Below are 56004 nucleotides of genomic sequence, written 5' to 3'. Positions count from 1 at the left end.
GGACCCCGGCCGCACCGGGCACACTGGTCCCATGACGACACCCGTGACCCCCCTGCGTATCGGCCTGGCCGGTACCGGCCCCTGGGCCCGCATCACCCAGGCCCCCGCCCTCGCCGAGCACCCCGGCGCCGTGCTGAGCGGGGTGTGGGGCCGCCGGGCCGAGGCCGCGCAGGAGCTGGCCGCCGCCCACGGGGCCACCGCGTACACCGGTGACGCGGGGCTCGACGAGCTCTTCGCCGCGAGCGACGCCGTCGCGTTCGCCCTGCCGCCGGACGTCCAGGCCCCGCTCGCCGCCCGCGCCGCGGCGGCCGGCTGCCATCTGCTGATGGACAAGCCGGTGGCCACGAGCGTCGCGGCCGCCCGCGAGGTGGCCGAGGCCGCGGAGGCGGCGCGGGTCGCCTCCATCGTTTTCTGCACGCTGCGGTTCGCGCCGGAGACCTCCGCGTGGATCGCCGAACAGGAGGCGTTGGGCGGCTGGTTCACCGCGCACGCCCACTGGATCGGCGCCCTGTGGGCACCCGGGGTGGACAGCGAGTTCGCCGCGTCCCCCTGGCGCCACGAGAAGGGCGGCCTCTGGGACGTCGGCCCGCACGCGCTCTCCGTCCTCATCCCGGTGCTCGGCGACGTGACCCGGCTGACCGCGGCCCGCGGCCCCGCCGACACCCACCACCTCATCCTCCGCCACGCCTCCGGAGCCTCCAGCACGGTGACGCTCACGCTGGCCGCCCCGGTGGCGGCGGCCGGGGTGGAGGTCGAGCTCAGGGGCGAGCACGGCACCGTGGGGCTGCCCCGGTGGGACGGCGCCGTCGGTGCCTTCCGGGCGGCGGTGGACGCGCTGATCGAGTCGGTGCGCACGGGGGTGGCGCACCCCTGCGACGTACGGTTCGGGCTCCGGCTGACGGAACTGCTCGCGGAGGCCGAGGCGCAGGCGGGGGAGTAACGGAGGGGAAGCAACGGAGGGGGAGCAGCGGCGCGGGGGCCCGGCCGGCCGCTGAGCCCGAGCAGCGGCGCGGGGGGCCGGCCGGTCGCTGAGCCCCCGGACCCCGGCCCCCTCCCGACCCCGGACGCCGGGGCTCAGCGCCCCATGGCGTCCCGTACCGCCTCGTCCGTGCGCGCGACCACGGCCGTGCCGTCCTCGGCCGTGATGATCGGCCGCTGGATCAGCTTCGGGTGCGCGGCGAGCGCGGTGATCCACCGCTCCCGCGCACCCGCCTCGCGCGGCCACTCCTTGATCCCCAGCTCCTTCGCGTCCGCCTCCTGCGTCCGTGTGATGTCCCACGGCTCCAGCCCGAGCCGGTCGAGCACGGCCCGGATCTCGTCCGGTGACGGCACGTCCTCCAAGTAGCGGCGGACCGTGTAATCGGCGCCCTCCGCGTCGAGCAGCCGCACCGCGCTGCGGCACTTGGAACAGGCGGGATTGATCCAGATCTCCATGGGGCCAACGGTACGGGATGGACCCGCGAAAACCCCTCTGGCCAGGGGCGATTGTCAGTGCGGGGCAGTAAAATGGGGGTAGTTCGTGAGCGTTCCACAGCGTTCCGCCACCGTGCGCCAGGAGGTTGCCCATGGCCGTTGCCGCAGTCACGACCAAGCCGCTCCACAAGCCTCTGAGGAAGAAGCCGCTCCCCGCCGGCCGCCCCCGTGAGTGGTACGTCACCCACAACCGCCGGCTGAAGGCGATGCGCCTGGCGATCGCCCTGCTCGACACGGGAGTTCACCACCCGTCGAGCGCGAGCAACGCCCGGATACGCACGACCGCCGAGCTGCTCGGCATCCACCCGCCGTCCGACACCACCTGCCGCATGGTCCGCGCCCTCATCCGCTACGGCCGCTGACCGCCGGCCACCGGTCCGACCGCCGCGCCCCCGGGAGATCCGGGGGCGCGGCCGCGTCTCAGTACCCGTCGCACGTGGCGGTGGCGAAGGCGCCGGAGGCCCGGTCGGTCCGCCGGGTGATGTCGTCCACCGTCACGGAACAGGCGACATCACCGCCGGACCTGCCGAGGCTGACGACGAACGAGCCGCCGTTCATGAACCCCCTGGTCTCCAGCTCCCCGGCCCACGGCAGGCTCCGCAGGGTCAGCCGTCCGGTCGACAGGGCCTCGCCCTGCCAGGTGCTGTAGGTGAGTGTCACGTCCTTGGCGGTGCCGGTGACCTCGTACCTGACGCGCAGCCTCTGCGAGCCCTGCTCGGAGAGCCCGTGGGCCAGGACCGCGGAGACCGCGCCCGCGGCCAGGGCCAGGATCACGACGACCATCAGCAGCACCCACGGCCAGATCCGCCGCCGAGGGGGCTGCGGCCCGTCCGGTCCGTCGTCGGTCGGCTGCTCGCTCATGCCACCACCCTCCACGGTCCGGCCCCGCCCCGCGACCCCGCCGCCTCCCTCACCCGTACGGCCCGCACCACATGCGCCCCCACCGGTCGCCGCCTTGACTTGGGACGATGGATGAGTGCTGGGAGGCGCGATGACGAGGCGATGCGTACGGGGCGCGGGCGCCGTGCTGGTGGCGGTCGTCGTGGCGGCGACGGCGACGGCGTGCTCGGACGACGGGGGCAGCGCGTCCGCCCACCGTGTCCAAGGCCGCGTCGGCGGCCTCATCGGTGGCGTCCAGGGGCGCCGACGCGGTCGCCTCCGCGACGGCCGCCGCCCGGGACAAGCTCAAAGGGCACCAAGGACGCCGCCGCCCGCAGCAACCGCAAGCTCGACGGCGAGGTCAAGGCCGGGGTGGGCAGGGCGCTGCGGCACTGAGCCGCCGAGACGTCGCGCACGAGCATCTCGCCCTCGGCCGCTCGCGGAGGTGGCCGTGCGGCGCATCGGAGCGCGCTCCTGCCCCCGGCGGTCCCTGACCGTACGGCTGAAGCAAGTGAAGGTTGTGGCGCACGAAACCCCGCATTTTTCGCGAGGAACAGCGGCGGACCAGCACGTAGATGTTCGCCGCGAACAGCGTCTCATCAGGTGTGTTCTGCGTGCCGCCGCCCTGTGGCCGTACTCGGGTGTGCACTGTGCATCGTCGGGGGCGAACCGGAGGGGCACCATCCGAGCAGCAGCAGCAGCAGCCCGCCTGCCGGGAGACCTCTGAGCGCCCAGGTGCAGCACAGCAATTGCCCGCAAACGTGCACGCGGTCGAGGCGAGGAGGAACGAGTTCCTCGCAAGTCCGGGCTGGAACCGCTATAGGCGGCCAAACTCAAAGGCCCTGTCAGAGGTCGCTCGTAAGCTCTGGAGCATGGGGAGCACCGGAATCACTGAAGCCGATGTCGACAAGGCGATGTCCGTCGTCGAGAGCGGCAGACAGTCACTTCGGCGGGATGATCCCGCCGTCCAGGCACTCGCCACAGCGGTATCCGTGCGGCGCCGCTTGCAGGGAGTAGAGGCGGTCACGGACGACGAACTGCTTTCGGCGCATGACCAGCTGCACGCAAAGATGCCTCACAGGAACGACGGCGGTCTGGAGGCACTTGCCGACGAGCTGCTGGGCCGCGGGATCGTGCCCTCGCCCGGCGACTACGACGGCGACTGGTGGTTGTGGTGGCCCAAGAAGGGCTATGGGCCGTGTCGTGACTGCCGACAGCGTCGCTCGCTGACGCGCTACTCCGCCAAGTGGGGCAAGCCGTACAGGTACTTGTGCACACGCTGCCGTAAGCAGGAACTGGCAGACGGTACGGCGTATCTCAACAGCGTCACCGGTGTCGTCCCGGAGGAAGGCGAGTCGGCCGAATCGCTCTTCAGTAGACGTACGACAGCTCTCATCGGCCAACTGGGCAGCCAACTGGGCAGCCAGCTGGCAGAACCCGAGAGGCAAGCGGGTCGCCCGGACACCGGACAGTGGGGCGAGTATGTAGACCGGCTCATGGAAGTACTCGGCCCGCTCGACTGGGCCGGCTGGCAGGTCCCGGACGCATATGATTCGGACTTTGATGCCGAAACCGGCCCGCTGCTCTTCGCCACGCTGTGGCGTACCAGCGCCGCGCTGGACGTCGAGTACTACCCGCGTGGAAGCCGGCTCCGTTTCCTTCCCTACGAAGATGTATGCGGTGACGTCCCGGAGTCGTTTTCCGCACTCGATGAAGAGGTCGAACTCACGGTAACCCTCCAGGGTGACGAGGCCGTGAAGGTGGTCCAACATCGAGCCGGCGCGCTGGGATTGCTCGATGCGACTCGCGTCCGCGTGGTGGAGGGGGCTGATCCAGAAGCCGCGGAGGCGTTCGAAGCGGAATCGCTACTATCCCTCTTCAGCCCGGCAGCCTCGTACCGAAAGCTCCCGGTTGCGGACATCGTCAAGGAAGCCGTACAGCACCCCGATCTCAGCACCTATCTGCGCTGGGTTGTCGGTATGGCAGGCCGCGACGTGCACCCGGACCCGGTGCCCGATGCGGCGGCTCTGGGTATCGCGGCCTGGTGCTGGCGCAACGAAACGGCTGTGGAGGCTCACCATCTTCCCTCGGACGTGCTGATGGCTCGAGTGAACATCGCGGTGACTCGCGCGGTGCTGCCTCATGTCTGCCCGTACGAAGGTATCGACTGGGACGGGATCGAGCAGTCACTGACTGATACGGACTGGCAACTCCCCAACGGCCGGACTGTCTCCTCTCTGTTCGGCGACGGATGGCAGGAGGTGCAGTCGACGGTGCGTGAGCAGATCCGGAAATGGCAACGCCTCGACGGCGAACTTCTCGGCCCGGATACCACTTTGAGGCTGATGACGATCGGGGGCTCGACAAGCTACACGCGTCATTGGTGGGGCCAAGGCCGGTGGCGCGCGATCTGTGAAGGGATTGTCCGCGATGCTGTCGAAGCTGAATTCACGCTGCCACAGCCGTACGACTGCCGTGGTTCTGATGCCCTGATCGACGATTTGGAAGACCCGGACATGCAGTCCGACGCAGTACTGGCCTGGCTTATCGACATGCCCGAAGCCCCCGTTTCGGGGCCTTACGGATTGCGCCACCATCCAGTTACCCAGCCGCTCGTGCGCGAATACGATCCGTGGTGGGCAACGCCGGAGGGAGACTGATTCCGCAGCCGCCGGCAGCCCGGGGCCCCTACGAGCAGATCGAGCGTCTGCCTCCAGCAGGCCCCTGCTGGAGGCAGACGCTCGGGGAGCACTTCGGCCAACTACCCGCCGAGTTCGAGCGTCGGAGCGCCTGCGGATCGGTGTTTCGACCGCACCTCGGCAGCGCGCTTCGCTGCCGGGCCATAGGGAGCGCCGCGAGGCCGTGAGGTAGACGTTCGGAGAAAGGAATGGCCATGGGGGACGTGCAGTTGGCGTGGCAGCGATTGGTGGACTGGCTGGAGACGAATGCACCGACGACTGCGTCGTCGATCCTTGCTCCCGCTACGCCGGCAGCGATCACTGCGGCTGAGGAGCGCATGTGCGTCGTCTTCCCGGTCGAGCTTCGGACGTGGCTCCAGGCATCCGGGGCCGACAATGACTCTGAGGGGGCCACGGAGGGGATCGTGCCCGGCAACCGCGATCTGCTGGGACTCGCGGCCATGGAGCGGACGTACCACTTCAAGATGGAGATCGAGCGCGACGACCCGTCCGACGATCCGGAGTTCCCTTCTGGCATGAGCAGTGGATTCCGATCATCTCGGACGACGATGCTTGTTACGGCAAGTTCCTGGATGTGCGCAGCGGTCAGATCGGTTCATTCGGCGATGGGGATGCGCCATCCTTTGGAGTTCACGCATCACTACTGATCACGAGTCTCAAGAACCAGACGCGCGGCCCGCTCCTTGAGCTCCTTCGGGTGTTGCTTCGCCATAACGAACTCGATCCTTCCAAAAGATCGAGCCTCGATCAAACCCGGAACGGTTCACCGCCAGGTCGCAAGGTTTCCACGGGTGATCAAGGTGTCGGGGTGCTCGGGGCCCATGACCCGTATCTGATCGAGGGGCGGTGCGAACACGCGCCGCGACGCGTCCGGTGCCCGAGCGCCGCTTATAACTCCTGGCCACTCGCTTCCGACGTCAAATCGTTACTCCCGAAATGATCATCTTTCGCTAGGATATATTTCATCCTTATTTGCAATTTGACAGACCCTCGGGAGGCATTAGTGATCATGGGAAGAATTCTTCCGGCCGCACTCGTTCTACCCACCCTTTTGCTGGCTTCGGCCTGCAGTTCTGGCACGGACGACAAGACCGCAGAGAAGAAACCCTCGGCCGCCGGAAAAGAGTCCCCGAAAAGCGCCGACAAGGCCGCCGAGAACGCGAAGAAGATCGGCGCTATCCCGCCCGCCGAACTGGAAGAGGCCACCCTTTCCGGAAAGAGCTCCGGATATGAGTTGAAAAAGGTCTCCGAGGCCGAGACCGCCGCCGGCCTGGACATGAAGGCCGACAAGAAGGAGTGCCAACCCCTGGCCAGCCTGGCGGGCGGCACCACCAGCATCAAGCCAGTGAGCCTGGTACGCCGCTCGCTGGAGCCCTCCGACGCCAAGAACGCGACCGTCGGCTCCATGTGGCTGGCCTCGCATTCCGAGAAGAATGCCAAGCAGGTCATGAACGACCTGCGCATTGCACTGAAGGAATGCCCGAAAGGCTTTAAGACGCTCGGCCTGACCTACAAGTCCGTCAAGCGGCTCGACGATCCGGACCTCGGAGACGAGGCGGTCGGCTACGACATCACCACAGCCGTCTCCAAGCAGTCGGTTCCCATGACCTACACGGTGGTGCGCCACGGTGGCGTGATCGCCGCCTTCTACGGCGTCAACATGCTGGACACAAAGAAGGCCGTCGTCCCGGCGAAGCTGGTCAAGGAGCAATTGAAAATGCTCGACTGAGAAACGTCCGAACAAGGGGAAATGGAAGAACAGAAACTGCGGAATGCCTGGGCCGAGAATCGGGCCCAGGCATTCCGTGTTCACACTGGGCGAGGTTGCCGATGGTACTGTTATCGCTTTCTGCGGTGTGAATATTAATCGATGCGAAGAAGGCTTCGATTCCGATGGGCTTTATTCAGGAGTAGCTCGACCGGATCGTGGGATCGACAGGCTGACGTGGCCGGCCCATGCGTACGGGCGCCTCGTCCCTGTCCACGCGGGCCGCGGTCCCGATCCGCTGATGAAGTGGTATGCCCGACTCCGACCGCCGCGGCGACCGGTGCGAGACCAACCGGCCCTTGCTTGGACGTCAGCCTGCAATACGGATCAGGTAGGGACTCATGTCGTCATCGGCATCGCTTGCCTGGAAGCCCGCAGATCCGAGGATTGCTATCAACGTCGCGTACATGTGCTCTGTCACGAAGCTGAAATGCCGGAATGCCGGCGCCTGGATCTCACCCTTCAGAGCACTCTCCACCGCAGTGTCATTGAGGGATGAACTGACTGACCACTGAACGAAGACCCCTCCCCTCGAGTCGTCTGCCGGGTCCACCCAGACCAGCGCGCCCAGCGCGTCAGACAGCTGGTTGACATCTCGATGCACGGTGAACCCGGCCATCGTCAACGCCTCGGCTGCCTTCTCGGCCAGATCGTTCCGTTCGGCGATTTCTGTCGCGCTCGCCTTTTTGAACTCGAACATCACTACCTGCTGTCATTTTTCCATGAGGTTAGGATATGGGGTGGGTGCCCCGTCTGGTCACCCACCCCATTGCATCCTACGGAGCTTGACGGCCGGACTCGGGAGCTAGCCCTGGGCCTGGATCATCTTCGCTAGAATCGCCTCGAACGCACTGTTCATCGTTCCGTTCGATCCCCACTGCACAGACCACGTGATCTCTGCGCCCTCATCGAGAAGGTTCTCCAGATTTGGTCCGCACACAGGGCAAGGCTGCCGTTCAGTGTAGAGCTCGGCAATCTCCTTCGGTGAGACTTCCTTTTTGGCAAGCTGCTCCAGGATGTCGTCCTCCGCGTGGAAACCGCCCCCCTTGCTGAAACCGACGACGAGATCACCGAACTTCGGGTCGTTCCAGCCCGGAACTCGCGCGACGGCGACATTTCTTTTACCGAGGACACCGAAACCCGCCTCGATTCTTGCCTTGTAGGCCATGCGGGAGAGGTCAGTGCTATTGTACGCGATCAGCCCGATGCAGGAATACTCGGGAACCGGGCTGCCGATAATACCCATCGGAACGACAGTTGCGACCCGCGATACCTTCCGGCAAGAGGCGTAGAACTTCTCCGCCATCTTCCCTGCGATTCCGCTGATGGCTGCTTCGGAAAGACTGAGGGCTCTCAGCGCCGTCCAGGCATCGGCGAAACCGATCCCGGTCCTGGCGGCGGCATCCATCGCCGTCACCGCGGCTTTGCCCGCCTTGAAGAGCGCGCCAACCGCGAACATGCCCACGACCCAGGCGCAGTCGCCCCAGTTGCCTCCCGCCATGAACGGATTGATCAGCTTGGCGCACCCGATGAAGTCGCCGAGCAGGATATCGATGGGGTCGATGCCCGAGTTGAACTCGACCATCGTCAGCGTCTGCGACATCCGCTCGGTCTGGGCGTCCGAGACCTCAGGACCGAGGTAGATCGTGTCGGCGTCCGGGCAGCTGCCCGAGTAGGAGTCCGACGAGGCCAGACACATGAATACGTCGGAGTGCGACTTGTAGGTGATGTCGGCCGTGATCGTGCAGTTGCCGATGTGGATGATCGGGTTGCAGTTGTCCTTGACGACGTTCTTGGGTTCGCCGATGTACTCGATGTGGTCGAGGACCTCCCACACCCCACCGATCCCGGTAGTGGCGCCCTGCGTGATCTGCTCGGTGTTGTCGGCCTTCTCCGTGCGGTCCGCGGCCTCCTGGGCCTCGTTCGCCGCGTCCCACGCGCCTTCGGCGGCCTTCTCCGCCGCCGTCGCGTCGGTCTCCGCCCGGGTGGCGGTGTCGCGGGCACTGGCCGCGTCGTCCTCGGCCTTGGTGGCCGCGGTACGGGCCGAAGCGGCGTCATGCTCCGCCTCGGTAGCCGCGTTGTCCGCCGCGGCCGCGTCCGTGGCGGCGTCGTTCGAGGCCGTCCAGGCCCTTGCCACTTCCGCGGCCGCCGATTGGGCGTAGCCGTCGGCGCGGTTCGCCGATGCCTGGGCGAGCTTCGTGTCCTTCGCGGCTTGGGTGGCCGAGGCCTGGGCCCGTTGGTACGCCTTGGCGGCGCGGGCGGCGTCGCCGGCGGCCACTGCCGACGCTTCAGCCGCGAGCTTCATGTCGGCCGCGGCCTGGGCGGCGAGGGCCTTCGCCTCCGCGGAGAACCCCTCGGCCAGGTCGGCCGTGGCGGTGGCCGCGGCCGCCTGTTGTTGCGCGACCGTCAGGGACTGCTGGCCGGTGAGCGTCGCGAACGCGGCCGAGCTGTCGGTCTCCTGGTACGGACCGCCGAGCCTGATCGCTTCGTTCGCCGGCTTGATCACCGCTGCCGCGGAGTCCCGCGCCGCGAGTGACGACTGCACGGCCGCGAACGCCTTGCCGGCGGTGACCGCCGCCCATGATGCCGTCTGCAATGCCTCACTGCGCGCCGCGGCCGCTTCCTCCTTGGCTGTCTTGGCCGCGGCGGAGGCCTTCTCCGACTGTTCCTTTGCTCCCTTGGCATCGAGCGCCGCCGCCTCGGAGGCGTCTATGGCCTCGGCCGCGGCGGCGTGGGCCGCCGCGGCGGCACCGGCCGCCTTCAGGTAGGAGGCCCAGGTGGCGTCGGACGCCGCCTTGGCGCGCGATGCCGCGCCCTGTGCCTTGGTGGCGGCCTCGCGGGCGCTGGTGGCAGCGGCCGTGGCCGCGTTCGCCGACGTGCGTGCGTTGGTGGCCGCCGTCGTCGCGGTGTTGGCGGCGCTACGTGCGTCGGTCGCGGCGGCACGGGCCGCCTCCGCGGCGTCCGTACCGTCCACAGCGGCGGCGTGGGCCTCCAGTGCCGCCGCCTTCGCCTTCAGCGAGTCCCGCCGCTGCTCGGCCTCAAGGGCCCTGCCACGGGCGGCGACCGCATCGCGTTCCGCCTGCTCGGCGTCGCCCCTGCGGTCCGAAGCCGTGGCTCCGGATGCCTCCGCCGACGCACGGGCGTCGGCGGCGATCCGGCCCTGCGCGACCGCGTCCGCCTCATGACCGGCGGCCTTGTCCCGCTCGCTCTCCGCGGTGGCCCGGTAGGCCGCCGCGTTGGCGCGCTCCAGCTCGGCCACAGCACGCGTCCGCTGGGCTTCGGCCGCGGCCTTGCGGGCGTCCTCCTCCTCCGCCAGAGCGGTTTCCTTGGCCTTCTTGGCAGTGGCCGCGTTCGCCGCGGCCGAGGCCGCGTAGGCATCGGCGCTGTCCGCCGCCGCCTTCGCCTGTGCGGCGGCTTCCTGGGCGGCGACGCGCCGGAACTCGGTGTTCAGGGCGTGTGCCTCTGTCTGCGCCAGCGCGAGCAGTGCGGACGAGGTTTGAGCGGTCGCATTCACGGCCTGAAGGGTGGTCTCCGTGGCCTTCGCGGCGGCCGTGGCGGCCGCGCCGGAGGCGCGGGCGACCTGGACCGACTGCTGGGCATACATCAGACCCCGGCCGCGCGGGAATTCGGCCGCGTCGGCGATCGCCCAGGCGTCCTTCTGTGCGTCGACGGCCTTCTGCGCGGCCGTGTTCGCGGCCGCAGCGTTCGTCTTGGCGGAGATGACGAGGGCGGCGACCTTGCCCCGGGCCGTGGCGAGATCGACCTTGGCCTGGTCGAACAAGGCCTGCTTGGGCTTGAACAGGTGGTCGGGGTCGCTCTCCAGTTCGTCGTGCCAGACGCGCTGCCAGGTGAGGATCTGCTCGGCGCGCCAGGCCTGGCCGATGGCTGCGATCATGTCGTCGGTGGCCTCGCGGGTGGCGGCCGACGCATCGGCCTCTGCCTGCGTGATCAGGGTGCGGGGCGCGGTCTGGGCGGCGTACTCCGCCTCCCACTCGGTGTGCGCCTGGGCGGCCACCGCGGAGAGCTTGTTCCGCGGGTCCGTGGGCTCCGCGCTGTCACAGGCAGCCCAGGACTGCTTGAGACTCTCCACCTCGACGCGGAATTCCGGGCTGTCCTTCTGCGGGGCCTCGGTCAGGAAACCGCCGTGCCTGAGGTAGGAAGCGATGTCACTGGCGGTCGTTCCGCCTGAGAAGCGAGTGTTGGTCACCGCGCTGCCGAGCAGCATGACAGCGGCGCCCCAGTCGTTCCAGGAGTCCTTGCCGAGGTTCTCGTCGGTGATCTCCCTGGCCCGCGCGACGGACTCGGCGCTGGGATTGCTGTGCCCGTCCCAGCCGAGTTTGTAGGAGATCCCCACTTGGGTGGAAGTGAACTGCAGGACCTCCTTGTCGAACGCCGGAACGTTCAGTTCCATGTCGTCGCTGAAGAACGCGGACAGCGCGTACGGCCTATTGGCTTGCTCCAGCGTGTCTGACCGGGCCGCGACGGCATCCGCGTAGTCGTTCGAAGCCTGGATGTCACGTTCGCGAGCCTGGCCCAGCGGTCCGAGGTAGATCCAGTCGATGTCACCGACGGCCTCTCGCAGTTCGGCATTGGTGCCGGATAGCGACGTGATGGCCTCGGATTTCATCTCGGGTCCGCCCGCGTGCAGTGCCACGCCGGCGATGCACCGGTCAAGGCGCGGGGTGCTGCGGGTCATGCCGATCAGTCCGGTGAGTTCGCTCAGCTTGCGGAGGGCGTCGTCGGCGTCGGTGAAGACCTGTTGGATGCCGGTGCTCACCTGGTCGATCGCCGCCGCGAGCGCGGGGATCCGGCCGACGATGCCGGAGGACGAGGCGATGTCCACCAGGTCCCACAGGCAGCTCTCGACGCCGCTGTAGCCCAGACACTTCTTGACCTCGGCCACACCGAGCTCATCAAGGAGTATCTGCCCGCCGTGCGTGGCGACCCAGTCGAGGACATGGACGGAGACGGCGGCATACGCGTCCCGGTAGTCGTCGACGCAGCTCTGGCCGCACTTCGCCAGCAGGATGGCCTCCTGCTGCTCACCCAGCTGGGCCCACGAGGACGGACCACCCGGAATCGGGTAGTCGCCTTCCTCCATGGCCTCCTGGTGCTCCTGCTCGTTCTTCTCCCGCTGCTCCTGCTCAGTTTTGTCGGCGGCTTCCTCGGCGGCAGTGCTGTCGCTGTCGGCGTCGGAGGCGCGCTTCTCGGCCTCCTTCGCCTCCTGGTCGGCTTGCTCAGCCTGCCCCTTGGCCTCCTGCGCGTCCTTGGCTGCCCGGCCCTCAGCTTCCTTAGCCTTCAGCGCGTCGCGTTCGGCGTCGGTGGCTTCTCGGTCGGCCTCGCCGGCGACGGTGTCGGTGTTGTTGGCCGTCGCCTGGGCGCTGAGCGCGTCGACACCCGCCTGCTGGGCGTAGTCGGAGGCCGTGTCGGCGGCCCTTTTGGCACCTTCCCGGGAGGTGGTCGCCGCCTGGGCGGAGGCTTGGGCGGAGGCCGCGGCGGTGATAGCGCGTGCCGAGTCGGTGGCGGCCTGCGCCGCGGCCTCGGCTGCGGCCTTGACATCGCCCTTGGCCTGCTCGGCGAGCTGCTGCGCATCTAGGGCGGCCTCTTCGGCCTCGGCGGCCTTGGCCTCCGCGGCGGCCGCCTGTTGCTCGGCCACCGTCTTGGACTTCTGTCCGGTCAGTACGGCGAACGCAGCGGCGCTGTCGCTCTCCTGGTACGGCGAGCCGAGCGCGACGGCGTCGGCCGAGGCGGCTACCGCCTTCGTCGCACTGTCTCGCGCGGCCAGAGCCGCCTGCCCGGCCGCGTAGGCCCTGCCCGCGGTGACCGCCGCAGAGTCGACGGCCTGCGCGGCCTCAACTCCTGCCGAGGCCGCCTCGTCGCCGGCTCGCTTCGCCAGGACGGATGCCTGGTTCGACGCGGTGGCTGCGTTCTGGGCACGGAGGGCCGCGTCGCTGGCTGCGTCGAGTGCCTTGGCAGCCTTGGTCTGCGCGGTCGCTGCGGCACCGGTCGACGCGAGGTACGCCGACCATGCGGCGTCCGCGTCCGCCTGGGCGCGTCCGGCAGCTCCTTCGGCCTTCGTCGCGGCGGAACGCGCGGAGACCGCCGCGGCCGTCGCGTCATTCACCGCGTCGTGGGCGGTGGCCGCAGCGGTGGCCGCTGCTGCGGCAGCCTCCCGCGCCTGGTCGGCGGCCGTACGAGTCTCACCGGCCGCTGCCGTGCCGGCGGCAGCCGCGGCGGCGGCCTCTAGAGCGGCGGCGCGGGCTGCGGTGGCCTGCTGCCTCTGCTGTGCCGCGGCCGCCTTCTCGCGAGCGGCCTGGGCCGCATTCGCCTTCGCGTCGGCACTCTTGCGCTTGGTGGCGGCGTCGTCGGCGGCCTCTTTGGCGCTCGCCTTCGCCGTACCAGCCGAGGTCTGCTGTGCTGCGGCCCGGGATTCCGCCTCGGCGGCGGTGGTCCGCTCCTGGGCAGCCTCGGCGCGGGACGCGACGGCAGTGGCGTACTCCAGTTCGGCGGAGGCTCGCTGGGTCTGCGCGACGGCGGCCTTCTGACGGGCCGTCTCCTGCTTGCCCTTCGCGGAGGCCTCGGCCGTCTTGGCATCCGCCGCGCTGTCGGCCGCGGCCTCAGCGTTGGACTCGGCGCCGTCGGCTGCGGCCTTGGCCTGAGCGGCCGCTTCCTGCGCGGCGATACGACGGAACTCGGTGTTGAGCGCGTGCGTCTCGGTTTCTGCCTTCGCCGTCAGCGTGCGGCTGGTGCCGACGGTGGCGTCGGTGGCGTCGCGGGCCGTCTCAGTGGCCTTGGCAGCCGCCTCGGCCGCCGCCGCCGAAGCACGGGTAACCTGCACGGGCTGCTGGGCATACATCAGACCCCGGCCGCGCGGCACGTTTGTGGTGTCGGCGATGGCCCACGCCTCTTGCTGCGCGGCCGTCGCCTTCGCCGCCGCCGTCTTCGCGGCTGCGGCGTGGCCATTGGCCGATGTAGCCAGCGCGTCAGCCTTGGCCCGGGCGTCGGCGAGGTCGGCCTCGGCCTGCGCGTACAGCTCGGGCTCGGGCTTGAAGAGGAATTCGGGGTCGTTGGCGAGCTCCTGGGCCACGACCTTTTTCCAGGTCAGGATCTGGTCGGCACGCCAGGCCTGCTGGATGGCTTGGACCATGTCGTCCGCTGCCGCGCGCGTCTCGTTCGCTGCGACCGACTCCGCCTGGACGATCGTGTCGCGCTGGGCCGCCTGCCCGGCGTACTCCAGCTCCCACTCCGTCATGGCGGTCATGATCGGGCCGCTCAATACTTCTTGCGAGGCCATCGGGTTCTGCCAGTTGCAGCCGGCCCATGCCTGCTTCAGGTCCTCGACCACGACCCGGTATTCGGCCGAGCCCTCAGTCGGAGCCTCAGTGGGGAAACCCCCGTACTGAAGGTAGAACGCGATATCAGTGGCCGTCGTGCCCCCCGAGTAACGCGTCCGGTACACCTCCTCATCACGGAAGGACCAGTTGGCTTCGAACCAGCTGTTGTAGCCGTCCGCTCCCTCCCGGTCATAGTTCTCCTGTGCAATCTCACGTGCGCGGGCGACCGCCTCGGGGCTGGCGTTGGTGTGACCGTCCCAGCCCAGCCGATCGGCCAGGTTGTCCTGAATGCCGAAGTACTGCCAAATCTCGGAGTCGAACTCCGGGATATCCCAGTCCATCTCGTCACTGTAGAAAGCATCGGAGGCGTACGGTTTGTTTCCGTCCTCCAACGCCTTTTCTCGGTTGCCGAGTTCCTTGCCGTAGGCGAGGTTGTATTCATCGTCTTCCGTATCGGCCCAACCGATCGGCCCGTAGCCGATCCAGTCACCGATGGCGGTCCGCAGTTCGTCAGCACTTCCTGCGAGTCCTTCGGCGGCCTTGACCTTCATCTTCGGACCGCCAAAGTGCAGCGCCACGCCGGCTAGGCAACGATCCTCCCGGACGGCCTCCCCGGTGATGTTCTGGAGAGTGCTGGGGCCCTCCTTGGGAACATCAGCCGCAGAGGCCGGTGCCGCGCCGATCAGTCCCGCGAGTACGGCCACAGCGGAGACAAAAGCCGTCCCGGCCGTGGCCCTGTTCAAAGCCTGTCTTCTACGACGACGGCGCCTGCCGACATCCCGAGCCCATGACATGAGATCTGCCCAACTTCCTGAGGGAGGCAGAGCCCGCCCGTGGGCACGACAAGGTCACCCCGGGCGTGTGCCGCCCCTCAGGGTGACGTCACTCCGGCGCACTCTTCCCCCAAGAGCAGGCGACCACCGTTCTGTAAGGGACGCATGACTGCCAGTCGGGTACGCCCGGTCCCGCAGGACACGCCCGAAGGATCATCCCACGCACATGCCGATCATGGAAAGGTCAAAGGATCTTCACCAATGCCCCACCATCCACACAGTGGCAGACAAAATGATCTAAGCCGTTTCGCAATCGTTGTATTAGCCTCGATCGTTCGTACGCCCAGCAGAACTTGGAGGTTGGCCATGTAGGTGGTTGATCGTGGTCCGTAAGCTCGTCGTCGCCTGCCGGTGTGAGTCCGGTCCGGGTAGCTGCCAGGAGCCCGGTAGCAGGCTGGCGGCGTCGGGGGGAAACGCCCGGCATCGAAGTCCAGCGTCGAAAGCCCTGTGAAGGGGGAGCAAAGAAGCGGTCCGTTGCATCACGCGAAGTCTGCGGCGTCGTTAGAGGCCTGCTCGTGAGGGTGGGGACAGAGAGAGCCGAGCCCCCGAAATCAGGGCGAAGGCCATGGAAGCGGTGAAGATCCTGGATGGGCAGCCGCTAGGGACTCCCCGGCGTATGGGGCATGGAACGTTTCGAAGGTGACGGCGGGAACTGGGAAGGCCCTCCCCGGCCCGGCAGCCTGCGGCAAGAGCGCTGTCGGAAGCATCGCGACCTATAACCGGGGGTACCCCGGGAAGGGGAAGCGGGCCGGGTGGGCGTCGGAGGCGGCCGTAGTACTGCTTGAGCCGAGCGGACAACATAACCGCCGGTGAGGGAAGGGCCGCTGCTTCGTCGATGTGTACCGCTGAAGTGGAGGGGCCCGGTGAGTGCCCGCGTGGCTAGTCCCGCCGTCGGGGGACGTTCTCCCTCGGATCCGGTCCGTGCCCTCCAGCATGCGCTCTACCGGGCGGCCAAGGCCGATCCCGGACGGCGGTTCCACGCGCTGGGGGACAAGGTCCACCGCAGGGATGTCCTGGCGCGTGCATGGTTGACGGTGCGTCGTAACAATGGCGCCCCGGGCATCGACTTGGTTGATCTCGTGCAGATCGAGGAGTACGGGGTCACTCGGCTTCTCGGCGAGCTGGCCCCGGAGTTGAAGGATGGTAGGTGGCAGCCGCTTCCGGCTCGCCGGGTGTTCATCCCCAAACCCGGTACGTCGGAGCAAAGGCCCTTGTCGATTCCGGCGGTCCGCGACCACATCGTGCAGGCGGGTGCTCGAACCGGTCTTCGAAGCGGACATGCTGCCGTGCTCTTTCGGGTTCCGGCCCAGAAGGGGCGCACATGATGCCCTCCAGGTCTTGATCGATGAGTCCTGGCGGGGACGGCGATGGGCCGTCGAGACGGACATCGCCAACTGCTTTGAGGCGATTGACCATGAGAAGTTGATGCACGCGGTCGAGGAACGTGTCTGTGATCAGTCCGCTTTGAAGCTTCTGCGCCCAATGCTGCGGGCCGGAGTGATGGAAGACGGGCAGGTCCGCCGGCCGGTCACCGGTACTCCTCAGGGCGGGGTTGTCTCCCCGCTCCTGGCCAATGTCTTCTTTCTGCACCGGATCGATCGGGCGTGGGAGACACGGCAGCACGGGGTGCTGGTCCGCTATGCCGATTATGCGGTGGTGATGTGCGCGACCCGCGCGCAGGCCGAAGCTGCTTTGGAGCGGCTGACATGTCTGCTGGCTGATCTCGGTCTGGAACCGAAGGCAGCCAAGGCCCGGATCGTCCACCTGGAGGTGGCGGGCGAGGGGTTCGATTTCCTCGGCTTCCATCACCGTCTGGTGGCGTCCCGGTCCAGCGACGGGAAGCGCCCTGTGACCTTCCTCGCCCGCTGGCCTGCGAGCAAGGCCATGCAGCATGCCCGCGACCGGGTCCGTGAACTTACGGAACGGCGTCGACTGCTGCTGCCTGTCGAAGTGATCGTGCAGGGACGTCAATGCGTTCCTGCGGGGGTGGGCCGCCTACTTCCGGTTCGGGAACTCGGCCCGGCACTTCGACAAGATCGGGTCCTACGCGCGGATGCGGATGGCGGGATTTCTCGCCAAACGGCATCGCCGCAGCCGGGGCTTCGGATGGTCCGTGGTGGCGTTCGCCTCACGAGGCCAACTGAGTCCGATCGCCTTACACGGCAACGTAGTTGCACCCAGACCTTTCCGGGACTGGCGGGACAGGCCGAATGCCGGTGGTGAACGGCGTCGGTGAGCCGTGTGCGGGAGAACCGCATGCACGGTTCGATGTGGCGGGGGTTGGAAACGGGGCGTACGTACTACGCCACCGCGCCAGCCCCTGACCCTACATGAGTCCCCGTTGGTTCGCTGACGGGGACTCATGAACGATCAAGGCTGGACATGTTGATGCCGGAGGGACAGACACGCACATGATGCCTCTGGTGGAGAAGGTTCTCTTGGTCGAAAACCCGAATACCAGAGACTCCACCATGTTGCCACCCCAACGGCAGATCCATAAGCGCAGGTTGGAAAGGGCTCACTGACCCGTCTGTTCATCGAGACGGTCGTCCTCATGGAGCAGATTTCTGCGGGGGCGCAGGGCGCAACTGGGCGTGTTCAGGGCGGCAGGCTGATCTGGGACTGATGATCTGCGTACGCACGTAGGCCCATGATGCCGACCGACACCACGGGCCCAGGCTGTTTCTGCTGAGCTACTGCGGCTTGGCTGCGTCGATCCGGTCCTGGCAGACCTCTCCCACCGAGCCCCCCTCGCCCGCACCGAGCCCGCCGGCCACAATGCCCGTCAACTCCTGAGCGAGGCTGCCGCCGGGCGTGAACTCGGCACCGTGGTCTCACCGGCACAGGTCCCGGTGTGGCGTGTGGCGCATCACCGCCCAGCCGAACAAGCGCGTGCAAGCAGCGCGCAGGCGAAGCACCGTGAGCGCCATGTCCTTCGTGTCCGCACCTCAGCCCGCGCCCACGGCAGTGCGCGAGCAGAGCGCTGAGCGCAGCCAACGCCAAGCGCGTGGCAGACACGCCAGGGTCGGTGATATCGAGCAGTCAGCGGGTCTGCTTCAGTCCTGCCTGTGCCTGGCCGCAGACAGCGCCGCCACAAGCGCGTCCAGGTTTCCGGTGTAGGCGGTGACTTCTTCATCGTCGGCCGGGGGATCGAATCGGGCGAAGAAGTCGTCGAGAGCTTCGGGTGTGACGGCGAGGGCGTTGGCGTCCTCACGCTGGTTGCGCTTGGCGAGGCGTCGCAGCAGCTCTTCCCGGTCGGCAGGGAGGTAGACCACGACCGGGTGGCCGCCCGCTTCGCGGGCGGCCTGCTGCCAGGCGTCGCGCTCGGCGCGCCGCCATAGTCCATGGTCCAGGACGACGTCGTTTCCGGCCTCCAGCTCCTTGACGAGCCGTGCCCGGATCGCCGTGACCACGGGCCGTTCGCGCTCGAAGTAGGTGTGCTCGGGGTAGTCCACGCCGTATCGGCCGTGGAGGCGGTGCACCTCCTCGTCCACGGACAGCCGCGTGTAGCCGTGGCCGACGAGGGCTCGGGCGACGGTGGTCTTCCCGGAGCCGGTGATGCCGGCCAGGAGAACGGCGAGGGGCACGCGGTCATTCCTTCCGCGGAGAGCTGTCCGAGGGCGCGCTCATTGTCTCCGATCCTGGCCGATGCGCGACGTGCGGTCGCCAGGCCGTGACGATCCCGCAAGCCTCGCTGGGCCAGGTGAACGGCATGCGGTCCAGGCTCACGCCACGGAAGGCGAACCGCGGATCGCTGGTGTTGATCACGCCGCCGTGCCGGTCGACGTGCGACAGGAGGCGGCTGGCTTCGTTGCGCACGGCCGGGGTCTGTTCCTGCCATGCGCCGGTCGAGAAGTGCTGGACCCGGCGTCGGAGGTCGTCCAGGACGCCCGAGCGCCACTTGAAGTGGTGAACCGCGCAGATACGGTCGGCATCCGGATGCTGCCCAGGGGCCCTGTGGTTGCCGCTCGCAACGGTGACGTCATGGCGGGCGAGCACGATCTTGCGCGGGTCTCCGCGCAGGAGCCGGTGGGTGAGGTGCCCACCGAGGGGATAGGCGAGATCCAGTCCGCCTTCGGGCCTCCAGCCGGTCAGATGTCCACTCGCGGCGATCCGGTCGAGCATCAGGCCGCCCACCACTCGGTGCCCGGACTTCTCAGCCTGGGCGATCACCTCACTCAGCGGGGCGGGGTACTGCTGGAACTCGTCGGCGTCGGCGAGCAGGTGCCAGCCGGGGCCGGCTCGGTGCCGCAGTGCGTCTCTGAGCTGAGTGTTGGTGTGTTCGTGCCACGGACCGGTGCTGGTGCCGGTCGGGATGATGCCCAGCTCGCGGCTGGCGGCCTGGAGTTCGTGCCGCAGTTGGTCGGTCACGTGCTCGGGGAAGTGGAAGGCGATCAGGAACCGCTCGACGCCCAGCCTCCGGTAGTGGCGGACCCAGGCGGCCAGCAGCGGAGGTTCGATCGGGCCGACGACGGCGATCAGCGCGGGAGGAGTGCTCAGCATCGGGACTCCTTCGTACGCAGTGTGGCGAAGGTGCGGGTGAGGAAGTCGGCCTGCCCGGCCGCCGACCACATCCCCAACAGGTGGGGTGCCTCGGGGCCGGGCTGCTCGGGCGGCTGACGGATGACGCAGTGCAGGGCCTCGGCGAGGGCGTCCGGGGTGCCGGCGGTGAAGGTCAGGGCCCAGGGTTGGTCGCTCAATCGGGCAGTGAGACCGGGGTCGTGCTCGGAGACGACCAGGGGGACCCCGAGGCGGGCGGCGTCCATCACGAGCCCGGACTCCTTGCCGACGCCGGGGCGGCGGGTGACCAGGGCGGCGTCGGCGGCGGCGTAGACCAGCCGCAGCACGGGTTCGCCGACCGGTCCGGGCACCGTGTGGAGGCGGACGTTCCTCAGGTCGTGCCACCGGGCGAGAACGGCTTCGTCGAGTGGGATGCCGGTGACCACCAGGTGCAGTGGCTCCTTCAACAGAGCCAGGGCGGCATCGACGACGCCGATGTCCTTGTAGGGCCACCAGCCGCCGACCAGGCACACAGCGGCTTCCCCGGTGGGGATGCCGAAGGCAGCACGGCCGCCGTCGCGTTCGGCGTCTGTGAGACGGCGGCCGTCGTCGACTGCGAAGGCTCGCGTCACTATGGGCAGGTCCGGGAAGGCTGCCGTGAACTGATCGCCCACGGCCTGGGTCGGGCACACCGTCAGAACCTGCCCCTCGCCCCGACAGGCCAGTCGGCCGAGGAACCGCACGACGGTGTCCTCGGTCGTGACTTGTTCGTGGACGAACCGCAGGTGCGGCAGCCCGCCGAGGAGCGCGGTGGCACCGTGCAGGGCCTCGCTCGCGCTCAGGATCACTACCGCCCCGGCGCCGGGCTCCAGTCGGAGGGCGGTCCGTAGGGCCGACGCCTCCGCAAGGCACCGGGCGATGAGGGTGATCTGGTGCGGAAGCCGCCGCAGGAGGCGGGGCCAGCGGCGTGAGCGGAAGACCCGCAGCCCAGCCTTGGAAAGCCCGGCCGCAATACGGGAGGCGGCCAGCAGCGTGGCCGCCGGGCACCCAGCGGGTGCGGTGAGCAGCAGGGCCCCAGCCTCGCGCAGGGCCGTCGCGGCCTCGCGGGCGATCCCACGCGGGGCGATGACAAGGCTCCCGGGCCGCGCCTGAGCGAGGGCTACCAGCGTGCGCTGGTGGTGCCCGCCGAGGCGGTCGGCGTACGGCTCGATCAGCACCAAGGGGCCGGTCATCCGCCTACCGCCTGGTCCCCATGGGCGGCGGTGAACCGGGATCGCAGCCACGCAGGGTCGTTGAGGTGGTCGAACTGTCCGGAGGCGCGGGCGAATTCCATGGCGAAGGCGATCCCTTCGCGGGCCCCGGCGGCGGCGTACGGAGCGAATTCGCCGTTGCGGCTGTTGGCCCACGCTGCCACCCGCTGGCGGGAGCCATCGTCGGCCATGTCGTACTCGCTGCCGCGAGCGAGCATCGCGCACTCCCGGAAACCGGCCTTCCACGCGTGGAAAGGGCTCTGGTTGAACCTCGTGATTCCCGCTGTCTGCTGAGCGAACTCGATCCGGCCCGGCAGGGCAGCGAGCACGTCCACGGCCTCGCCCATCTCACGCAGGGCACTGCGGCGGATGAGCTTGAGCCCGCCGTATCCATAAGCCAGGCCGTTGACCGGGTTGATCGCCCGCCACACCCGCATGGAAACCCCTTCGTGCAGCGGTTCGACCGCAGTCACATCGAAGTCGGCAGCAATGGCAAAATCCCCGTCGGCGAGGAGGAACTGCTCGCGGTCCACGACCTCGGCGCACAGCCGGTAGGCCCTGCGCATTCCGTGCACCCCGTGCAGGCGCTTGACCGAACCCCCGAGGGTCCGTTGCAGCCGCGAGTGCAGGGCGTCTGCCATCGGCTCGTCATACGACAGGAGAACGGCGTCGAAGAGCGTCATGACAGGGCCTCCAAGTAGCGTGCGGCGACCCGTGCGGGCGTGAAGTCGGCGGTGGAGGCGTACGCACGCTTGGCATGCACGGCGTGGAACTCGTCGTCGGTGGTCAGTCGTTCGGCCAGTTCGGCGGCTTCCGCCGGTGTGGTGAAGCGCAGCTCGGGGTCGATGTGTTCGGCGAGCCAGCCCAACCGGGGCGCGATGACTGGCAGGCCCATGCCCTGGCAGTCGATCACGCTCATGGACCAGGGGCAGCCGGGGCGGAACGGAGCGATGCCGAAGCGGGCGCCGGCCAGCAGGTTCTTGTAGCGAACGCGGTCACCCCGGTCGGAGACGATCTGCACGTGCGGCAGGGCGGCGAGTTGCTCGAGCATGCGCTCTGGGCTGTCGTCCAGGCTCTTCCGTTCCGCGCGGCGCGGTCCAAAGAGATCCATGACCCGCAACCGGACTGTGCCGGACACGGCGAGGTGCCGGGCGAGATCCACGAACTGCTCGGTGCCGTAGTGCGCGTACAGCCGGTGGTTGTAGACGCCGATCGCACCAGCGCTGCACTCGGGCTTGGCATGGGCAGGGTCCCGCACGAGGCGTTCGTCGCGGGGAGCGGGCACGATCCGCAGCTTGTCGTCGAGATCCACCGTCATCCGAGCAGCAGCGGCAGACACCCAGGACGCGGCCGTACCCGAGTGGACCATCACCCGGTCGCACGCGGCCAACCCGGCGGCGAATGCCAGTAGCACGGACCTGCCCAGCCCGGCGTCGTTCAGGGAGGGGTCCATCAGGAGTTGGCCACCAGCACTGAACGAGAAGGGAAGGTAGTGGCAGTAGCCGGCCAGCAGCGCGTCCGATCCGGCCTCCAGCAACGCGACACGGAGGGCGGGAGCCTCCTCGATCTGGTTGGCCACCACCACGTCCGGCTGCTCTTCCCGGATCAGTTCCACCAGCTCGTCGAGGTCGAACGAGAACCGTGCCCGGTACTTCGTCTCCGGCACGCCGGTCAGGTAGAAGCCGCAACGTTCGTCTCCGACTGCGGCCGGGGCGGCAACGGTCACGCTCGCGCTGGCATCCACCAGGGCCGGAGCGAGCAGGTCCGCGAAGATCCATCCCGAATCAGCGGACAGACGGTCGGGGTTGGAGATATTGAGCAGGTACAACACGTGCATCGAACGTCGCCTCCTTCATTTTCCCGGATAGGTCGATCCGGGGTGATGAGGGAAGGAAACCTGTGACGCAGGCCGTGACGGGATGGTGAACTGGGATCACTCACGGTTCATTCATGCTCACTGACCATTACGCGGGGGCGGGGTCTTTCGATGGACGCGCAAGGCGAAGAGATCACCGTCGACCAGGCGGCCGAGGACTTCGCGGCGGAAGTGGCACGCTGGCGCGAGGTGCGCGGCATGTCCAAACGGGCTTTGGCCAGAGCGATGGGGTTCGACCCGTCCTACGTCAGCCACGTGGAGTCTGGCCGCCACAAGCCCAGCGAGGACTTCGCCCGGCTCGCCGACGAGGCGCTGAACGCGGGGAAGGCCATCTGGCGGCGATGGCGTGAGTACGAGAAGGCGCGGGCGCGCACCAGCCTCACGTCTTCGGTCCCGTCGGCTCCCCGCCGCCCCGAGCAGCCGTACGCAACCGATTCCGCCCTCGTCGTCGAACACGATGCCGCCTTCCTCCGGTACGACGGCCGCTCCTACCGGCTCACCATGCGTCGGCTGCTGCGCAACACGGGCGCCGAGCCGGTAACCCGTTACCTGATCCGCGTCTCCGTTGACCGCTACCCCGGTGATCCCGAGCGATCCAACGCTCATTACCGGGCGCACCCTTTGACCTGGGACGAACTCGATCTCACCGCCACCTGCCGCGGTGAGGCGATGCGCTGGCAGGCGAAGCACGACCGCGACGCGTTCAAGGAAGTCTGGCTGCTCTTCGACAACGAGCACGGCCGTTTCCCTCTCTACCCGGGCGAGTCCGTCTGGATCGAGTACGCGTATACCGTCGGCGACGAGAAGTGGGGCAACTGGTTCCAGCGAGCCGTACGTCTGCCTACCGAGCAACTCGAAGTCCAGCTAGTCTTCCCGGCTGCTCTCGACCCCGTCGTCTGGGGCACCGAGACTTCTATGACCGCCGAAGCCTCTCCGCTTCGAACCCCACCGATCCGCAGTGACGACGGTGAACAGCGGACTTCACATGGATCACGACCACGCCCGCGCTGCATGCTCGGTACCGTCTGGAATGGCGGTTCCGGGCACAGCCCGAACCCGAGACGAAACAAGGGGAGTTCAGGTGATGGACATGCGGCCCAGCCAGCGGATGCGAGACCTTGGAGTCGTCCAACAGGGCGCCGCCATTCTCACCGAAGCGGCCCGCGTCTTCGATCTGCCTGCCGAGCGGGACGAAGCAGAGCGCGTCGTAGACGAGTTGTTCGCCGCCATGGACCGCATCGGCCAGGCCCACCCCTTTGCCAAGGGCATGGGCCTCGCGGCCCCACAGATCGGTGTCAGCCGCGCCGCCGCTGTCGTCGAGCCGCCCGGCGACGCGCCCGCCATTATTCTGCTCAACCCACGAATCGCCGACTGCTGCGACGAGACGGACGAACAGTACGAGGGCTGCTTGAGCTTCTTCGATGTTCGAGGCATAGTCCCACGGCCCCTGAAGATCACTGTCGAGACCACTGCGCTGGCCGGTGAGACGGTGACCACCGCGTATGAGCGGGGCCTCGCCCGCCTTGTCCACCACGAGATCGACCACCTCGCCGGCCTGTTGTACACCGCGCGTATGAGCGCTGGAGTCGCCCCCATTCCCGTCGAGCAGTACCGGCACACCGGGCAGACGTGGGCCTACGACCGATCGTGACCCTCGGCGCTGCTCTGAGGAGAGGCCGATCCGCCTCGTGCGCTCTCCGGAAACGCACAGGCGGGACCGGCTCAGGATGAGGAGAAGCAGTGACCCATTCTGTTCCATGGCAGGAGAGCCTGTCCGAAGGCACCGAGGAGGGTTCAGGAAGTAGTGATCCGCCGGTACCAGGAGACGCCCCACGGGCAGGCCTACGTGCCGAACCTGATCTGTTCTACCGGGAGGCGTTTCGTCGACTGGGCGACGCGGCTCTCTATGGAGACGACGCCAAGGAGCTCCTGCGCAAGGCACGGCTTTTCTGGAGCGAGGGCCGCCACCCCGACTACGGGGTAGCGGCCCTCGCTTAACTTGACACCAAGCCAGAAGGTTGATCGGGCGGTGGACAAGCAGGCGGAGAACAAGCGGTGGCAGTGAGAGCTACTGTGAAGAGTTTTCGCAGGTCACAGCCTGTTCCCAGGGCTTGAGCCCAGGTCGCCCGACCCTGCGGCTTAAAGGTCGAAGTACAGCTCGAACTCGTGCGGCCCCTCCGTCACCTGCGATGGAGGGGCCGTAGTGCTCTGACCTGCTGTTTTCCACGTTGGGTAGCGATGGTAGGCGCTAGCTGTTTACGAGTCTTCTGCGGACTCGTTGCGGACCGACGGCAAGTCACTCTCTGCGTTGGCCTTCACGATCCGCCGAACCTGCTGGCGCGTGTACCCCGTCGCCTCGCAGATGTCCTTTTGCGGCACGTCGTCGGCCGCAGCCTGCCGGATCGCCTCGGCCAGCTCGATGCGCAGGATCTCCGTGCGGGTCTCTGCTTCCCGGAAGCGGCCTGCCATGTGCTCCAGCGATCTCTTGTCCATGCGGCACAGTGTCCCATTCATGCTCATGGGACATGAGGTTACGCGGTAGCGGGCGATATTCCTAGGTCAGTAGCCGTTGACAAGGGAACATCGTGTTCCCTACTGTGAGGCCACGACCTTCCGCAGAACGCGGAACGGCCCAACCCGGCGTTGCGAGCGCCAGGAAGGGCCTAGGTCCCACTCCTGCAACGAGGAGAAGACCATGCAGCACACCGTACCTGCCACGTTCAAGACGTCTGGCGCCCCCGTCACCCCGCCGGCCTGTGGCGCTCGCCGTCCCGGCTGGGACCAGGGCCCGGCCATCGGCGCCCACCGCATCCCGTGCACCCTGCCCGCCGCCCACGACGGTGCGCACCGGGACGGCCTCGGGAACGAGTGGACGCCGGCCGAGGCGTGGAAGGCCCTGACCCTCGGCGACATCGCCACCACCCCGATCAGTGAGCTCCTGCAGACCCTCGGCGTGACCGTCGTCGAAGTCGAGGCGGGCGAGCTCGCTGCGGACGGCATCGTCGGGTACTTCTCCGGCCGTGTCGGCGACGGGGAGATTCAGATCGAGCGGACCCTGCCCCAGGCGGACCGTGAGTCCGTGGTCCGGGAACTGCTCGCCCGGATCTCCCCGGTCGAGCAGTCCTACTCCAAGCGCATCGCCGCAGGTCGTTCAACAAGTGCCCTGCGGCTGCGCCCGGCAGAGGTCGACGGGAAGCTCATCCACATCGAGTGCCCGGCCTGGTGCGAGTTCGACCACGTCGACGAGAGCATGAAGTACCTGGCCGACGTCTACCACTCCAGCGCCTCCATCGAGTTGATGGGCCCGCGCATGGGAGAGCAGCCTCAGCCGGTCCTGCACGCCCGTCTGAATGCGGACACGTTCGGTACGGACGTCGCCCACCAGGCGCCGCACATCGTCGTCGACGACGAGTCGGATGGCTTCTACATGACGCCCACGCAGGCCCTGGAGTTCGCTGACAACTTGGTCGCGTTCGCCGAGGAGATCCGCGCCATGGCCAACCGGCTCGAAGCGTTCCGGGCGGGTGAGGACCAGTGAGTCTCGCCATGGTGAACCGGCCGACGGAGAACATCGCGTTGCGCACGATGAAGCCCCGCCCGCGGCCGACTGTCGGGAGGGTCGCGGACCTTCTGATCGTGGCCCGTGCGGCGGACGACCGGCACGGTGCGCAGCTGTTCAGCAACGTCCTCGACAGGCTCCTCGGGAACGGCCCGCAGGACTCGTAACGCTGCAGCGTGCGATCCAAATACAGGCCCGCATCACCGCAGGTCGCGACCCAAGTGTTCCCCCTGGTTTCGGGATCCCGAAACCGCAGGTGAAATCCCAAAAGGGTGGGGCTCGATCGCAGGTCGCATCGCAAGTCCCCCCACCCGTCGGAACCCTTTACGCCCAAGGGTTCCCCACCCGTACAACGGGCCCCGGGATCGCACCCCGGGGCCCGCCACTGGTCCACTCCCTGGAGAGGTTGAACCATGACCATTCTGACGCACGCCCCGGCGGTTCCGCAGGACCGCTACGGGCCCGACTCCCCGTGGTCCACGCACCTCTGGTTGATGGACCCCTACTGGGGTGACTCCTGCTCGTTCTGCGCCCGGTGCGACATCCCGTCCTACCGGGACGCGGCGCACGAGAAGTGCAGCGGCCGGCCCATCCCGGTTGCCGACCGGCTGCCCACCGCCCACCTGATCAAGTCGAAGGAGAACGTCTGATGCGTACCTACACCGGGCCGACCGTGGCCGGCGGAGTCTCGACGATCCAGTGCCCGCCGTGGTGCGTTACTGATCACGCCTACTGGGACGACCGGGCTGACGACTGCTTCCACCTCAGCGCCCCGCTCGAAGTGGCCGTGCCCCGCGACCGGGCCCGTACCGGAGCCGTCCTGCCGGGCGTCCTGGAGACGACGCTGCGCCTCCACTCGACGGACCCGGCACCGTCCGCGGTCGTGGTCTGGCTGGAGCTGAACGGGCGCACCGACGACAGTGTCGAACTCGACCTGCCGGGCGTCGACAGCCTGCTCGCCGCGGTCGACTCGTACCGGGCAGGGCTGCTGAACCTGCGGACGCTGCTCGCCGGCGTCGACGCTGAGCGCCGGTCCCGCTGAACTTGAGCGCCCTGTCGCCTGTGCCCGCCTCCTACCGGGCACAGTAGGCAGGGCGCCCATCTGGGCGCTCACCGTGAGCACGTTGGGCGCCCGTCTATGCCCCGTCTAGCGCCCGTCTTAAGCGCGTCTATGACCCGTCTTCGGGCCGTCTATCGTTCCGGCTCGGCCGTGACCTAGACGGGCCTTAGACGGGTCAAAGACGGGTGATAGACGGGGCGGTAGACGCCCGGCGAACTTCACGAGCGTTCTGCGCCCGTCTTGACCCCACCTAAGTCAGGTGTCACGGCCGTGACACGGGCGGGTCCCGGGTGTGACCCCGCAGGTCAGACCCGTGACCCGCCGTGACCCGGCGAAGACCGGGCAGGTACCCGGCGGAAGCCCGGCGCGGACCCGGCGGAAACCTTTGATGTCATACAAGGTTGCCGCCCTCCTGCCGGGTCTCCGCCGGGTGCAAACCGGGCACTTGCCGGGACTGGGCGATGACTCAACGGCTCGGCTCAAGCCATTTCGGGTGAGCCCTTGACTTCTACGCTCCTCCTCGCGCACGCGCGCACGTGTGCGCGTAGAGCCGTCGTTCGTTCACCTGCCGTCGCGAGTGAACGAGTGAATGAACGCCCCGAACGCCCCGGTATCACCTACTGCTCGCGGGGTGCTCGGGACTGCTCGACCGCAGGTCACAGCTGCTCGGCCAGGTGCTCGTGCCACTGCTCGCGAAAAGCCGAGCACCTGGCCGAGCAGTACATCGAGCACTTCCGACCTGCGGTCGAGCACCTGCCGAGCAGTTCGGCGAGCAGTAGGTGTCAGCCCACTGTCACCCCCTCTGACCTGCGGTGACACCTGTTCTGACACCCGGCTGACAGTTGATCGCTGTCAGCCGGGTGTCAGAAGGGGTGTCAGAGCCCCGATTCGGGGTCGTTTTCTTAGGTCAATGCGTGTGCGCGCGCGAGGTGACACCCCGGGGTGACACCGGCCCTGTCAGTCCATCGAATTCGGATCTTGCGGTGTGACTCACTGCACACGAGGAGTAGCTTTGCCTGACCATGAAGGCACGACCGGAGGAGAACCGGTGAAGCCCAACCGCAAGGAAGCCGCGGACCTTGTACGCGGTACCCGCGACCCATCCAAGGCCGGCTTATGGCGGGCAGGCTGCGAGGCCTCGCAAGCCGACCACATCGAACGCCTGGTTCGGCTTGAGACTGCGGCCGACCAGATTCAGGCCTGGCATCCCACGCTCATGCCGGGGATGCTGCAGAGCTACCAGTACGCAGCCAGCGCCATCACAGCCGCCGCACCCGCCCTCCCGATAGAGGACGTTGCCGACCGGGCGGAGCGTCGCAGCACCCGCATCGACGCGCTCGGCTACGCCCCGGACCGGCGGGCCTGGTTCATCATCGACGAGCAGGTGCTGCGGCGCCCGGTCGGCGGGCTGGCCGTCCTCCTGGAGCAGTTGGAACACCTGCTGACCCTCGTGTCATTGCGGCCGTCCGTGACCTTGCAGGTGCTGCCCATCGATTGCCAGGGACACCCCGGACTGTCGGGGGCGTTCACCGCGTACCGGGTGGGCCCGCAGCGGGTGGTGTTCACCGAGCAGTTGACCGGCTCGATGATCACCACACGGCCGGAGGACATCGCCGCGTACTCGGCCGCATACGATCATCTGCAAGCAAGTGCACTGCCCCCGGCAGCGTCACTTGAGTTGATCGACACGGCGAGGAGAACGCTGTGCACGGAAGTTCAGAAGATGCTCTGGTCTGGGTGAAGAGTTCGTTCACGGACTCTGGTTCGTGTGTCGAGTGGGCGCGGCCACAGGATGGCGTGCTGGTCCGGGATTCGAAGCGCCCCCAGGGTGCCCGGATACCGCTTCGGCCGGCGGCCTGGTCGTCGCTCGTCGACTGGGCCAAGACCCACCAGGTGTGACCAGGTGCCTTGGATATTATCCAAGGCAGCAGGAAGCCCCCGCCGCAGGAGAATTGCGGCGGGGGCTTCTGCATGTCCGGACCCCTGCATCATGCCCGAGGGCGGGGCCTACAGACCACCTCCCGCGTTCAGCACCTGCACGAGCTCGCCGTTTGAGCGGCGAACCTCTGCCCGTGCGATGTCGGTGATCTGCTCGCTACCCACCCACACCTGAACGGAGAGATCTCCAATCCCCCCTTGGGTTCCGCCGCCCATCAGAGCGTTGGCCTGCCCCGTGGTGAACACCGGCTCCGGCTTCCCGGTCCCGTTGTAGGCGAGGTTGAGGCCGGGCTGCAGGTAGCCGCCCGAGTCGTACTTGCCCTTGTAGGCGTAGTGCGACGTGAACAGGTTGTTGTTCCAAGCACGGGCGCTCTTCCCGACGACCACGCCGTCGCCGCCGCGGCTCTCCACGTTGACGCCGTTGAGCGTGCCTGCGGTGTGGCCGACACCGGCGTTGGTGATGCCGATCATGTACGGCGACTTGCCGTTCAGCTCCCACCCCGATGGGGCCTGCTTCCCGGAGAATGCCCCGGTCGCCCACCTGCGGTGCGGGCGCTCGCCCCGGATGACGGACTCGATCGCGGACACGAACCCGGAGCAGTCCCACGAGGGGTTGCCGTTGCCCGCCCACTGGTAGGCCTTGCCCGCCTGTGTCCGGGCCCACTTCAGACCGGACTTGAACCCGCCGCCGCCGATGCCGGCGGCGTCAAGCTTGGTGTCCGCCTGACCGGAGTACCCGACGATGTCTTTGATCATCTTCTTCGGAACGCCAGAGATCATGTCGCGGTACACCGACGCCGACCCAGAGATCTTTCCGATCAGCGGCTTCACCACAGCGTTCAGGCCAGCCGTCGCGGATGCCTTTATGCCGTCCTTCAGCCACGACACCCCGGTCTTCGCGAGGTCGACACCCTTCGACGCCTTCGACTTGACCCAGTCGAAGATGCCGCCCTTGGAAAACCCCTGACCCTGGAACTGGCCGAGCGGCTTGCCCTTCATCGCGGCCGAGTTCACGGCATGGAGACGGGCCCGCTCAAAGGGATCGCGCATCGCCTCGGAAACGTACACGCCCTCGCCGCGGCGCATCGGCACCAACTGGTCGTCGCCCTGCCGGTACGACGACGCCCCCGGCAGAACACCACCCCGGGCCCAGCCCTTCGTTTGGAACTTATCGAGCTTCGGCGCACCGAAAGCCCCCGCGATCGTGTTCCACGTCGGGACGATGCCCGCGTTGTAGATCTTGTCGATCACGAACTTGACCGGGACTTTCGCGATGTTCTTGACCTGGTCCCAGGCCTTCTTGATGAAGTTCTTCGCAACGCCGAAGCTGTCACCGACAGCCTTGATGCCCTTCTTCATCAGGTCGAACTGGGGCTTGAGTCCCTTGTCCCACAGCCACTTGCTCTTGTCTGCGATCCACCCGAAGACCGGTTTCGCGTACTTATCCCACAGCTCTTTGATCTTGGCGCCGAGGAGCCCCATGCCGAGCTTCATCAGCGTCCAGGTGGGCTTGAGCCGCTTCTCCCACAGCCAGGAAGCCCGGTCACCGATCCACCCGAATACGGGCTTCGCGTAGGTGTTCCAGAGTTCCTTGATCTTTGCGCCGAGGAGGCCCATCGCCGCCCTGATGAGATCCCAGGCAGGCTTGATCTTCTTGGCCCACAGCCAGGACGCCCGGTCACCGATCCAGCCGAAGATCGGGCCGATCGCCACCCTCCACAGCCACTTCGCAGCCGCTGCCAGCACCTTGAACGCGATGACCAGCGGGGCGATGAGGATCGTCAGGACGATCGTGGCGAGAATGCGCGCCGCCGCCCCGATCCACCCGAAGACGGGCCCGAGGATCGTGGTCCACAACCACGACGCCGCCGTGCCGACCGCCCGGAAAGCGACCACCAGGGCGGCGAACGTGGGCTTCAGAATGGTGTTCCAGACGAAACTGACCGCGGTCTTGATGCCCTCCCAGGCACCCTGAACGATGTTCCGGAACGTCTCGCAGTTCTGGTACGCGTAGACCAACGCGACGACCAGGGCCAGGACCGCCGTCACGATGAGCCCGATGAGGTTCGCGCGCATCGCCGCGTTCAGGGCGAGCGTCTCCCCAGTCATCAGGGCCGTGACGAGACCCGCGACCATGACGGCGCCCCGCCAGATCCCCATCGCCAGAGCGGCCAGCTTCGCCCCGATCGCGATGGACGCGAACGCCACACCGATCACCGTCAGGACGTTCGTCGGGATGGCGCTGATGCCGGTCGCGAGTGCGTTGACGAACGACTGGGCGGTGCCCGCCATCGGGCCCAGTGCGACACCGAGGTGCACGAACGCGGCAAGCAGGTTGCCCAGCGTCTCAGCGAGGAACGGGGCCTGCTCCGAGCTGTACGACAGGAACCGCTCGAACGCCGGCGACCCCTTCAAGTTGCTGCCCCATTTCGCGAACCGGCCCGTGATCCGCTGCATCGACCCGCTGATGGAATCCATGTGGGGCAGGAAGGCCTGGATGACGCCGGCCATGCCCTTGAAGATGCGGCCGAAGGAAGCGCCCAGCCCGACGACCGCGGGCTCGACCGAGCCCGCCAGATCCTTCTTGAAGCCCTTCCACCACGGCGACTTGAAGCCGGCCGACACCCGGTCCTGCAACGTCTTGATCCCACGAGCCGCGGCCAGCACGAACGGGGTGAGGCTCGGCAGCGCGTTCCGCAACCCGACCAGCGCCCGCGTGAACAGCGGCATCACTGCGGGCTGCAGACTGCGGGACCAGGCCGTGAACGCCGACCGCAGCGACACGAACTCATTGAACGTGCCCCGCGCTGCCGGCGTCATCGCAGCCAACGCCGCCTGATACTTCGCCTGCGCGGCCGCCGCCGCATCCACCCCGCCCGCCGCCTGCCGTGACGCAGACGCGATCTGACGCTGAGCCGAGGCGATCGAATCCGCCGCAGACTGCTGGGCCACCCCCACGTTCTCCACCGCGTCCGCGATGCGCTCCTGCGCGGCCGCCACGTCCTGCGCGTTCTGCACCTGAGTACGGGCCGCGTCCGCCTGGGCGTCCTTCACCGCCCGAGCCCGGTCTACGACCTGCTGCTGAGCGCCAGCGATCCGCTCCTGCGCGGCCTTCACCTGGTCGGAGCCGTCGACGCCGGCCTTGTTCGCCGCCTTCGCCTCGGCCGCCAGCCGGGTGTTTTCCTTCCGCTGATCCGCGAGACCCTGCACCGCCTGGTCGTAGGACAGTTGCGCCTGGTCCCGCTCAAGCTGGGTGGCCTTCGAGCCGGCCGCCGTCGTCTTGGCCAGCTGCTCTTGCGCCTCCTGCACGCGAAGGATCGCGGCCCGCTCGTCGAGGGCGGACCCCGCAAGCCGGTCGTTCAGGTCCCGCAGCTGGTCGGCCGCAGACTTACGGGCGGCCGTCAGATCCTCCTGCGCCCGCCGGGACGCCTTCTGTGCGTCCACGAGAGCCCGCTCGGCGTCCTCGACCTGCCGGGCCGCCTGCTGGGTCCGCAGCGCGGCCTGAGCGGCCACCTGAGCGGCTGCCTGCCGGGCCTTCGTCACCTGCTCCTGCGCCTGCGCGACCTGCCGGGCCCCGTTCCGCTCCGCCGTAGCCAGTGCCTGGGTCGCCCCAGCCATCTGAATGGCGCGCTGCTGGGCCGCAACAGCGGCACCGGCACCCGAGTTCGTCGACGACGTCGCCGCGTCCTGGGCCGCCTTCTGCGCCTGCAACGCACCGGCAATGTCCTTCAACGCTGGCACCGCGACGACACCGAGCGACCCGATGCCCACACCCGCAGCCACACCCGCCGCAGCCACCGCACCGAGGCCGGCCGCCACAATCGGCAGAGCGGGCAAGATCGCCGGACCGAACGCCGCCGCCGACGTCACCAGCAGGCCGAAGCTACGGATTGTGGGATCAACCCTCACGTCGACGTCCCGGCCGTCGAGCGCATCGATCTCCGCACGCAGCGCAGCTAGCTGGGCTGTAGCCGCCGCCGTGTTCATCCGTACCGCGACGTCCGGGTGCTGCGCACCGAGGCGGGTCAGCTCCCGCTCAAGCTCGTCGATCTGGCGGCGGGCCGTCACCGCATCCACATCGATCCCGATGCGCTGAGACGTCAGCGTCTCCAGCTGGACACGCAGCGCCCTGATGTCGGCGTCCGCCTCGGTCGTGTCCGCCCCGATGTCGATGTCCGGGAGCGCGGCCAGAGCAGCCTGCACCCGGCGGCGGAACATCGTCCCGAACGCCCCGCCCGCTTCATTGCCCTGCTGCGTCGCCGAGCCGCGCGCAGCCGCACCGCCCTGCCGGATGCCCTGGGTCAGCGACCCCCGGATCTGGGCCGCGATACGGGCAGCGATCTGCTGCCCGAGCTGCTGACCGATGCGCGCAGCCACCGTGTTGTCGACGGCACCCGACATAGCCGGGCCGAACGCACGCCCGGCGGCACGGCCGGCATCGTCACCGGCCCGCGTAGCCGCAGGCACCAACGCACCGCGCAGGTGGTTGTAGATACCTCGTGCGTTCGGGACGACGTCGACTTCGACGGACCCCACAGAAATCGCCATGAGCTGCCCCCTTCGAGCAGTCCTGGCGCGGGCCCTTGAAGGTCAGATCTGGTACTTCACTTGTTGCGCAGTTCCCACCACACGGGTGGCTCCAGATGGCTCTGCCAGTCCCCTCCCGAGGCATACGCGCGGCGAGCCGCACCCCACGTGATCCGGGCGTACTCCATTTGCAGCGGGTCCTCCGGGTCAGTCACCCACCAGTCGGCCACGTTGAACTCGGCCAGTTGCGGCGGGTAGCCGGTGGAGACATCCGGCTTGCGGCGCCTCATACCGCCCGACGGACGCCGTAGCTGCCGCGGGCCGCCCCACGACGCTGCGGGCGCTCGTCCGCCTCGCCCGACGGCACCCGCAGCGACGCCAGCAGGCGAGCCAACGCCAGGGACTGGTGACGGGACTCCGTCACCACTGGGTTCGTCACCCGGTCCCCCTTCGAGTTCACCACCGTCAGCGGGCCGGCCGCGGCCTCAATCGACAGCCGGTCGAGGAGATCGGCCGTGCGGCACGCCTGCAGCAGCAGCGCTTGCTCATGCACGTCGAGGTCGAACGGCTCGGCCACCGACTCCCACAACCGGGAGCCGCTCTCGCCGAGCCCCTCCGGCGGGGGTGTCACGGCTATATCGCTCTGACCTGCAACGATGTCGAGACGGGGCACGAGGTACCTCCAAGGCTACTGAACGGACGGTCAGCCGCTACGGACAAACCCGCAGGTCAGCGGGCTGCATAGGATCGTTTCAGGGGTCACACGGGGTCAGGTGCTATACGGCCCCGATCCCTGAAGATCGCCGGGAGGGGGTATCCCCCCAGGGTGATCGGTTGCGGTCCGGCCGCCCTGGAGCCGGCCGGACCGCGGGTCGACGCTGGTGGACTGGCGGTGACCCACCATCGTTCCGAAGCGCGATTCGTCGTGTTCGCTTCGGTGACGTTGACGTCGACGTTGTGGTGACTGTCAGGCTGCGTCGTTGCCGTGGACAGTCAGGTCGGTGTCGGCGAGCTGGGTGACCTGGGCTGCGGTGAGCCTGCCGAGCTCGCGGGGCGTGTCGATGGCGTAGCTCCAGTCGCCTCCGGTGTTGGGCTGTCGCAGCTCGGTCAGCGTCTTGTAGGTGTCGGCCTTGCCGGGGGTGGACTCGGCGTAGGCGGAGACGACGGGCTGCCAGGCTTCGCCGACCAGGTTGGAGCTGGCGTTGTCCGCTGCGTGTGCGGCGATGGCCTTGACCATGTCGGTGTCGCCGGCGCGCTGTGCCCGCTCGAACGCGGCCTTCGCTTCGCGGGGGTCGGTGAGCTTGGCGGCCTTCTCGCGGGCGTCGCGGGAGGAGAGGGCGTTGTATCCGGTTGAGTCGTCGCCGCCGAACAGCTTGCGTTCGAGGCTGCTGCGCTGCCGGTGGTAGCGCTCGGTCTCCTGCTGCAGGAGGCTGCTCAGCTGGTCCTCGGCGGTCTTCTGTGCGCGGGCGATGGCGACTTGCTGGGCGCGGGTGTTGAGGTCGCGGCGGGCCCGGATGGTGTTGAGCTGGCGGTCTCGTTCGGCGCGGATCTGCTCGGTGTTCATGACGGGTCTCCTTCGAGGCTGGTGATGATGTGGTTGAAGTCGCGGCGTTCTTGGGCGAAGCCGCGGATCTGGTTGAGGACGTCGGCTTTCTGGGCGTCGTCGAGGAGGTTGTCGACGACGGACGCGAGGGTCATGACGGCGAGTTCGGCGGTTGCCGCGGTCGTGATGACGGGGGTGCTGGCGAGGAGGCTGGCCAGGGCGTCCCGGTCGCCGGACAGCGCGGCGGCGGCCACCTCGTAGCCGAGGAGAGCAATGTCGGTCACGGGGTTCTCCTTGTCGCTGGTTGCTGCTACCGATGGCTGGCTACGAGGGAAGTGGCTCGGGCCTCTTCTTGCTGCCGCTTTTGTCTTGGTCTGCGTCACTGCCGAGAGAGTGGTAGGTGGTGGGTTGTGGTGGGTTTTCCGAAACTCACCACGCGTGCACAGATGGAGAGAAACCGGGGGACCCACCACAACCCACCACTTCCGCAGGTCAGGGGCTTTCGTCCTCCTCGCTCCCGGCAAGCATCAGGCCGAGCCAGACGGCCCCGACGCTGGTGTCTTTCTTGCTGAAGCCACGGGCCTTCATCGAGGCCGCGAACGTGACCGCGTTGCCGATCTCCTCGGACCCGATCCCGTTGCCGTGACACCAGTTGGACCAGGCGGTGAAGAGCTCTCCCGAGCGCACGCGGCCGTGGGGCGAGTCAATGGTGCGGTCCTTCAGGAAGCGGCCGAGTGCGTCGCTTTCCTCTCGGTACTCCTCGGTCTTCACGCGGACGGCCTCGGGCGGCTTGAGCCCCTGCCCCTGGTAGTCCAGCCAGCCCGCGTATACCCAGGCGAGCACGGCAGGCGCCGCCGCCTTCAACCGTCCCGGCAGGCCGCCGTCCCGCTCGCTCTCCGGGATGACGACGTCGAACGGGACGACGAGGATGCGACGCCACACGGCCGGATCGTCGCCAGACACGGCGGGCAGGTGGTTGGTGAGCATGATGAGCGTGTGGGACGGGTCGAACGTGATGGGATTCTTGTGCATCAGGTTCGCCTCGATGGGGTCGCCACCGACGAGCCGCTTCATGGTGGCTTCGGCGAACTTGCGGCCTTTCTCGGTCTCGGAGCAGAAGGCCAGCCGGGCGCCACGTAGCCGCATCTTGAACGCGCCGTGCCGCTCGTGCTTGGACTCCATGAGCAGCGAGGGGTCTACCTCGATCGCGTAGTCCCCGAACGCGGCCATGACGGCGTCACGCAGGGAGCCTTTGCCGTTCGCGCCGGTGCCGTTGAAGATCGGCATGACGTGCTCGGTCTGCTTGCCGAGCATCGCGTAGCCGAAGAGCCGCTGGACGAACGATCGAACGTCCGGATCGGGCAGGATCCGTTCGAGGAACTTCTCCCATTCGGCGTTCAGCTCGGCCCCGATGGGCCCGCCGGCCACCTTCGTGATGAGGTCGTCGCGGTTGTTCTCCGCGATCGTTCCGCCCTGCAGGTCGACGGTTCCGACCGGGGTGTTGAACAGGTACGGGTCGGCGTCGAGGGCCCGAGACGCGGCGGATACGGGCCGCATCGCTGAGGCCAGCTTTAGCATTCCCTCGATGCCGGACGCGCTCTCGGACTTGCGGACGTCGGCGTACAGCTCGTCCCGTTCCTTGGTGGCTGGCATGTCGAGGACGTCGGCCAACGCGCGCTTCGTGGTGTTGATGGCGGCCTCGATGTCTACGCGCTCTTCGTCCGCCTTCCAGCGGGCACCGTCCCACTGGTGCCAACCGATGCCGTGGACGTGCCGCAGGTCGAGGGTGTGCTCCTCGACGAACCGCTCAGCCATGCGGAGGTGCCCGCGGTGGGACTGGCGTGGGACCGGCACGACTGCCAGGCGCGGGGCCTGGGGTACGGGGCGCAGCTTCGGCTCGCTCACGCTGCCTCCTTCCTGTGTCGCCGCTGGGCGAGGATGTCCTTGAATGCCTTGTCGCAGGCTTCGGTGGTGGCTCGCTGCCAGAGAGGGGGTGGGGCCATGGCCTGGTGGTAGGTGGTGGTGATGTCGTCGCCGTACTTCCGCCACATCTCGGCGAACGCGACCAGGCCGGCCATCTTGCGGGGGTCTTCCGCGGGGAGCTCGCGCCACTCGGGGGAGCCGTAGCGCGGGTAGTCGTACTCGGTGTACCGGGTCTTCGCTTCCGCCCAGTAGTCCCGGAGGATTTCCTCCGGTTCCATCTCGGGCGGTTCCTGCGCTACGGTGAGCGGAGCGCCCACCGCGCGATTTTCGGGAAACCCGCCACCTTGCACGTGGCGGGTTTTCGCGTTTCCGGTCATGCCGCGGCGCCTCCGGCCTGCTCCGCGTCCCACGCGTCGAGCACGGAGGCGTCGTAGAGAACCTTCCGGCCGCGCTTGACGCCGCCGGGGATGTAGCCGATGTGCCTCCAGTACCGCACCGTGCTCTCAGCAGTCCTGTAGCGCTCGGCCACTTCAGCCGTGGTCATGTACTGCCTGACGCGCCTCTGAAGCAGAGACTCAGACATGCGCTATCTCCTCGTGATAGTCGAACTATCCCCTTACGATGGCTGACGCTAGCATCGTTGATCTCTGCTGTCGATATCGGTACTGTCGCGTCATGACAGTTGAGGAGTTTCCGCAGGTCTTCGGCAAGACGGTGCGAGCAGCGCGAGAGAACCGAATGTGGACGCAGACCGACCTGGCTACACGGTTCGGTCAGGTGCTCGGGAAGGATGTGTCGGCCCTGGCTGTGAGCCGGATCGAGGCGGCGCAGCGCCCGGTTCCCCTGGCCGAAGTGGCGGCGCTCGCGCAGGTGCTGAACCTGGAGATTGATCCTCTGCTGAACCCCGCCCCGGCCTACGTGTCGCCTGCTGAACTTGAGCAGAGGACCGGGCGAGTGCGGGACGAGATCAATGAGCTGCATCTGCAAGAGGTACAGCTGATGGCCTCGTTCGCCTCGACCCAACAGCAGCTTCCACGCGTGAGGGATCGCAAGGATGCCCTGACAAGGGAGCTGCAGGCGCTGGAACGGATGAGCAGGAAGGACGCCAGTGGCGAGTAAGAGCATCGCGAAACGCCCGAACGGTAAGTGGCGGGCGCGGTACAGAGACCCGGCTGGCAGGGAGCATGCCCGGCACTTCGCCCGGAAGGTTGACGCGCAGCGCTGGCTCGACGAGGAAACGGCGAGTCTGGTCACCGGGCAGTACCTCGACCCGAAGGCGCGCAAGGTCACGGTCGACGAGTGGTGCGACACCTGGGCCGCTGGCTACGCGGGGAATCGCACCTCGACTGTGCGGCAGGCGAAGGTGCACCTGGCTCGTATCCGGAAGGAGTTCGGGCCGCTGCCGGTCGGAAGCATCAAGCCCAGCATGGTGAAGTCCTGGCTGGCCCGCCTTGAGAAGGAGGGTCGCAAGCAGTCGTACCGCTTCGCCCTGCACAACCGGCTGTCGCAGGTCATGACGGACGCCGTGCACGACGGGATCGTCTCGTCTAACCCGTGCTCACGCCGCACCAGCCCCGGCGGCGGGAAGCCGCGGCCATACGTCGCGACGACCGAGCAGGTGTGGCAGCTGTACGAAGCGTTCGGTGAGAAGTACCAGCTGGCCGTGCTCCTCGGCGCGTTCGCCGGCCTGCGCGTGGGAGAGGTGTGCGGGCTACGGCGCACCGACGTCGAGTTCGACGTCCGGGAGATCCGGCCCGCAGTCCAGTACCCAGCCGAGCCGCTGAAAACGGAGATGAGCCAGGAGTTCATCCCGATCCCCGACACGCTCGTCGACGCCTTGCCGCGGCCGGTCGAAGGCGGTCCGGTCACCGTGCTGACCCACGGCGCCGGCGAGCAGGTGAGCACGTGGGCGATCGAGCGCCGCATACGGGCCGTCCGCGGCGACATCCCGGGACTGCCGGCTGACTTCCGGTTCCATGACCTGCGGCACTACTACGCCTCACTGCTGATCGCCTCGGGGGCGGACGTCAAGGTGGTGCAGCACCGGCTGCGGCACTCGTCCGCGAAGACCACGCTGGATACATACGGTCACCTCTGGCCCGACTCGGATGAGTCCACGAGGAGTGCCGTCGAAGCCGTCATGGCGGGCAAGATCAACAAAGCTGCGGACCCCATGCGGACTGGCATGGGGTCCGCAGAGCAGACCTAAAGGTCAAAGCGTTGTTGATCTCTACAGATCAAAGTACAGCTCGAACTCGTGCGGGTGCGGGCGCAGCTGGATCGGGGCGATCTCGTGCGTGCGCTTGAAGTCGATCCACGTCTCGATCAGGTCGGGCGTGAAGACGCCGCCGGCCAGGAGGTACTCGTGGTCCGCCTCAAGGGCTTCGAGGACGGCCGGGAGGGACGTCGGGACCTGCTGGACGTTGGCGTGCTCCTCGGGAGCCAGCTCGTAGAGGTCCTTGTCGATCGGCTCCGGCGGCTCGATCTTGTTCTTCACGCCGTCCAGGCCGGCCATCAGGAGCGCCGAGAAGGCGAGGTACGGGTTGGACGACGGGTCCGGGGCGCGGAACTCGATGCGCTTGGCCTTCGGGTTGGAGCCCGTGATCGGGATGCGCATCGCGGCGGAGCGGTTGCGCTGCGAGTACACCATGTTGACCGGGGCCTCGAAGCCGGGGACCAGGCGGTGGTAGGAGTTCACCGTCGGGTTGGTGAACGCCAGCAGCGACGGGGCGTGCTTCAGGATGCCGCCGATGTAGTAGCGCGCCATGTCCGAGAGGCCCGCGTAGCCCTGCTCGTCGTAGAACAGCGGGTCGCCGCCGGCCCACAGGGACTGGTGGACGTGCATGCCCGAGCCGTTGTCGCCGAAGATCGGCTTCGGCATGAAGGTCGCGGTCTTGCCGTTGCGCCAGGCGACGTTCTTCACGATGTACTTGAAGAGCATCAGGTCGTCGGCCGCGGCGAGCAGCGTGTTGAACTTGTAGTTGATCTCGGCCTGGCCGGCGGTGCCGACCTCGTGGTGCTGGCGCTCGACCTGGAGGCCGTTCTTGTCCAGCTCCAGGGAGATCTCGGCACGCAGGTCGGCGAAGTGGTCGACCGGCGGGGTCGGGAAGTAGCCGCCCTTGTAGCGGACCTTGTAGCCGCGGTTGTTCTCCTCCGACCCGGTGTTCCAGGCGCCCGCCTCGGAGTCGATGTGGTAGAAGCTCTCGTTCGCCGACGTCTGGAAACGGACGTTGTCGAAGACGTAGAACTCGGCCTCGGGACCGAAGTACGCGGTGTCCGCGAGACCGGTGGAGGTCAGGTACGCCTCCGCCTTCCTGGCCACGTTCCGCGGGTCACGGCTGTACTGCTCGCCGGTGATCGGGTCGTGGATGAAGAAGTTGATGTTGACGGTCTTGTCGCGGCGGAAGGGGTCGACACGGGCGGTCGACAGGTCCGCGCGGAGCGCCATGTCGGACTCGTGGATGGCCTGGAAGCCGCGGATCGACGAGCCGTCGAAGGCGAGCTCCTCGGTCGGGTCGAAGACCGCCGCCGGGATGGTGAAGTGCTGCATCACACCGGGCAGGTCGCAGAACCGGACGTCGATGAACTTGACGTCTTCGTCGGCGATGTACTTCTTCACGTCGTCGGCGTTCTGGAACATCCAACTCCTCCTACTCCCGGCCCGGAGTGGGACGGGGTTGCAGCTCGTTGTGCGGCCAGTGCGGTGGCACACGCTGGACCCGACCATAGGCAGACCGGATTTCCCAAGCATGACCCATTTGTTTCGCAGAAGTTAACCGAGCCGGGTGTGAGCGGCGCCTCGTTGCCGTACGGCGACCGGTTCCGGGCGGGTTCCGGGCCGGTTTCCGGGCGGTGTGCGAGCGGCGTCGGAAGGCGGCTGCTCCACCCGCCCGGCAGGGCGCTCGGGCGGGCGCAGTACCGTGGTCGGGTGGACAATAGGCAAGCAATCGGATCGTGGCTCTCCGGGCCGCGTGCGGCAGCCGAGGAGATGGGCGCCGACTTCGGGTACCGGGGCAAGCGGCTCGGGCTTCCCGAGCAGGGGCCGGGGGCCGTCGCGCCGCTCGGCCGCCGCTTCGGTGCGATCTTCATCGACTGGGCCCTGTGCATGCTGATCGCATACGGGCTGTTCGCTCGCGGTGACCAGCAGGCGGCCGGCAACTGGGCGGTGGGGATCTTCCTCGTACTGAGCGTGCTCACCGTCGGCACCATCGGCTGCACGCCCGGCAAGCGCCTCCTGGGTATCAGGGTCGTCGCCGAGGGCGGCGGACGGCTGGGTCTCGGCAGGGTGCTGGTGCGCAGCGTGCTGCTGTGCCTGGTGATCCCGGCCCTGGTCTGGGACCGTGACGGCCGGGGCCTGCACGACCGGCTGGCCCGCGCCGTTCAGATCCGTATCTGAGCCAGATCCGTATCTGAGCCAGATCCGTATACGAACAGGACGCGTACGAAGAGGGCGGGTCGCGAACCAGGAGTTCGTGACCCGCCCTCTTCGTACGCGTCCTCTTCGTACGTCAGCGCATCTTTCCGCCGCGCGGCATCCGCATACCCTTCGGCATCGGGCCCTTCGGCAGCGGCATGTTGCTCATCAGGTCACCCATCGCGCGCAGCCGGTCGTTGGCGGCGGTCACCTGGGCGCCGGTCAGGACGCGCGGCAGCTTCAGCATCTTGGTGCGCACCTTCTTGAGCGGCACCTGGCCCTCGTCGTTGCCGACGATGATGTCGTGCACGGGTACGTCGACCACGATGCGGGCCATCTTCTTCTTCTCGGCCGCGAGCAGGGTCTTCACCCGGTTCGGGTTGCCCTCGCCCACCAGCACGATGCCCGCCTTGCCCACGGCACGGTGGACGACGTCCTGGTTGCGGTTCATCGCGACCGCGGGGGTCGTGGACCAGCCGCGGCCCACGCGGTCCAGCACCGCCGCCGCAGCGCCCGGCTGCCCCTCCATCTGCCCGAAGGCGGCCCGCTCGGCACGCCGTCCGAAGACGATCGCCATCGCGAGGAGGGCGAACACGAAGCCCAGGATGCCCACGTAGATCGGGTGGTTGATCAAGAAACCGATCGCGAGGAGGACACCGAAGGTGACGATTCCCACACCCGCGACGACAAGACCGATCTTGGTGTCGGTCCGCCTGGTCATCTTGTAGGTCAGGGCGATCTGCTTGAGCCGCCCCGCGTTCTCGGCGCTGTCCGCGCCTTCAGTGGTTTTTGCCTTCCTCGCCATGCAGTGAAGTTTACGTGGCCTAAGAACGGTGCTCGGCCACGGCCTCCAGTACGTACCCGGACTCGACCCGGTCCTTGGCCCGGCGGCGGTCCTCCAGGACGGCCGTCCAGGCGTTGCGGCGGGCGGTGCGCTGGCCGCTGCTCAGCAGCAGCGACTCGACGGCGCGGAGGGCATTGGTGACGGTCGGAATGGCGGTGGCGCGTACTGGCGCGGCCTGCATCGTGGAAGTCCCCTCGGAACGGATGCGCGGACTGAGCGGCGCTCAGCGGGCGGACTGTGTTGCGCGGACTGGATACGGAAGCGGCGGGGCCAGTGGCCGGAAAGCCACTGCGCTGCGTGCATCCAGGGTCACTGCTCGGTGTTACCAGCGCATGACCGGTCGGTCAAACACCAATGAAACCTTGATATGAGCTGCGCGCACGTCGGCGCGGCCCATCCGCGCCTCCGACCTGCGAGGAGCGCATGGGCCGCGCCGAATCAGCCGTTACTGTTCAGTAGCTTCTTGTGCTCGGTTTCACACGGACGTCTGCTGCGCGGCCGGTGCGGCGGCGGAGGCCGCACCGCGCCGCTCGACCGCCTGCTGGAAGAGCCGTCCCGCGCGGTACGAGGAACGGACCAGCGGCCCGGACATCACACCGGAGTAGCCGATCGCGTCGGCCTCGTCCTTGAGCTCCACGAACTCGTGCGGCTTCACCCAGCGCTCGACCGGATGGTGGCGCGGGGTCGGCCGCAGGTACTGCGTGATCGTGATGAGCTCGCAACCCGCGTCGTGCAGGTCCCGGAGCGCCTGGCTGACTTCCTCGCGGGTCTCGCCCATGCCGAGGATCAGGTTGGACTTGGTCACCAGACCGGCCTCGCGGGCCCGCGTGATGACCTCCAGGGAACGCTCGTACCGGAAGCCGGGGCGGATCCGCTTGAAGATCCGCGGCACCGTCTCCACGTTGTGGCCCAGCACCTCGGGGCGCGAGGAGAAGACCTCGGCGAGCTGCTCGGGCTCGGCGTTGAAGTCGGGGATCAGCAGCTCGACCTTGGTCTGGCCGGCCACCCGCTCCGCCGTCTGCGCGTGGATCTGGCGCACGGTCTCCGCGTACAGCCAGGCACCGCCGTCCTCCAGGTCGTCGCGGGCGACGCCGGTGATGGTGGCGTAGTTCAGGTCCATCGTGACGACCGACTCACCGACGCGGCGGGGCTCGTCCCGGTCCAGCGCCTGCGGCTTGCCCGTGTCGATCTGGCAGAAGTCACAGCGCCGGGTGCACTGGTCGCCGCCGATGAGGAACGTGGCCTCGCGGTCCTCCCAGCACTCGAAGATATTGGGGCAGCCCGCCTCCTGGCACACCGTGTGCAGACCCTCGCTCTTCACGAGCTTCTGCAACCGGTTGTACTCGGGGCCCATCTTCGCCCGGGTTTTGATCCACTCGGGCTTGCGCTCGATGGGGGTCTGGCTGTTCCGGACCTCAAGGCGCAGCATCTTGCGCCCGTCGGGTGCGACAGCGGACACTCCGGCACTCCCCTTTGCTTTCACTGCATTGGATTCTTCGGCGAACACCAGGGTACGCCCGTAGTTCACACGGCTTTACGTCTGCCCAACCTGTGGCCGGCAGGGCCTATTCCCGGAGCGGTGCTCGGAGTGTCATGCCGTGGCCACGGCATCGGCTGCGCGCTCGATGGTGCGCGGGGCGAGCTCGGCGTTCTCCAGGACGTCCCTGAGGTGCTTCTCGACGACCGGGAGCACGTCCGCGATCGTGAGGTCGCGGCCCAGCTCGTACGCCAGTGAGGTGACGCCCGCGTCCCGGATGCCGCACGGCACGATCCGGTCGAACGAGGTGTTGTCCGGGTTCACGTTGAGCGCGAAACCGTGCATCGTCACGCCCTTGGCGACCCGGATGCCGATCGCGGCCAGCTTGCGGTCCTCGCGGCGCTGGCCGGCGTTGGACGGGGCGTACTCGGGGCCGTTCAGCCGGGCGTCGAACTCCTCGTCCCGGAGCCTCGGGTCGAAGTCGAGCGAGAGGCCGCCGATCGCCGGACGCTCCTCGACCGGGTCACCGAGCACCCAGACGCCGCTGCGGCCCTCGATCCGGCTGGTGCTCACCCCGAACTCGGCCGCCGTACGGATCAGCGCCTCCTCCAGGCGGCGGACGTGCGCGACGACGTCCACCGGGCGCGGCAGCTTCTGGATCGGGTAGCCGACCAGCTGGCCCGGTCCGTGCCAGGTGATCTTGCCGCCGCGGTCCACGTCGATGACCGGCGTGCCGTCCAGGGGGCGCTCGCTGTCGGCCGTGCGCCGGCCCGCCGTGTAGACGGGCGGGTGCTCCAGCAGCAGGCAGGTGTCGGGGACGGTGTCCTCGAACCGCGCCGCGTGCACCTCGCGCTGCTTCTGCCAGGCCTCCTGGTAGTCGACGGCTTCCTCGCCGAATCCCAGACGGACGATCCGAAGCTCAGTCACGGCAGCAGCCTTTCTCCTCGCGGCGCCGTGGACGGGGGGTGTCCCCGGTACCGCGTCACCATGCACCGAATCGCGCCTTCCGCAACTGTACGACCGGCCCCGGAACACCGGCCCGGCAGGTCGCCGTCGTCAGCATCCTCGCAATCCTCACACGATCGGATGAATGTGAAGCGAAGGTGGCCGAGGTCGTCCCGGAGGCCGCTAAATTCGCGCCGTTCCCTGGAGCAGGCCCAAGGGCTGCCCCGTAACCCCTGGCGGATCGGCGCGCGGCGTCGGATGCGGTGCATCGCAAGGCGGAGGGACGTCCGCGTACTGGATGTACTCGGGCGTTCCGACACCCCGGCGAGGCGCCGTAGCCGTCGTCGTGCGCCCGCCAGGGATTACGGGACAGCCCTCAGGGGCTGCCCGCCGGGCCCCGAAGGCAGGAGACCGTACAGCTGATGTCGGAACGACCTCCGCAGCGCACCCCCAACCGCCGACTCGCCTCGCTCATCACCGAAGCCGGATTCTCCAACGCCGGCCTCGCCCGCCGGGTGGACCAGCTCGGCCTCGAACACGGCCTCGACCTGCGGTACGACAAGACCTCCGTGACCCGCTGGCTGCGCGGACAGCAGCCGCGGGGGACCACCCCGGCACTGATCGCGGAGGTCTTCACCCGGCGGCTCGGGCGCAGACTCTCGGCCCAGGACCTGGGGCTGGACGCCTGCGCGCCCGTCTACGCGGGCCTGGAGTTCGCCGCCACCCCCGCCGAGGCGGTCGACATCGTCAGCGGACTGTGGCGGAAGGACTCCGGCAGCCATGCGGAGCTGCGGAAGATCGCCTTCACCCCGGCGGGCCTGGTCGTCCCTAGCCGGGACTGGCTGATCGGCCGGGCGGACGAGTGGGTGGGGCACGGCGTCGAGCCCGGAGCGGGCGCGGCCGGCGGACCGGTGAGGGCCGGCGGCGGTGCTCCGGGTGCCGGTGCGGCCGGCCCGACACCCGGCGTCCGGACGGTCGGCGGGCCACGTGGGGCGTCCGGGCTGAACGGGACGTACGGCACCGGAGCGAGCGGGCACGCGGGGAGCGCCGGACCCACCGCGTCCGGCGGCCTCGGCGGTGGTCTCGCAGCGGTGCCCGAGCAGGGCGGGGCCCCCGGGCCCGGCGGCCGGCCCGGTCTCCGGGGACCCGTGCCGTCCCGGCCCCCCGGCGCACCCGGGGGTTCCGGCCCCGCGGGCCCCCTCGCACCCCCCGGCGTCCCCCGGCAGCGGCAGACCGACCGGGGCTCCGGCCAGCGGGTCGGCAGCGGCGATGTCGCCGCTCTCCGGTCGGTCGCCGAGCTCTTCCGCACCCTCGACCACGCCTACGGCGGCGGCCACGCCCGGCAGGCCCTGGTCCGGTACCTGGAGCACGAGACGGAACCGATGCTGCGCGGCACCTACGGCGAGGCCACCGGCCGCCGGCTGTTCGCCGCCGCGGCCGATCTGACCCGCCTCGCGGGCTGGACCTCGTACGACATCGCGGCGCACGGGCTCGCCCAGCGGTACTTCGTCCAGTCGTTACGCCTCGCCCAGGCCGCCGGGGACCGGGCGTACGGCAGTTACGTCCTGATCACCATGAGCCGGCAGGCGGTCTACCTCGGACACGGCAGGGAGGCGGTGCAGCTGGCGCGGGTGGCCCAGCAGGGCATCGGCTCGGCGGCGCCGAACGCGGTCCTGGCCCTCCTGTACGCGGTCGAGGCGCGCGGTCACGGGGTGCTCGGGGAGGCCAAGGCCTGTGTGGCCTCGCTGGCGCGGGCGGAACGCGCGCTGGAGACCTCCCGCCCCGGTGACGACGTGCCGCACTGGGCGCGCCACTTCGACGAGGCCCAGCTCGCCGACGAGTTCGGGCACTGCCACCGGGACCTCCAGCAGTACCGGGCCGCCGCGCAGCACGCGGAGCGCTCGCTACAGCTGCGCGCCCCCGCGTACGCCCGCAGCCGGCTGTTCTGCCGGGTGGTGCTGGCCTCCGCGCGGCTCGGCCTCGGTGAGCTCGACCAGGCCTGCCGGCTGGGCGCGGAGGCCGCTCAGCAGGCCGCCGAGATGCGATCGGTGCGCGCCACGGAGTACGTACGGGACTTCGAGCGCCGGCTCGAACCCTTCCGGGACGCCGCCCCCGTACGCGGATACCGTGAGCGGGTTGCCGCACTGGGGTGAGACCGCCTCCCCGCCCGGCCTACGCGGCCCGGGGGAGCGCGCCGGCGCTTCCGTACCCGGGCCGTACGCCCAGGTCGGTGAGGATCGCCTCGGCCGCGCGGCGGGCCGAGAACAGGGCCCCCTGAACCGTGCTCGTGTCGCGGTGGTCGCCGCACACGTACAGGCCCGCGAGCAGCCGGACCGGGCGGTGGGGGTCGTGCGGGGCGTCCATCGCGGGCACCGCCTCCGGGTCGTGGTGGACGGCCAGCAGCTCCCAGTCGTCGGTGGGCGTGCCGTGCAGCGCGGCGAGACGGGCGCGGACCACGCGGTCCAGATCGGGCGGCGGGGTGCCGAGCACCGTCGAGCTGATCAGGGTCCGGCCGTGCGGGGCGCGCGCCGGATCGACCTCGCTCATCACCGCGGTGTGCGCGACCGGGCCCGTGCGGTCGGCGTCCAGCACCAGCGACGCCCCGGTCGGCGGGGGAGCGGGGGCGGTGTGGTGAAGCACCGTCACCTGACGGAAGGACGGCACCCGCAGCCCCGGCAGCAGTTCGGCGGCGGCGCCCGCGCCGGTGGCCAGCAGCAGGGAGCGGCAGCCCAGTTCGCCGTGCTCCTTGGTGCGCACCGAGGTGATGTCGGCGGCCGTGACCTGCACGCCCGTCCGTACGGTGCCGGGCGGCAGCGCCGCCGCCAGCAGTTCGGGCAGCGTCCCCGAACCTCCCGACGGTACGCAGAGCCTGCCGCTCGCATAGCTGCGCAGGGCGAGATCGGCGCACCGGCTGGACGTGGTGAGTTCGGGGTCGCTGAGCAGTGCGGTGAGCAGCGGGCGCACGAAGCCGTTGAGCGTACGGGGGGACAGGCCGCGGCCGGACAGGGCTTCCAGCGCGGTCCGTTCGGGCCGGGCCAGCACGCGGGCCCGGGGTGTGGCGGCGAGGCGGGACAGCGACGCGCCGAGCCTGGCGTGGTCGATCGCGCCGCCCATGACCCCGGTGATGGTCCCGCCCCGCGGTGCCCTGGGGGCGCCTGCGAGGGCGCGTGCCGCCTTGAGCGCGCCCCGGGCGTTGCGCGCGCCCCGTGTGCCCCGGATCTCCCCGGTCCGGTAGCGGCGGCCCTCGCTGTGGACGAGCACGCCGGGGGCGAAGTTGCGCAGGACGAGTCCGTCGAGTCCGGGTCCCGCGTACAGCTCCGGGTACGAGGTGTTGAGGAGCGGGCCGATGCGGTCGAGCCGGAATCCGTCCACCTCCTCGGTCATCATCCGGCCGCCTACCCGGGGGCCGGCTTCCAGGACGCTGACGCTCACCCCCGCACTGGTCAGTTGATGGGCCGCTGACAGGCCGGCGATCCCGGCCCCGATGATGACGACGTCCGCGTGGTGTGCCGTGCTGAGCACGTGCCCTCCCCGAGTCGGCGCAATGGGTGGGAGGCTCTTGCCCTCAACAGGCCACCGGAATGCGCGGGTTCGTCATGAGGCTAGGAGCGCGGCCGGATATCGGGGCGGTCGCGCGCACCGGGGCACCGGGGCACGGGGTCGCACATCCGTCTGAATTCTCCGCCGGGTGGGGTTCCTGGCGCCGCCTGGGCTTCTGCGGGCTTCCGGGATTCGGGATTTCCGGTTCTCCGGGGTGGCGGCGGGCCCGCCGCCGTGGTGCGGGGCGGGCCGGATCAGCGCAGTGCCGCGCGGATGGCGGCGTCGATCCCGGGGAAGGCGAACGAGAATCCCGCGTCCAGCAGCCGCCCCGGCAGCACCCGCTGACTGCCCAGCACGTCTTCGGCGAAGTCGCCCAGCGCGATCCGCAGCGCCGGCGCGGGCGCGGTGAAGAGGGTCGGCCGGTGCAGCACCCGGCCCATCGCCGCCGTCACCTCGCCGTTGGTGACGGGGTCGGGGCCGGTCAGATTGACCGCCCCGGACAGCTCCGGGGTGTCGAGGATGTGCCGCAGGGCCGCGATGTGGTCGTGCAGCGCGATGAAGCTCCAGTACTGCCGCCCGTTGCCCAGCCGCCCGCCGAGCCCCGCCCGGAAGAGCGGGAAGAGCCGGCCCCAGGCCCCGCCCTGCCGGGCGACGACCAGCCCGGTGCGGGCGTGCACGGTCCGGATCCCGGCCTCCTCCGCGGCGGCCGTGGCCTCTTCCCACTCGACGCACACCGACGGCAGGAACCCGTCGCCGGGCGGCGCGCTCTCGTCGACCGCCCGGTCCCCGGTGTCGCCGTAGAAGCCGATCGCGGACCCGGCCAGCAGCACCTTCGGCGGTGTGTCGAGCGAGGCGACGGCCTCCGCGATCGCGGCGGTGCCCAGCACCCGGCTGTCCCGGATCTCGCGCTTGTACGCCTCGGTCCAGCGGTGGTCGCCCACCCCGGCCCCGGCGAGATGAACGACGGCGTCGCAGCCCACCAGACCGGCCACGTCGACATGACTCCGCTTCGGGTCCCACTCCACCTCGTCGCCCGACCGGGCCGGGTGCCGGACCAGCCGGACCACCTCGTGCCCGTCGGCCCGCAGGGAGCGCACCAGGGCCGCTCCGATGAGTCCGGTCGATCCGGTGACGGCGATACGGGAGTGCGGCATGGGGCCCATCCTGCCGTACGAACCGGGCCGGGGCGGCGTGGCACAGTGGCGCGCATGCCCGAGATCCATGCGCACCAGGCCCACCCCGTCCGTCCCTCGGTCCTCTCCGACGAAGCCGCTCTCGGCGAACTCGACCGCTCCACCTGGTCGACGCTGCACGCCGTGTCGCCGAGGCCGCAGCCGCCGTACGCGCCGTTCTTCGACGACAGCCACCGGCCGCCGGACTTCCTGGTGGCCGAGGCACGGGACGCGGCGGGCGAAGTGCGGCTGGCCGGGTACACCAGGCTGGTCCCGCCGACCCCGCTGGCCTGCAACGCGCACGTACGCCAGATACAGGGCCTGGCCGTGGCCGACTGGGCCCGCGGCCGGGGGATCGCCAGAGGGCTGCTGCGGGCGGCGATGGCGGTGGCGCGGAACCAGGGCGCGAACCGGATGACCCTGCGGGTACTCGGGCACAACACGCCCGCGCGTGCGCTGTACGAGTCGGAGGGGTTCACTGTCGAGGGGGTGCTGCCCGGTGAGTTCTTCCTGGGCGGGCGCTATGTCGACGACGTCCTGATGGGACGCTCGCTCGCCCCTTGAGCGGCGGCCCTCACGGCTCAGACGCTGCCGAACCGCTCCTGGAGCAGCGGGAAGCGTTCGGCCAGGGCCGCGTCGTCCTCGAAGCTGAACGGGGTGCCCTCCGGCTCGGCGGGCCGGGGCGGCAGCCCGAGGTCCGGCGCGACCACGCCGGTGAGCTGCTCGTACGCCTCGTCGGCGGCGTAGCCCAGCTCTTCCGCGTCCCCGTCCAGCTCCTCGTCGAAGTCGTCGAGGAGCTCGGCGAGGTTGTCCGGATCGTGCACGGCGCCCTCGAAGACCTCCCGGCCCTGGCCGATCAGCCAGCAGCGGAAGTAGTCGAAGGCGTCGTCGCTCGCCCCGCCGAGCAGGAGGGCGGCGGCGCCCCACAGGTCCCAGCGGTAGGCGCGGTTGTAGCGGGCCTCGAAGTGCCGGGCGAAGTCCAGCACGGAATCGGGATCGAGCTGCACCAGCCGTTCGACCAGCAGGTCGGCGTGGTCCTCGGGGTCGCCGTCGGCGGCCTCGCGGGTGCTGTCGATGAGCTCCCAGAATTCCGTCTCGTCCATCACGGGTCCAGCATCTGCCCTGGCGGCGGGCGACGCACGCGGAGACACCGAAATGAGGCCTTACGACCTCACCCGAGGTCGTTACCGGGGCCGCCGGTAGAGCGAGTGCAGCCGTTCGGCGGCGTCGGCGAAGCGGGTCCGCAGCGCGGCCGGCTCCAGGACCTCCAACTCCGGTCCCAGGGAGAGCAACTGGCCGTAGGCGACGTCCAGGGACTCGACCGGCAGAGTGACCGTCACCCATCCGTCGGCCCCGGACGGCCCTGCCGCGTCCAGGGCGTCCAGGGCGGCGACGCGGTCCACGGTGTGCGGCAGCCGGGCGGCCGCCGCCGGTGAGAGGCGCAGCGTCACCTGCTCGTGCAGGATCGACCGGGCGAACTGTGCCGCGCGCTCGTTCCAGAAGGCGGGCAGGTCGAAGTCCTCGTCGCGGACGAAGCGGGTGTCCGACACGGCGAGGGCCGTGAACCGGTCGATCCGGTACACCCGGAAGTCGTCCGCCGCGCGGGCGCAGAGGTACCAGACCCCGGCCTTGAGCACGAGTCCGTACGGCGAGAGCTCCCGCTCCGCCCCGGTGTTCTGACCGGCTCGCCGGTAGCGCGCCCGCACCGTCCGGTCGTCCCGGACCGCCTCGGCGACGGCGGGCAGCAGTTCGGGGGTGGCCGGTTCCTGGTACCAGCCGGGCGCGTCCAGGTGGAAGCGCCGGCTGACCCCGGTGGAGGCGTCCCGCAGGGAGGGCAGAAGGGCCGCCGACACCTTCAGCCGGGCGGCGGACGCGGCGCCCTCCAGGCCCATCTCGCGCAGCGCGGAGGGCAGGCCGGAGAGGAAGAGCGCCTCGGCCTCGTCGCGGGCGAGACCGGTGAGCCGGGTGCGGTACCCGCCGATGAGCCGGTACCCGCCCGCCCGCCCCCGCTCCGCGTAGACCGGGACCCCGGCCTCGGAGAGCGCCTGGGCGTCCCGGGTGACGGTCCGCTCCGACACCTCCAGCTCCTGGGCGAGCTCGGCGGCGGTCATGGCGGGGCGGGACTGCAGGAGCAGCACCATTCTGATGAGCCGGGCAGCACGCATGCGGCCATTGTGGCCGCGGTACGGGGTGCGTGTTCCTGCGGCCGGGGGTGGTGGCCTCAAGCGCCGGCCGGGCTGGGTGTGGCCTCAAGCGCCGGCCGGGCTTGAAAGATGTCCTCAATCGCCGGACGGGCTTGAAGTGCGCCTGGCCGGGCTTGAGGTGCGCCCGGACGGGCTTGAGGTGCGCCTGGCCGGGCTTGGGGTGCGCCCGGTCGGGCTTGAGGTCCGGGCTTGAGGTCCGGGCAGCCGCGCATGGCAGCGTTTCGGTGGGAAAATCAAGCCCGTCCGGCGATTGAGGACAACGCCTCCGCCGGACGGGCTCGATCTCGCTGTCAGAGCCCGTACCGCTCGCGGGCCTCCTTGACCGCCGACGCGGTCACCTCGCCGCGACGGGCCAGCTGGGCCAGTGCCGCGACGGTGACCGACTGCGCGTCGACGCCGAAGTGGCGGCGGGCCGCCTCGCGGGTGTCGGAGAGGCCGAAGCCGTCCGTACCGAGCGAGGACCAGTCCTGCTCCACCCACTGGCTGATCTGGTCCGGCACCGCGCGCATCCAGTCGCTGACCGCGAGGACCGGACCCGGTGCGCCTTCCAGCGCCCGGGTCACGTACGGCACCCGCTGCTCACCGCGGAGCAGCGCCTCGTCGCACTCCAGCGCCTCGCGGCGCAGCTCGCCCCACGAGGTGGCGGACCAGACGTCGGCCGTGACACCCCAGTCCGCGGCCAGCAGCTCCTGGGCCTCCAGGGCCCAGTGGATCGCCGTACCGGACGCCATCAGCTGAAGGCGCGGCGCGTCCGCCTTCGCGGGCGTGCCCTCCTTGAAGCGGTAGAGGCCCTTGAGGATGCCCTCCTCGACGCCTTCCGGCATCGCGGGCTGCGGCTTCGGCTCGTTGTAGACCGTCAGGTAGTAGAAGACGTTCTCGGCGTCGGGGCCGTACATCCGGCGCAGACCGTCCTGGACGATCACCGCGATCTCGTACGCGAACGCCGGGTCGTAGTTGAGCGACGCCGGGTTCGTGGACGCGATCAGGTGCGAGTGGCCGTCCGCGTGCTGGAGGCCCTCGCCCGTCAGGGTCGTCCGGCCCGCCGTGGCGCCGACCACGAAGCCGCGGCCGAGCTGGTCGCCCAGCTGCCAGAACTGGTCGCCCGTACGCTGCCAGCCGAACATCGAGTAGAAGATGTAGAACGGGATCATCGGCTCGCCGTGCGTCGCGTACGACGTGGACGCGGCGATGAAGTCGGCCATCGCGCCGGCCTCGGTGATGCCCTCGTTGAGGACCTGGCCGTCCTTGGCTTCCTTGTAGTACATCAGCTGGTCGCGGTCGACCGGGTCGTACGTCTGGCCCAGCGGCGAGTAGATGCCGGCCGACGGGAACAGCGCCTCCATACCGAAGGTGCGGGCCTCGTCGGGGACGATCGGAACCCAGCGCTTGCCGGTCTCCTTGTCCCGCATCAGGTCCTTGGCCAGGCGGACGAACGCCATCGTGGTGGCCAGTTCCTGCTTGCCGGAGCCCTTCTTCAACGCGGAGAACGCGCGCTCCTCGGGCTGCGGCAGCGCCACCGCGTGCACCCGGCGGGCCGGGGCGGGGCCGCCGAGGGCGGCGCGGCGCTCCTGGAGGTAGCGGACCTCGGGGGAGTCGGCGCCCGGGTGGCCGTAGGGCACCAGGCCCTCGTCCAGCTTGGAGTCCGGGATCGGCAGCTCCAGCAGATCGCGCATGGCGCGGAACTGCTTGCCGTCGAGCTTCTTCATCTGGTGGTTGGCGTTGCGCGACTCGAAGCCGGAGCCGAGCGTGTAGCCCTTCACCGTCTGCGCGAGGATCACGGTCGGCGCACCCTTGTGCTCGACCGCGGCCTTGTACGCCGCGTACACCTTGCGGGCCTCGTGGCCACCGCGCGAGCTGTGGAAACACTCGGCGATCTTCGCGTCGGTGAGCAGCTTCGCCAGCTCGGTGAGCGCGGGCTCGGCGCCGAAGAAGTGCTCGCGGATGTAGGCGACGTCGCGGGTGGCGTACGTCTGGAACTGCGCGTCCGGGACCTCCCGGAGCCGGCGCAGCAGCGCACCCGTGGTGTCGAGCTGGAACAGCTCGTCCCAGGCGTTGCCCCAGAGCGTCTTGATGACGTTCCAGCCGGCGCCGCGGAACGCGCCCTCCAGCTCCTGGACCACCCGGAAGTTGGCACGGACCGGACCGTCGAGGCGCTGCAGGTTGCAGTTGATGACGAAGGTCAGGTTGTCGAGCTGCTCACGGGCCGCGAGGGCGAGGGCGGCGGTCGACTCGGGCTCGTCCATCTCGCCGTCGCCCAGGAAGGCCCAGACGTGCGAGTTCGACGTGTCCTTGATGTTGCGGTTGGTCAGGTAGCGGTTGAAGCGCGCCTGGTAGATCGCCGAGAGCGGGCCGAGGCCCATCGACACGGTGGGGAACTCCCACAGCCAGGGCAGCCGCCGCGGGTGCGGGTAGGACGGCAGACCCTCGCCGCCCGCCTCCTGGCGGAAGTTGTCGAGCTGCTGCTCGCTGAGCCGGCCGTCGAGGAAGGCGCGGGCATATATGCCGGGGGAGGCGTGGCCCTGTATGTAGAGCTGGTCGCCGGAGCCGTCCCCCTCCTTGCCGCGGAAGAAGTGGTTGAAGCCGGTCTCGTACAGCCAGGCCGCCGAGGCGAAGGTGGCGATGTGGCCGCCGACGCCGAGCCGGGAGCCGCGGGTGACCATCGCGGCCGCGTTCCAGCGGTTCCAGGCGGTGATCCGGGACTCCATCGCCAGGTCGCCGTCGAACTCGGGCTCGGCGGCGGTCGGGATGGAGTTGATGTAATCGGTCTCCAGCAATTTGGGCAGCGCGAGACCGGCGCCCTCGGCATGCTGGAGCGAGCGGCGCATCAGGTATGCGGCGCGGTGCGGGCCTGCGGCCTTGGTGACGGCATCCAGGGAGGCCGCCCATTCGGCGGTCTCCTCGGGGTCGCGGTCCGGGAGCTGGTCGAGCTCGCTCGGAAGCTTTCCTACGGGGTCGGTCATGTTCGCCGCCTTCCGGTGAGGAGGGGGGTGGAGAAGTCCCTGACTGGCAGGACAGGGCGATGGGGCCGGTGGGCCCGCTGATGAACTCTAAGCCGCCGATCGATGATCGATCAAAGGATGAAAGGCAAAACTTCTCGATATGAAGAAAGTGGCATGGAGTGCCGCAGGACGGGGCACGGAGTGACGGGATAAATCAGATAAAAGGGGTGCTCGGTTGTGCAGTCGAGCGCCGGTCGCGGCAAGTGTGCACGCCGGCCGGTACGGGCCTCAGGCGCGCGGTGCGCAGCCGAGCACATGCGCCTTGACCAGCACACCGATGTCCGGGTCCTGGCGCAGGAACGCCTCGATGAGCGCCTCGTGCTCCTCGGCGTACGACTTCTGCACCGTGCCGAGCCAGCGGATCGAGAGCGCCGTGAACACCTCGATGCCCAGCCCCTCCCAGGTGTGCAGCAGCACGGCGTTCCCCGCCGCCCGGACCAGCTCGCGGTGGAAACCGACCGTGTGGCGCACCTGGGCCTCGCCGTCGGCCCGCCGGTCCGCCTCGTACAGCGCCGTCACATGGGGCGCGAGCAGCGAGCAGTCCTCGCCGAGTCCGGGGGCCGCCAGCTCCGCGGCGATCTGCTCCAGACCGGCCCGGACCGGATAGCTCTCCTCCAGATCGGCCGCGGTGAGGTTGCGGACCCGGACGCCCTTGTTGGGGGCCGACTCGATCAGCCGGAGCGTCTCCAGCTCCCGCAGCGCCTCGCGCACGGGCGTCTGGCTGACCTCCAGCTCGGTGGCGATGCGCCGCTCCACGATCCGCTCGCCCGGCTTCCAGCGCCCGCTGACGATCCCGTCCACGATGTGCTCGCGGATCTGTTCGCGCAGCGAGTGGACGACGGGCGGGGTCATGTGGGGCTCCTTCGGGGCAAACCGGTGCTGCCTGCACCCACCCCCGCTGCCGGGGGCGACCGGTGGTGTCTAGACAATACGGCGGCGCCCCCGCCCGGGAGTGTTCCGGACGGGGGCGCCGCTGGTGAGGCTGGTTACAACCGCGGTGCTCAGAGGCCGAGCTCGACCTCGAACTCACCGGCCTCCAGGATCGCCTTGACCGTGGTCAGGTAGCGGGCGGCGTCGGCGCCGTCCACCAGACGGTGGTCGTAGGAGAGCGAGAGGAACGTCATGTCGCGGACGCCGATGACGGTGCCCTCGTCGGTCTCGATGACGGCCGGACGCTTGACGGTGGCGCCGATGCCCAGGATGGCTGCCTGGTTCGGCGGCACGATGACGGTGTCGAACAGCGCACC

The 56004-nt window shown here is 69.0% G+C and carries 48 protein-coding genes and 3 pseudogenes (1 of these 51 running past the window's edge); 20 read left to right on the top strand and 31 right to left on the bottom strand.

Annotation, left to right across the window (positions count from 1 at the left end; all coding sequences use genetic code 11):
- The first annotated feature begins 31 nt into the window (after positions 1-31).
- On the top strand, positions 32-940 hold the full coding sequence (locus ACZ6S6_RS02350) for a Gfo/Idh/MocA family protein (RefSeq protein WP_469703267.1): 909 nt from the start codon (positions 32-34) through the stop codon (positions 938-940).
- Between the two features lie 134 nt (positions 941-1074).
- Here the strand turns inward: ACZ6S6_RS02350 and ACZ6S6_RS02345 are convergent, their stop codons facing one another.
- Positions 1075-1434 (bottom strand): ArsC/Spx/MgsR family protein, encoded by a 360-nt coding sequence (locus ACZ6S6_RS02345; protein WP_362965326.1) that lies wholly within the window; start codon positions 1432-1434, stop codon positions 1075-1077.
- A gap of 131 nt (positions 1435-1565) precedes the next feature.
- Between ACZ6S6_RS02345 and ACZ6S6_RS02340 the strand changes: the two genes are divergently transcribed.
- Positions 1566-1835, top strand: coding sequence for a hypothetical protein (locus ACZ6S6_RS02340; protein WP_362965328.1), 270 nt, complete (start codon positions 1566-1568; stop codon positions 1833-1835).
- 58 nt (positions 1836-1893) lie between these two features.
- Here ACZ6S6_RS02340 and ACZ6S6_RS02335 read toward each other — a convergent pair whose 3' ends face one another.
- Together ACZ6S6_RS02335 and ACZ6S6_RS02330 are read right to left on the bottom strand one after the other, a co-directional pair.
- Complete coding sequence (locus tag ACZ6S6_RS02335) at positions 1894-2334, bottom strand: hypothetical protein (protein ID WP_362965330.1); 441 nt, start codon at positions 2332-2334, stop codon at positions 1894-1896.
- A 556-nt stretch (positions 2335-2890) separates the two neighbouring features.
- Positions 2891-2995, bottom strand: a pseudogene (locus tag ACZ6S6_RS02330) (IS5/IS1182 family transposase); the annotation flags it as partial.
- 229 nt (positions 2996-3224) lie between these two features.
- On the opposite strand from ACZ6S6_RS02330, the gene ACZ6S6_RS02325 reads away from it, so the two are divergent.
- The 3 genes from ACZ6S6_RS02325 (at position 3225) to ACZ6S6_RS02315 (ending at position 6780) form a co-directional block, all read left to right on the top strand.
- The gene (locus ACZ6S6_RS02325) at positions 3225-5012 is read left to right on the top strand and encodes a hypothetical protein (protein ID WP_362965332.1); all 1788 of its coding nucleotides are present in this window, start codon (positions 3225-3227) and stop codon (positions 5010-5012) included.
- 233 nt (positions 5013-5245) lie between these two features.
- Complete coding sequence (locus tag ACZ6S6_RS02320; protein ID WP_362965333.1) at positions 5246-5698, top strand: SMI1/KNR4 family protein; 453 nt, start codon at positions 5246-5248, stop codon at positions 5696-5698.
- A 362-nt stretch (positions 5699-6060) separates the two neighbouring features.
- Positions 6061-6780 (top strand): hypothetical protein, encoded by a 720-nt coding sequence (locus ACZ6S6_RS02315; protein WP_362965346.1) that lies wholly within the window; start codon positions 6061-6063, stop codon positions 6778-6780.
- A gap of 349 nt (positions 6781-7129) precedes the next feature.
- Here ACZ6S6_RS02315 and ACZ6S6_RS02310 read toward each other — a convergent pair whose 3' ends face one another.
- Entirely contained in the window at positions 7130-7519 is a 390-nt protein-coding gene (locus ACZ6S6_RS02310) for a hypothetical protein (RefSeq protein ID WP_469703264.1), read from the bottom strand.
- A gap of 105 nt (positions 7520-7624) precedes the next feature.
- Positions 7625-14857 (bottom strand): nucleic acid/nucleotide deaminase domain-containing protein, encoded by a 7233-nt coding sequence (locus ACZ6S6_RS02305; protein ID WP_469703262.1) that lies wholly within the window; start codon positions 14855-14857, stop codon positions 7625-7627.
- 1269 nt (positions 14858-16126) lie between these two features.
- Here ACZ6S6_RS02305 and ACZ6S6_RS02300 point away from each other — a divergent pair.
- Positions 16127-16780: pseudogene (locus ACZ6S6_RS02300) on the top strand (reverse transcriptase domain-containing protein); the annotation flags it as partial.
- Positions 16781-16964: 184 nt separating this feature from the next.
- On the top strand, positions 16965-17222 hold the full coding sequence (locus tag ACZ6S6_RS02295) for a group II intron maturase-specific domain-containing protein (protein ID WP_362967301.1): 258 nt from the start codon (positions 16965-16967) through the stop codon (positions 17220-17222).
- A gap of 820 nt (positions 17223-18042) precedes the next feature.
- On the opposite strand, the gene ACZ6S6_RS02290 is transcribed toward ACZ6S6_RS02295, so the two are convergent.
- The 5 genes from ACZ6S6_RS02290 to ACZ6S6_RS02270 are packed head-to-tail and all read right to left on the bottom strand — an operon-like array spanning position 18043 to position 22573.
- Positions 18043-18573, bottom strand: coding sequence for a P-loop nucleotide/nucleoside kinase family protein (locus ACZ6S6_RS02290; protein ID WP_469703260.1), 531 nt, complete (start codon positions 18571-18573; stop codon positions 18043-18045).
- Positions 18574-18577: 4 nt separating this feature from the next.
- The gene (locus ACZ6S6_RS02285; RefSeq protein WP_469703258.1) at positions 18578-19489 is read right to left on the bottom strand and encodes a glycosyltransferase family 2 protein; all 912 of its coding nucleotides are present in this window, start codon (positions 19487-19489) and stop codon (positions 18578-18580) included.
- Positions 19483-20718 (bottom strand): glycosyltransferase, encoded by a 1236-nt coding sequence (locus ACZ6S6_RS02280; protein ID WP_469703256.1) that lies wholly within the window; start codon positions 20716-20718, stop codon positions 19483-19485. Before ACZ6S6_RS02280 ends, ACZ6S6_RS02285 begins: the two co-directional genes overlap by 7 nt.
- Positions 20715-21419: a hypothetical protein gene (locus ACZ6S6_RS02275; RefSeq protein WP_469703254.1), complete on the bottom strand. Its 705-nt coding sequence runs from the start codon at positions 21417-21419 to the stop codon at positions 20715-20717. Before ACZ6S6_RS02275 ends, ACZ6S6_RS02280 begins: the two co-directional genes overlap by 4 nt.
- On the bottom strand, positions 21416-22573 hold the full coding sequence (locus ACZ6S6_RS02270) for a glycosyltransferase family protein (RefSeq protein ID WP_362967291.1): 1158 nt from the start codon (positions 22571-22573) through the stop codon (positions 21416-21418). The genes ACZ6S6_RS02275 and ACZ6S6_RS02270 overlap by 4 nt, the downstream gene beginning before the upstream one ends.
- 150 nt (positions 22574-22723) lie before the next feature.
- Here ACZ6S6_RS02270 and ACZ6S6_RS02265 point away from each other — a divergent pair.
- A pseudogene (locus tag ACZ6S6_RS02265) lies at positions 22724-22876 on the top strand (helix-turn-helix domain-containing protein); the annotation flags it as partial.
- Positions 22877-23696: 820 nt separating this feature from the next.
- Positions 23697-24263: a peptide deformylase gene (locus ACZ6S6_RS02260; protein WP_469703252.1), complete on the top strand. Its 567-nt coding sequence runs from the start codon at positions 23697-23699 to the stop codon at positions 24261-24263.
- 605 nt (positions 24264-24868) lie between these two features.
- Here the strand turns inward: ACZ6S6_RS02260 and ACZ6S6_RS02255 are convergent.
- Complete coding sequence (locus ACZ6S6_RS02255) at positions 24869-25105, bottom strand: helix-turn-helix domain-containing protein (protein WP_469703249.1); 237 nt, start codon at positions 25103-25105, stop codon at positions 24869-24871.
- 202 nt (positions 25106-25307) lie between these two features.
- On the opposite strand from ACZ6S6_RS02255, the gene ACZ6S6_RS02250 reads away from it, so the two are divergent.
- The 6 genes from ACZ6S6_RS02250 (at position 25308) to ACZ6S6_RS02225 (ending at position 29130) form a co-directional block, all read left to right on the top strand.
- On the top strand, positions 25308-26150 hold the full coding sequence (locus ACZ6S6_RS02250) for a DUF6907 domain-containing protein (RefSeq protein WP_469703246.1): 843 nt from the start codon (positions 25308-25310) through the stop codon (positions 26148-26150).
- Positions 26151-26158: 8 nt separating this feature from the next.
- Positions 26159-26338, top strand: a complete 180-nt coding sequence (locus ACZ6S6_RS02245; RefSeq protein WP_469703243.1) for a hypothetical protein — start codon at positions 26159-26161, stop codon at positions 26336-26338.
- A 246-nt stretch (positions 26339-26584) separates the two neighbouring features.
- Positions 26585-26821, top strand: a complete 237-nt coding sequence (locus ACZ6S6_RS02240; RefSeq protein ID WP_469703241.1) for a hypothetical protein — start codon at positions 26585-26587, stop codon at positions 26819-26821.
- Positions 26821-27213, top strand: coding sequence for a DUF6907 domain-containing protein (locus ACZ6S6_RS02235; RefSeq protein WP_469703239.1), 393 nt, complete (start codon positions 26821-26823; stop codon positions 27211-27213). Before ACZ6S6_RS02240 ends, ACZ6S6_RS02235 begins: the two co-directional genes overlap by 1 nt.
- A gap of 1066 nt (positions 27214-28279) precedes the next feature.
- Entirely contained in the window at positions 28280-28972 is a 693-nt protein-coding gene (locus ACZ6S6_RS02230; RefSeq protein WP_469703236.1) for a DUF5753 domain-containing protein, read from the top strand.
- On the top strand, positions 28936-29130 hold the full coding sequence (locus ACZ6S6_RS02225; RefSeq protein ID WP_469703233.1) for a DUF397 domain-containing protein: 195 nt from the start codon (positions 28936-28938) through the stop codon (positions 29128-29130). The genes ACZ6S6_RS02230 and ACZ6S6_RS02225 overlap by 37 nt, the downstream gene beginning before the upstream one ends.
- Positions 29131-29238: 108 nt before the next feature.
- Here the strand turns inward: ACZ6S6_RS02225 and ACZ6S6_RS02220 are convergent, their stop codons facing one another.
- The 8 genes from ACZ6S6_RS02220 to ACZ6S6_RS02185 form a co-directional block, all read right to left on the bottom strand.
- Positions 29239-33717: an NlpC/P60 family protein gene (locus ACZ6S6_RS02220; RefSeq protein ID WP_469703229.1), complete on the bottom strand. Its 4479-nt coding sequence runs from the start codon at positions 33715-33717 to the stop codon at positions 29239-29241.
- Between the two features lie 56 nt (positions 33718-33773).
- Entirely contained in the window at positions 33774-33986 is a 213-nt protein-coding gene (locus ACZ6S6_RS02215; protein WP_469703227.1) for a hypothetical protein, read from the bottom strand.
- A complete protein-coding gene (locus tag ACZ6S6_RS02210; protein WP_469703225.1) occupies positions 33983-34327 on the bottom strand; it encodes a hypothetical protein in 345 nt (114 codons plus the stop codon). The genes ACZ6S6_RS02215 and ACZ6S6_RS02210 overlap by 4 nt, the downstream gene beginning before the upstream one ends.
- Positions 34328-34663: 336 nt before the next feature.
- Positions 34664-35260 carry a hypothetical protein gene (locus ACZ6S6_RS02205; RefSeq protein WP_469703222.1) on the bottom strand — a complete coding sequence of 199 codons (597 nt, stop codon included), beginning with the start codon at positions 35258-35260 and terminating at the stop codon, positions 34664-34666.
- Positions 35257-35523, bottom strand: a complete 267-nt coding sequence (locus ACZ6S6_RS02200; RefSeq protein ID WP_469703219.1) for a hypothetical protein — start codon at positions 35521-35523, stop codon at positions 35257-35259. Before ACZ6S6_RS02200 ends, ACZ6S6_RS02205 begins: the two co-directional genes overlap by 4 nt.
- Before the next feature lie 208 nt (positions 35524-35731).
- Positions 35732-37144, bottom strand: a complete 1413-nt coding sequence (locus ACZ6S6_RS02195; RefSeq protein ID WP_469703217.1) for a DNA primase family protein — start codon at positions 37142-37144, stop codon at positions 35732-35734.
- Entirely contained in the window at positions 37141-37440 is a 300-nt protein-coding gene (locus ACZ6S6_RS02190; protein WP_469703215.1) for a hypothetical protein, read from the bottom strand. The genes ACZ6S6_RS02195 and ACZ6S6_RS02190 overlap by 4 nt, the downstream gene beginning before the upstream one ends.
- Positions 37441-37535: 95 nt before the next feature.
- Positions 37536-37745: a helix-turn-helix transcriptional regulator gene (locus tag ACZ6S6_RS02185; protein WP_469703213.1), complete on the bottom strand. Its 210-nt coding sequence runs from the start codon at positions 37743-37745 to the stop codon at positions 37536-37538.
- Positions 37746-37837: 92 nt separating this feature from the next.
- Between ACZ6S6_RS02185 and ACZ6S6_RS02180 the strand changes: the two genes are divergently transcribed.
- A complete protein-coding gene (locus ACZ6S6_RS02180; protein WP_469703210.1) occupies positions 37838-38281 on the top strand; it encodes a helix-turn-helix domain-containing protein in 444 nt (147 codons plus the stop codon).
- Positions 38271-39371, top strand: coding sequence for a tyrosine-type recombinase/integrase (locus ACZ6S6_RS02175; protein ID WP_469703208.1), 1101 nt, complete (start codon positions 38271-38273; stop codon positions 39369-39371). The genes ACZ6S6_RS02180 and ACZ6S6_RS02175 overlap by 11 nt, the downstream gene beginning before the upstream one ends.
- Positions 39372-39392: 21 nt before the next feature.
- Here ACZ6S6_RS02175 and glnA read toward each other — a convergent pair whose 3' ends face one another.
- Positions 39393-40802 carry a type I glutamate--ammonia ligase gene (gene glnA / locus ACZ6S6_RS02170; RefSeq protein WP_469703206.1) on the bottom strand — a complete coding sequence of 470 codons (1410 nt, stop codon included), beginning with the start codon at positions 40800-40802 and terminating at the stop codon, positions 39393-39395.
- A 288-nt stretch (positions 40803-41090) separates the two neighbouring features.
- Here glnA and ACZ6S6_RS02165 point away from each other — a divergent pair, with 288 nt between their 5' ends.
- On the top strand, positions 41091-41558 hold the full coding sequence (locus ACZ6S6_RS02165; protein WP_362967299.1) for an RDD family protein: 468 nt from the start codon (positions 41091-41093) through the stop codon (positions 41556-41558).
- Between the two features lie 112 nt (positions 41559-41670).
- On the opposite strand, the gene ACZ6S6_RS02160 is transcribed toward ACZ6S6_RS02165, so the two are convergent.
- From ACZ6S6_RS02160 to lipB, 4 genes are all read right to left on the bottom strand, one after another.
- Positions 41671-42381, bottom strand: a complete 711-nt coding sequence (locus ACZ6S6_RS02160) for a DUF4191 domain-containing protein (protein WP_469703202.1) — start codon at positions 42379-42381, stop codon at positions 41671-41673.
- Positions 42382-42400: 19 nt separating this feature from the next.
- A complete protein-coding gene (locus ACZ6S6_RS02155; RefSeq protein ID WP_362953426.1) occupies positions 42401-42601 on the bottom strand; it encodes an SCO2195 family GlnR-regulated protein in 201 nt (66 codons plus the stop codon).
- Positions 42602-42895: 294 nt separating this feature from the next.
- Entirely contained in the window at positions 42896-43879 is a 984-nt protein-coding gene (lipA, locus tag ACZ6S6_RS02150; RefSeq protein WP_362953427.1) for a lipoyl synthase, read from the bottom strand.
- A gap of 132 nt (positions 43880-44011) precedes the next feature.
- A complete protein-coding gene (gene lipB, locus ACZ6S6_RS02145; protein WP_469703199.1) occupies positions 44012-44824 on the bottom strand; it encodes a lipoyl(octanoyl) transferase LipB in 813 nt (270 codons plus the stop codon).
- A gap of 440 nt (positions 44825-45264) precedes the next feature.
- On the opposite strand from lipB, the gene ACZ6S6_RS02140 reads away from it, so the two are divergent.
- Positions 45265-46995, top strand: a complete 1731-nt coding sequence (locus tag ACZ6S6_RS02140; RefSeq protein WP_469703197.1) for a regulator — start codon at positions 45265-45267, stop codon at positions 46993-46995.
- A gap of 19 nt (positions 46996-47014) precedes the next feature.
- Here ACZ6S6_RS02140 and ACZ6S6_RS02135 read toward each other — a convergent pair whose 3' ends face one another.
- Positions 47015-48364: an NAD(P)/FAD-dependent oxidoreductase gene (locus ACZ6S6_RS02135; protein ID WP_362953430.1), complete on the bottom strand. Its 1350-nt coding sequence runs from the start codon at positions 48362-48364 to the stop codon at positions 47015-47017.
- Between the two features lie 272 nt (positions 48365-48636).
- Entirely contained in the window at positions 48637-49536 is a 900-nt protein-coding gene (locus ACZ6S6_RS02130) for a TIGR01777 family oxidoreductase (RefSeq protein WP_362953431.1), read from the bottom strand.
- Positions 49537-49590: 54 nt separating this feature from the next.
- Here ACZ6S6_RS02130 and ACZ6S6_RS02125 point away from each other — a divergent pair, with 54 nt between their 5' ends.
- A complete protein-coding gene (locus tag ACZ6S6_RS02125) occupies positions 49591-50118 on the top strand; it encodes a GNAT family N-acetyltransferase (RefSeq protein ID WP_362953432.1) in 528 nt (175 codons plus the stop codon).
- A gap of 17 nt (positions 50119-50135) precedes the next feature.
- Here the strand turns inward: ACZ6S6_RS02125 and ACZ6S6_RS02120 are convergent, their stop codons facing one another.
- The 5 genes from ACZ6S6_RS02120 to sucB all read right to left on the bottom strand — a co-directional run.
- Complete coding sequence (locus tag ACZ6S6_RS02120) at positions 50136-50657, bottom strand: DUF4240 domain-containing protein (RefSeq protein ID WP_362953433.1); 522 nt, start codon at positions 50655-50657, stop codon at positions 50136-50138.
- An 81-nt stretch (positions 50658-50738) separates the two neighbouring features.
- The gene (locus ACZ6S6_RS02115; RefSeq protein WP_469703190.1) at positions 50739-51719 is read right to left on the bottom strand and encodes a helix-turn-helix transcriptional regulator; all 981 of its coding nucleotides are present in this window, start codon (positions 51717-51719) and stop codon (positions 50739-50741) included.
- A 329-nt stretch (positions 51720-52048) separates the two neighbouring features.
- Positions 52049-54718 (bottom strand): pyruvate dehydrogenase (acetyl-transferring), homodimeric type, encoded by a 2670-nt coding sequence (aceE, locus tag ACZ6S6_RS02110; protein WP_362953435.1) that lies wholly within the window; start codon positions 54716-54718, stop codon positions 52049-52051.
- Positions 54719-54985: 267 nt separating this feature from the next.
- A complete protein-coding gene (locus ACZ6S6_RS02105; protein WP_362953436.1) occupies positions 54986-55609 on the bottom strand; it encodes a GntR family transcriptional regulator in 624 nt (207 codons plus the stop codon).
- A gap of 149 nt (positions 55610-55758) precedes the next feature.
- Positions 55759-56004, bottom strand: the final stretch of a protein-coding gene (gene sucB, locus ACZ6S6_RS02100) for a 2-oxoglutarate dehydrogenase, E2 component, dihydrolipoamide succinyltransferase (protein WP_469703183.1). Its footprint extends 1602 nt past the window's final position; 246 of the gene's 1848 nt are visible here — the last part of the coding sequence; its start codon lies off the right edge, out of view — the gene reads right to left on this strand; it ends in the stop codon at positions 55759-55761.

The sequence above is a fragment of the Streptomyces sp. NPDC048671 genome (assembly GCF_055587045.1).
Note: the sequence above shows the minus strand (reverse complement) of the source record. Positions and strands in the feature narration are given on the sequence as shown.

Excerpts from the sequence above, each read along its gene's own strand:
- ACZ6S6_RS02190 (WP_469703215.1), bottom strand. The coding sequence starts at position 37,440 with ATGGAACCGGAGGAAATCCTCCGGGACTACTGGGCGGAAGCGAAGACC.
- ACZ6S6_RS02250 (WP_469703246.1), top strand. The coding sequence starts at position 25,308 with ATGCAGCACACCGTACCTGCCACGTTCAAGACGTCTGGCGCCCCCGTC.
- ACZ6S6_RS02220 (WP_469703229.1), bottom strand. The coding sequence starts at position 33,717 with ATGGCGATTTCTGTGGGGTCCGTCGAAGTCGACGTCGTCCCGAACGCA.
- ACZ6S6_RS02345 (WP_362965326.1), bottom strand. The coding sequence starts at position 1,434 with ATGGAGATCTGGATCAATCCCGCCTGTTCCAAGTGCCGCAGCGCGGTG.
- ACZ6S6_RS02255 (WP_469703249.1), bottom strand. The coding sequence starts at position 25,105 with ATGGACAAGAGATCGCTGGAGCACATGGCAGGCCGCTTCCGGGAAGCA.
- ACZ6S6_RS02215 (WP_469703227.1), bottom strand. The coding sequence starts at position 33,986 with ATGAGGCGCCGCAAGCCGGATGTCTCCACCGGCTACCCGCCGCAACTG.
- ACZ6S6_RS02320 (WP_362965333.1), top strand. The coding sequence starts at position 5,246 with ATGGGGGACGTGCAGTTGGCGTGGCAGCGATTGGTGGACTGGCTGGAG.
- ACZ6S6_RS02240 (WP_469703241.1), top strand. The coding sequence starts at position 26,585 with ATGACCATTCTGACGCACGCCCCGGCGGTTCCGCAGGACCGCTACGGG.
- ACZ6S6_RS02125 (WP_362953432.1), top strand. The coding sequence starts at position 49,591 with ATGCCCGAGATCCATGCGCACCAGGCCCACCCCGTCCGTCCCTCGGTC.
- ACZ6S6_RS02280 (WP_469703256.1), bottom strand. The coding sequence starts at position 20,718 with ATGACCGGCCCCTTGGTGCTGATCGAGCCGTACGCCGACCGCCTCGGC.
- ACZ6S6_RS02325 (WP_362965332.1), top strand. The coding sequence starts at position 3,225 with ATGGGGAGCACCGGAATCACTGAAGCCGATGTCGACAAGGCGATGTCC.
- ACZ6S6_RS02285 (WP_469703258.1), bottom strand. The coding sequence starts at position 19,489 with ATGCTGAGCACTCCTCCCGCGCTGATCGCCGTCGTCGGCCCGATCGAA.
- ACZ6S6_RS02275 (WP_469703254.1), bottom strand. The coding sequence starts at position 21,419 with ATGACGCTCTTCGACGCCGTTCTCCTGTCGTATGACGAGCCGATGGCA.
- ACZ6S6_RS02205 (WP_469703222.1), bottom strand. The coding sequence starts at position 35,260 with ATGAACACCGAGCAGATCCGCGCCGAACGAGACCGCCAGCTCAACACC.
- ACZ6S6_RS02235 (WP_469703239.1), top strand. The coding sequence starts at position 26,821 with ATGCGTACCTACACCGGGCCGACCGTGGCCGGCGGAGTCTCGACGATC.
- ACZ6S6_RS02245 (WP_469703243.1), top strand. The coding sequence starts at position 26,159 with ATGGTGAACCGGCCGACGGAGAACATCGCGTTGCGCACGATGAAGCCC.
- ACZ6S6_RS02155 (WP_362953426.1), bottom strand. The coding sequence starts at position 42,601 with ATGCAGGCCGCGCCAGTACGCGCCACCGCCATTCCGACCGTCACCAAT.
- aceE (WP_362953435.1), bottom strand. The coding sequence starts at position 54,718 with ATGACCGACCCCGTAGGAAAGCTTCCGAGCGAGCTCGACCAGCTCCCG.
- ACZ6S6_RS02315 (WP_362965346.1), top strand. The coding sequence starts at position 6,061 with ATGGGAAGAATTCTTCCGGCCGCACTCGTTCTACCCACCCTTTTGCTG.
- ACZ6S6_RS02335 (WP_362965330.1), bottom strand. The coding sequence starts at position 2,334 with ATGAGCGAGCAGCCGACCGACGACGGACCGGACGGGCCGCAGCCCCCT.
- ACZ6S6_RS02310 (WP_469703264.1), bottom strand. The coding sequence starts at position 7,519 with ATGTTCGAGTTCAAAAAGGCGAGCGCGACAGAAATCGCCGAACGGAAC.
- glnA (WP_469703206.1), bottom strand. The coding sequence starts at position 40,802 with ATGTTCCAGAACGCCGACGACGTGAAGAAGTACATCGCCGACGAAGAC.
- ACZ6S6_RS02160 (WP_469703202.1), bottom strand. The coding sequence starts at position 42,381 with ATGGCGAGGAAGGCAAAAACCACTGAAGGCGCGGACAGCGCCGAGAAC.
- ACZ6S6_RS02140 (WP_469703197.1), top strand. The coding sequence starts at position 45,265 with ATGTCGGAACGACCTCCGCAGCGCACCCCCAACCGCCGACTCGCCTCG.
- ACZ6S6_RS02115 (WP_469703190.1), bottom strand. The coding sequence starts at position 51,719 with ATGCGTGCTGCCCGGCTCATCAGAATGGTGCTGCTCCTGCAGTCCCGC.
- ACZ6S6_RS02105 (WP_362953436.1), bottom strand. The coding sequence starts at position 55,609 with ATGACCCCGCCCGTCGTCCACTCGCTGCGCGAACAGATCCGCGAGCAC.
- ACZ6S6_RS02120 (WP_362953433.1), bottom strand. The coding sequence starts at position 50,657 with ATGGACGAGACGGAATTCTGGGAGCTCATCGACAGCACCCGCGAGGCC.
- ACZ6S6_RS02185 (WP_469703213.1), bottom strand. The coding sequence starts at position 37,745 with ATGTCTGAGTCTCTGCTTCAGAGGCGCGTCAGGCAGTACATGACCACG.
- ACZ6S6_RS02180 (WP_469703210.1), top strand. The coding sequence starts at position 37,838 with ATGACAGTTGAGGAGTTTCCGCAGGTCTTCGGCAAGACGGTGCGAGCA.
- ACZ6S6_RS02130 (WP_362953431.1), bottom strand. The coding sequence starts at position 49,536 with ATGCCGCACTCCCGTATCGCCGTCACCGGATCGACCGGACTCATCGGA.
- ACZ6S6_RS02340 (WP_362965328.1), top strand. The coding sequence starts at position 1,566 with ATGGCCGTTGCCGCAGTCACGACCAAGCCGCTCCACAAGCCTCTGAGG.
- ACZ6S6_RS02270 (WP_362967291.1), bottom strand. The coding sequence starts at position 22,573 with ATGCACGTGTTGTACCTGCTCAATATCTCCAACCCCGACCGTCTGTCC.
- ACZ6S6_RS02350 (WP_469703267.1), top strand. The coding sequence starts at position 32 with ATGACGACACCCGTGACCCCCCTGCGTATCGGCCTGGCCGGTACCGGC.
- ACZ6S6_RS02260 (WP_469703252.1), top strand. The coding sequence starts at position 23,697 with ATGGACATGCGGCCCAGCCAGCGGATGCGAGACCTTGGAGTCGTCCAA.